Source organism: Staphylococcus caeli (assembly GCF_051413795.1).
Lineage (GTDB): Bacteria > Bacillota > Bacilli > Staphylococcales > Staphylococcaceae > Staphylococcus > Staphylococcus caeli_A.
In genome coordinates, this window is the sequence record NZ_JBOIRQ010000005.1 from 1 (window position 1) to 57,671 (window position 57,671).

Below are 57,671 nucleotides of genomic sequence, written 5' to 3' on the forward strand. Positions count from 1 at the left end.
AAATCATCGACCAAGAAAGTGTCTTAATTGGTGTACACCTTATGAAATTTTCACTGTAAGTCTGTTGCAGTTAAATTGACAATTCATCATATTAAAAAGCCCTGACCCCTTCAATAAATACAGGGGCGAGGACTCTTATAACGTATATATTGGGGTTGCATTGGCTTTGTGAGTGTCGCATAACAATACTTCTTTTTCTGTATCAATATCGTGCTCATTTAACACTTGTCCAACGCTCATGCGTGCTAAATCTTTCATATTATTGTCTTGCGATAAGTGTGACAGATAAATGCGTTTAGTGCTACCTGTGATGACGTCTGTCATGGCGTGACCAGCATCTTCGTTTGACACGTGGCCCATATCACTTAATATACGTTGTTTCGTCTTCCATGGATAACCGCACATGCGCAACATATCCACATCGTGGTTGCTTTCAAAGACAAATGCATCGCTGCCTTGAATCATACCTTTCATGCGGTCTGAGACGTAGCCTGTATCGGTTAAAATTGTGAATTTCTTATAGTTGTTATGGAAAATGTAAAATTGTGGATCAATGGCATCGTGAGACACGTTAAATGATTCAATATCGAAACCGGCAATTGATTTTGTTTCATATGGGTTAAAAATGAATTTCTGTTCCATAGGAATCTTGCTGTCTTTCTTTTCAATAGCTGTCCACGTCTTCTCATTAGCATAAATTGGCAATTTGTATTTACGTGCTAGGACGCCAAGTCCTTTAATATGATCTGAATGTTCATGTGTCACTAAGATACCATTTAAGTTTTGTATTTGTTTATCTATTTGTCCAAATAGTTCTTCCATTTTTTTTCCTGTCAAACCTGCGTCGACAAGGATACTGCCTTTATCACTTTCAACATAAGTGGCGTTTCCTGTACTACCACTCGCTAATACACTCATTCGTATCAAGCGATTCACCCTTTCTAATCTATAAACACTGTTTAAATTTAATTTATTTGGGGTCAGACTACGGTTTATGTGCCGTCAACATGCCCTCCGTCTAATTTATGTACTATAAAAGCCCTTGATTCGTATCAATTGCCGCAATATCATTCTTGTAGTAATGCCACTTTTCGAAAATTAGGCACTTCTTAACCACAACTATACAACAATAGTCACTCAAGGCTTTCATACGTTAGCGCGTCATTTTTTAATTTTATCCAACGCCTATTAACAGTATTTAATTTTAACATACTTTGGCTCTGACTTACGTGCATAATGTTTAATTTTACTAGAATCATTTTCCCAAAATACATAATTTGTCTGAACCCGAATCCAATACCAACCTATCAACTACGACCACACCCTCACAAAAAAGCACACCCTCAACTTGAAGGTGTGCTAATATTTCACGTTATTCTGCAATAATTTTCGGGCTATCTGAAACAGCTTCAACGTAATATGTCTTAATCTTGTCTGCGTGTTTCACTTTAATTTCCCAATTGGCTTCTAATACTTGTACGTTAGGCTCTTTAACAACGGTATAGTAGCCGAGACGAGCATTCGTGACTTCGTCGTTCCGCTTCAAGTAACGATTATAATACAAGGCCTCTATGGCACTTCTAGCTGAATTCACTTGTTTCTTATCGTTATTAGCGCCATCAGACGGTGCAATGGATCTCATGGCCGTCTGTTTATAGCTCGACGCTTTGCCATCACCATTAATACTAAATTCCAATCTAGCTTTATTATTATTCATAATTGGATATTCGTTGTATGTTTGTTCAAACGTCACTTTGTTGTTATTGATATTGCTCATTTCATAATCTTTGCCTTTATAGACGTTGTCTTTCACGTATGATTTCAAATCTGTGTATTGATCATTGCTGACATCGACGGGACTTGAGATATCTCCTTTTGCTGTGGCACCGGAGTCTTCACTCGAGACCTCAGAATGTGACTTTGCATAAGATGAGAAATCATAAGATCTGGCAGTCAATAATTGCATTTTCAAATCTCTCACGCTTGGGAGGTTGTCTGGAATTTTAATTTCTTCTTGTTTAAAATTCACAGCATTTTCATCTTCACTATCATTGATGTGTGATTTGTTCACTTTATCAATGTAGATAATGACTAAACTTAAATTTACTAGAATAAATACGAAAATAAATAATGTTTTTGCGCGTTTCCAGTTCATTTATTCTAGCCCCCCATCGTTGTATGCACGCCACTCACCATTGTATTGCACATACCATTGCGGTTTAAATTCGCTGTTGCGTTGAATTTCTATATCGCTTTTATCTGGTTGATTTTCCATTTTATAACCAATAGTCATATTGGTCACTTCTTCAAAATTAATCTCTGGATTGTTGGCGAGTTCTGAACGAACGGTTTCAGCACCAGGTAATTTCGTTTCGTCTTCACCACTGTCAATCGTCACATTCGCTTTCAACAATGCACGTGCATAACTGAAGACGCCTTTATCGCCCCATGAAACTTTGATGTTATTGAGATCTTCTTCATTAAAAGTTGGACGACCATTTAAGAATAATTGATATGTGAGTTCACCGCTCTTGTTATCAACATTAAATAGTCTAAAATCATCCGTAAAGCCGCCGTGATTATTAATATAATCAAAGGTACTTGGAATACTGTCTTGCATATTGGTTGACCGATTTTCATCTTCTGACAGATTTGTATAACGATATTTTTCACTATCATCATTATAATTCGCTACACCTGTATTATTGTTATAAGTTGCGGTACCGCTCTTCGTACTGCGCACAACGACAGAGTCATTGAACAGGATTGAATTCATTGTGTCGACACTGATGCGGTTGTAAATCGTATGATATGATTTCATACCTTTAGGTGATTTCGGCGCAAAAATGTGTGTCGCTCTATCAATCGTATCTTTGTTGGTAATGATTTCTGTATATGGTTGCATGCTTTTTTGTTGTTGCTTCATAACATTTTTAAATTTAGTTAGTTTGGCAGACGTTGTCATGCGGACTACGTTGTGTCTATCTTTACTAATCGCGTAAAGTTTCACGTTACCGTCTTTATTGTTGTCGACGATGAGTCTATCGAATTTAAAGTTATTCGGCACTTTAGCATCGATATTAAGTGCTTGCCCTAAATATGTCGCTAACGGCATATCATAGGTGAAGTCGAGCACAAGGAATTCATCGGTTAAGTCTGGAATAATTAAATTGTGATTACTGTGCATTTGTTCTGAACGAATAACACGGTGGTCTTTTAACGGCTCAAGTGTTGTTTCAACATTATGTTTCGTCGCTTCCATACCTTCTGTATCTTCACCTTCAGAGTGAACAATTTGATATGGTGTAACAACTTTACCCATGCCTTCGTTTAATGGCTTACCAATCACATTGGCTTCTGAAGCTTTGCTGCTACTCTCTTGATTATCGATATTGGCCAAATCTGGTGAAAAGTTCCACGTCATATAGGTTAAGACGACGCTCATTAGGACTAGGAGACCGAGGATAATGGATTTGATTAGCTCTTTACTCCGCATCCCAATCACCATCTTCTAAGACTTCACATGGCAACGTGATAAAGATGGATGTACCTTGTCCTTCAACACTGTTTGCCCATATGCGTCCATTATGTGCTTCGACAATTTCTTTAGAGATTGCTAGGCCAAGTCCTGTACCGCCCATTTTACGTGTACGTGCTTTATCGACACGATAGAAACGATCAAAGATCTTATCTACTTTATTAATCGGAATACCAATACCATTATCTTTGACGCGAATGGTCATACGATTGTATAAGGCATTCTGTTTCACGTGAAACTCGACGCGTTTATCACCACGAGAATACTTCATCGCATTGGTTATAACGTTGTCGAACACTTGTGTCATCTTGTCTGGATCAATTTCTGTGAAAATCGTTTGTTGTGGAATTTCACGGATGAATGTCGTATCTTTGGCAGACATTTCGTGTCGATTAATAATTTTGTTTACAAACATATTAAAGTCGACAATTTCTTTGGTAATTTGGTCGGATTCATTATCCATTTTAGATAATTGTAGTAAGTCATTGACGAGTCGAATCATACGTTCTGTTTCTTCACGTGTTACGGATAGGAATTGTGGTGCTAATTCGCCATCTTTCCATGCGCCGCCTTCAAGTGCTTCTATGTAACTGTTCATTGAAGTTAATGGTGTACGCAATTCATGTGACACGTTGGCAACGAATTCGCGACGTTCGCGCTCGACTTGTTGTTGCTCAGTAACGTCGTGTAGTACGGCAATGTAACCTGTGACGAAGCCTGTTTCTTGCACGATGGTACTAAAGTTTACGCGGGCAATAATGCCTTCTGTCTCGTTGATATCTAACAAGAAACTATCGTTATTCTCTTGGATTTCGTCCAATGAAAAGTCTTCTTCTAGTTTAAGTACATTGAGCATGTAGTCGCCGATAATGTCTTCTTTCATTGTGCCCATCATTGTTAATGCCATATCGTTGACGATACGGATACGACCACGACGGTCAGTGGCAATGATACCGTCACTCATATGTGTGATAATGGAGTCTAGACGCCGCTTCTCACTTTCGGTATTGGCTTGTGCTTCTTGTACACGTTTAGATAGGTTATTAAAGGCCAGTGCCAGTTCGCCAATCTCGTCATTGCCATAAATCTTCACACGTTGTGTATAGTTCCCTTTAGACATTTCGACGGTTTGGTTACGCATGTCTGTAATCGGCTTGGTAATTGTACGTGCAATAAAGAAACCGAGAATTACGGTAATCAATAATGAGATACCCGTACCAACGATGAAGATTTGATTGATATTGCTAAGTTGGTTATACACGTCATTGATATCCGCTTCGATGTAGACATCCCCGATAGTTCCATCATTCGATGTCTTTACGGGTAAGTTGTATACCCAAACACGTTGTTTACCATTACCGTAGTCTTTTAAAACGGTGTGACTATTAATCTCACCTAATGATAATGCTTTTTGGATAGAGCTATCATTCGCTTTTTGATTTATTAGACTACGCGTAGACTGCTTGGAGGTAGCCATGATAATCTGATCTTTATCAATAAAACGAATTTCTTCTATTTCTTGTCTATTGGCATACTCATTTAATAAGTTCTGAACTTCTTTTTGAGCATTGACCGAATCATCTTCGTCATAGACTTTTTCTATATTTATTTCTATTTGTTTCGCATATTGCGAAATATTATTTTTAAATGTTTGTGTTAGTTCTTTTTCAAGACTATTTGTAAAATATAAACCGATAATTTGCATACCGATGATAATGAGCAAGACATAGACAATAACTAATTTCGTGTGTAAGGACTGAAAATGTTTAAGCCATTTCATGAATACGTGCCTCTAATCATGTTGTTGGAGGAAGTATCCAACACCACGACGTGTCACGATATACTCTGGATGCGATGGATCATCTTCAATTTTTTCACGTAAGCGTCGAATTGTTACGTCTACAGTACGCACATCACCAAAATAGTCATAACCCCAAACAGTTTGTAATAAATGTTCACGTGTCATTACTTGACCCATATGTTTAGATAAGTAATGGAAAAGTTCGAATTCACGGTGTGTTAATTCGATATCTGAACCACGTTTTTTAATAGAGTATGCATCTGGATAGATGACGATGTCTTTAATTGATATTTCATTAGATGCATCGTTCACTTCTTGTGCTGGCTGTGAATAATGACGACGTAAGTTTGCTTTCACACGTGCGATTAATTCCCGCGTGCTGAATGGTTTCGTTACGTAGTCGTCTGCGCCAAGTTCAAGACCTAATACTTTGTCGATTTCTGAGTCTTTTGCCGTTAACATGATAATCGGCATTTCGTATTTTTTACGGACTTCACGACAGACTTCCATACCGTCACGACCTGGTAACATAATATCTAATAAGACTATATCTGGTTCTTCATCGTAGATTAAATCTACTGCATCGTTACCGTCGTAGGCACAGAATACTTCGTAGCCTTCTTTTTTCAAATTAAATTCTAAAATATCAGCAATTGGTTTTTCATCATCGACTACAACTACTTTTCTAGCCATATTTATAAACCTCATTTCTATATTGTAGTACATTTACATTAAATTCTACGCATTTCCCTATAATATAATTTACCATTTATAGCGGTCTAATTCTATTTTTCTAAATAAAAAATTAAAATTGTATATTGCAAAATTATAACATTGTTATGAACAAATAGATATTTTCCGCCTATTCATATGTAAATACAGTCTATAGAATTATCAAGCTTCCTTCGAGTTTATTGCTTATAACTAAAAATAAGGGTGTAAACATACAGAATTTAACGTAGTCGTTACTGTATATTCATACCCTTAAAACTGTGTCATTTTCAAAAAATTAAGCTTGTGGTGTCTTTCTGACAAACAGTGAAAGTATCCAGCCAATCACGGTCAATATTGTAATGAAGATGAAGGTAAATTGGACGCCGTGTGCTAATACCACTTCTTGACTTGCACTTGGATGTGCTGCTCCAAATGATTTCATTGCAGTTGTATAGATTGTAATGGCAATCGCTGTCCCCGCTGAACCACCTACTTGAATCAATGTCGTAATCGTTGCTGAACCGTCTGCATATAAATCATGTGGTAACTGGTTTAACGCATTCGTTTGCGCAGGCATCATCACCATAGTTATTCCAAAGAATAGAACCATAAATAGTAAGATAACCAGCCAAACGGGTGTATGCGCAGTAATCGTTAATGCAAACGTGAGCGCCGCTATAAACATCAACAGGTAGCCTATAATACCGAAATAGCGTGCACCGAAGCGGTCAAATAGTGACCCTATGATTGGCGAAAGTACTAAATTCACTGCGTTGCCTGGCAATAAAATTAATCCTGCGATCACAGAGCTAAAAAGTAACGCCCCTTTTAAATAGAGTGGCAGTAAAATACCTGTCGATAAAATACATAAGATAGTAATAAATACCATTGCCGCGCCAAGCACGAACATCGGATATCGAAAGACATTCAAATTAAGCATCGGTGAGTCAATTTTGAATTGACGTATCACAAATAGTGCGAGTGTCACCACACCAATGACTAAAGGTAGCCAGACGATGGGCTCAGTGAATGATGCCTCTGCCATTGAACTTAATGCAAAGATTAATCCTGCAAATCCAATTGTCGATAAGCAAATGGATAAAATATCAATTTTCGGTTTGGATATATCACCCACGTGTTCCGTTTTAGAAATGGCTATGACTAATACGATAAGATATAAGACTGCGCTTATCCAAAAGATATAATGCCAGCTTGATGCAGAAATAATAATTCCTGAAAGTGTTGGTCCTAATGCTGGTCCTGCTGTGATCACAAGCCCCATGATACCCATAACGGCACCACGCTTTTCAATGGGGAAGATTAACATTAAGACGGTAACCATTATCGGTAGTAAGATACCTGTGCCTAAAGCCTGGATGATACGTCCAAGTAATAGCAAAGCGAAATTGGGCGCCATAGCACCAATAACAACGCCTAATAAAGATAAGAGGATTCCAAAAATAATGAGTGATTTCGTACTAAACCATTTAATGAGATATGACGAAGCTGGTACAAGACAAGCCATGACGAGCAAATATCCTGTCGTTAACCATTGTACTGTCGCTGCAGGGACTTGAAAGTCTTCCATAATGTCGGTAAGTGCCATATTGAGTGCCGTTTCACTGAAGAGTCCCATAAATCCACCAATCATTAAGACGAGTGCGTACATTTTGGGATTTTTTACGTTAACTAGTGTTGCCATTTGATATACTCCTTTTTATGGTAAACGAAGTATAAGTATACATGTGCGTATGTACTGTCTAATTGCAAATACATTAAGGTAATAATCGTGATTGAGTAGTTGACCTTATTTGAATTTTGCACTGTTGTTTCTGACTGTTGTTTCTGACTTTTATTTAGAATATACATACGCTACAAAAATTATGACTTATTCTATATTTCCATTCTTTTATTCACCGTGCTATGAATAACATTTATAATAGAAGTTCTATGATTAAGGTGGTGAAAAATTTGTCATGTCATATCAGTATTCATCATCGTTTCTAATCAAGATAATCGTACTTGAGTGGTTGTTTCACACATAACATAAAACTTCTTAAATAATCTGTGTATTCATCAGACTGACCTATTTACTTTAGCAAAATTTCGCGATTATTGTCAACCTAGTTGACTAAATTAAAATAAATAAGAAAGAGCATGTCTGACAGCTTCTATTCCTGTTAAAAATGCTCCTCATTATTCTGTATCAAATGATTGTAATTGCCAATCTTGTTGTAATAAATCTTGCAATTTAGCTAATTCTGACGTACCAATCACCTCACCAATATGGGTAATTAATTGTTCTTTATTTGCTATATATTGCTCATAGCAAGTAATACCGAGTGGCGTCAAAGTAACACGCTTTTCTTTTTTATTATTAGGTACAGCTTCAATTTGAACGATTGTCTTCTCCTGTAATTGCTTCACTGCTTTATGAATCGCTTGGCGCGTTAAATTGATGATACGTGTTAGTTCTGCTAAGGATGGACTACCATACTGAATAATTGTAATTAAATACCATTCTGAACTGCTAAAATAGATTTCAGGTAGTTGTTGTGCCGTCATATATTCTACTTTTTGTCGAAGCTCATTATGTCGATCACTAATGAGGTTGATCAAATCTACATTTTCTGATTGTTTATGTTGATCCATATGTACACACACCTTTCTCTCATCTTTAGCATATTACTAATCTTTTCTCTCATTATACTACGGATTTTCTCGTTTAAATTCAAATCAAATTCTATGATTATACATAAAAAAATGCCCATCCTATTGGATGGGCATTTATACGGTCTCGACGGGAATCGAACCCGCGATCTCCTGCGTGACAGGCAGGCGTGTTAACCGCTACACTACGAGACCTAAAATGGTGACTCCTACGGGACTCGAACCCGTGTTACCGCCGTGAAAGGGCGGTGTCTTAACCGCTTGACCAAGGAGCCTGTCTTAAGCACAAGATAAATTATATCAACTCTGAACAGGGATGACAAGCTATTTTTTTAATTTTATTAGTATAATTTTCTATATTTATTGTATAAAGTGCAAATACGACCTTAAAATCTTAAAAATCCCATAATAACACTACTTATAGGTGCCTGATTTTTCCATATATTAATAGAAACTCTACAATTTTAAATCACTTCTTAATTTTAAAGAAATTCATGACGATTTAAGATGCTTTTGTTTTCACTTCTTTTTGATAAACTAAATATATTGTATTAGTTTAAGGAGGATTTATATTGGCAAAGGTCTTATTTATCAACTTAGGTTCTACAGGACATATCAATCCAACAATTGCTGTATGTCGAGAGCTCGTAGCAAGAGGCGAGGAAGTCGTTTATTATGCCAGTGATTACTACCAAGATAAATTGGAAGATACAGGCGTCGAAGTACGCACACTTCCTGCTGAAGAAATTGTCGCACGTTTTACTGCATATGGTTCTGGCAATTTGTATCATGTTATTAACGGTTTATTAAATACTGTGGATATCATTCTGCCAAAAATTTTATCGGAAATCGCAAACGAACATTATGATTATTTGATATACGATTCAATGTTTAGTTGTGGTGCTTTAATCGCTCAAAAATTAAATATTCCTACCATTTCATCTATCACAACGTTCGCACATACCAAATCTAGCTTTGAAGCGGTGCTCAATTACCAAGCACAAAAACTTACAACTGCTGAACTAGATGAGGCCAATCAAACGTTCCACCACTTACAACAGCAGATCAAATCACGTTATGACATTGATGTTGACTCACGCTATGAAACAATGACAAATCCAGGTGACTTCAATGTTTCTTATGTGATGAAAAGTTTCCAAATCAATCCTTCGAAATTTGATTCTGAGCGTTATTGTTTTGCAGGACCTTCAGTCGTAACACCTAAGCCTTCTAATTTTATGGATGAGATGGATCAGACACGTCCAATCATTTATATTTCACTGGGAACCGTGTTTAATCAGAATATTGATTTCTTCAATAAATGTTTTGCGGCTTTGTCAGATATTGATGCTTCGATTGTTGTATCGATTGGCGACGTCAATGATCCTTCAGACTTTAACACTATCCCATCAAATGTGTTACTGAAACCTTATGTGCCACAAACAGAATTATTGCAGTATACATCTCTATTTCTGACTCATGCTGGCATGAACAGTACAAATGAAGCGATGTTGATGAATGTGCCTATGCTTGCTTTTCCACAGAGTGCGGATCAACCGATTGTTGCACAACAAATTGAAAAATTAAAAATAGGACAACAAGTTGACGCGGACACTATCACACCTAATGCTTTAAAAGCAAAAGTAATTGAAATGTTGCAACAAAGTGAAGACTACCAAGCAAACATTGAAAAAGTTAAACATGAGCAGTCACTTGATTTCCCAGGTTATATTTATGCTGTGGATCAAATATTAGCTTTTCGTGATAAACATCTACACTAAAAAACTAAATCTAAAAATACAAAAATACCTTGTAAACAAGCAACAAGATCATTGTTACTGACGTCTACAAGGTATTTTTTAATATCTATTTAATGGTTTACCATAATGATTTTAATAAGTTTGTTTGATTACGGTCTGGACCAACTGAGAATATTGAAATTTCAACATCACATAATTCAGAAATACGTTCTAAATATCTACGTGCGTTATTAGGTAATTCTTCTAATGAACGACAAGATGTTACGTCTTCAGTCCAACCAGGTAATGTTTCAAAGATTGGCTTACAACGTTGCAAGTCATTCAAGTTTGCTGGGTATTCAGTGATTTCTTCACCATCTAATTCATATGCTGTACAGATTTTAACTTCTTTAAGACCTGTTAACACATCAATTGAGTTGATAGATAAATCTGTGATACCACTTGCACGACGAGAGTGACGTAAGACTACTGAGTCAAACCAACCAACACGACGCGGACGACCTGTTGTTGTACCATATTCACGGCCTACTTCACGAATGTGGTGACCATCATCATCGAATAATTCAGTTGGGAATGGACCATCACCAACACGTGATGTATAAGCTTTACATACACCGATAACTTTAGAAACGAATGTTGGACCAACGCCACCACCAACAGTCACGTTACCAGCGACTGGGTTACTAGATGTAACAAATGGGTATGTACCGTGGTCAATATCTAACATTACACCTTGTGCACCTTCAAATAATACTTTTTCTTCTGCAACAAATGCATCGTCTAATACTTTAGCAGTGTCTGTTACAAATGGCGCTAAACGTTGCCCTGCAGCGTAATACGTTTCAAAAATCTCATCAAATGTTGGGCACTCTTTTCCAAACATACCTTGGAAGTATGCACCTTTATATTCAATATTATCTTTTAATAATTTTTCAAATGTTTCTTTATCTAATAAATCAGCTACACGGATACCGATACGTTGTGCTTTATCTACATAAGCTGGGCCGATACCTTTTTTAGTAGTACCGATTTTATTATCTCCACGGCGCTCTTCTTCATATTCATCTTGCTTGATGTGATATGGTAAGATCACTTGCGCACGGTTTGAAATACGTAAGTTATCTGTAGAAATACCGCGTTCATTTAAAGCGTCTAATTCTTTTAATAGTGCTACTGGATCGACAACGACACCATTACCAATCACTGCTAATTTTTCTTTATAGAAAATACCAGATGGTACTAAGTGCAATTTATACGTTTCTCCACCAAATTTAATTGTGTGGCCTGCATTGTTACCGCCTGAAAAACGTGCAATAACGTCTGCTTGTTCTGCTAAGAAATCTGTAATTTTACCTTTACCTTCGTCTCCCCATTGTGTCCCAACGACTACTATTGATGACATATGAGCACCTCCAAGTTTTCTCGATTAACCATTACGTATTTTACCAATACCCAAACCATATTGCAAACCAAAAATCGAACATTGATTTTAAGCCATTTTCAAAAAACGGCAAAAATTTAAATTGACGCTCAATACATTGTTAAGTCAATAACACCATGCTTTTCAACTACTTTTTATATATAAAATGACACATACTTACAAATATTATACATCTCCAAACACAAACAAAAACCGTACAATAAAACGTATATAACGAAAATTGTACGGAAATAATCATAAAAATATTTTTTTCTTAACCAAAATCGGCATGTGCATAATCAATATCTGTGAATTTATTATATTGCTTCATAAAGTGTAACTTCACGGTACCTGTTGGTCCGTTACGTTGCTTCGCGATAATGATTTCTATTTCACCATTATCATCGTTTGTTTGTGGTTCATAGTTTGAATCGTCATCATCATCTTCGTCTTCACCACGATTGTAGTAATCGTCACGGTACAAGAATGCAACGATATCAGCATCTTGCTCGATAGAACCAGACTCACGAATATCACTCATCATCGGACGCTTATCTTGACGTTGCTCAACACCACGAGACAACTGACTCAGTGCGATAACCGGACATTCAAGTTCTCTGGCAATCGCTTTTAACGTACGCGAAATTTCAGATACTTCTTGTTGTCTATTATCTGAAAATCGAGAACCGCTTCCTGAAATTAATTGTAAATAGTCAATCACTACCATATCTAAGCCGTGTTCTTGTTTTAAACGACGGCATTTTGAACGGATATCTGTAATACGAATACCAGGTGTATCATCAATGAATATCTTTGTTCGTGATAATTTCCCGACTGCAATGGTAAAGCGATTCCAGTCTTCTTCAGTCATTGTACCTGTTCTTAAACGGTTTGAATCGACGTTTCCAGAACTACAAATCATACGTGTGGCCAACTGATCTGCACCCATCTCAAGTGAGAAGATACCTACTGAAAAATGATCTTCATGTGTCGCTACCTTCTGCGCAATATTAAGTGCGAAGGCAGTCTTACCTACTGAAGGACGTGCTGCTAAAATGATTAAGTCATTACGATTGAAACCCGCTGTCATCTGGTCCAAATCACGATAACCTGTTGGTATACCTGGTGTTTGACCACTATTTTGATCTAATAATTCTGCATTTTCATATACTTCACCGAGGACGTCACGAATATCTTTAAATCCATCACTTTCTCGTGACGACGATAGTTCTAATATGCGACGTTCAGCATCATTAAGTATTGTGTCAAGCTCTAGTTCATCATTATAGCCGTCGTTCGCAATACTATCAGCAGTTTGAATTAATTTACGTTTGGTCGCGTGCTTAAAGACAATCTCTGTATAATACTGAATATTTCTTGTCGTTGGTACATTACTTGATAACTCTGCAAGATATTGTGGACCACCTGCTTCATTCAAGCGACCTTCCTGAGATAGCTGATCCATAATAGTAACGACATCAATATCTTTATTGTCTTCATTGAGGTTCATCATTGCTCTAAAGATGTGTTGATGTGCACCTCTATAAAATGACTCAGGAAGTAATACTTCCTGAGTAGTGTTAATTAATTCTGGATCTATGATAATGGCACCTAAGACAGACTGTTCAGCCTCGTTACTGTGTGGCATTTGATTTTGTTCATACATTCCATCCATTGTGATTACACCTCATATCTCAATCCGTTATTATTGTTCCACTGTGTGCACACGAATCGTGCCTTCAACTTCTTTGTCCAATTTGACTGGTACATTCGTATAACCTAATGCATGGATACCGTTTGGTAAGTCCATTTTACGTTTATCGATTTTAATGTTGTGTTGGTCTTGTAACGCTTGTGTGATTTGTTTTGTACTTACTGAACCAAACAATTTACCGCCTTCACCTGTTTTCGCAGATACTTCAACTTCAATTTCGCTTAATTGTGCTTTTAATTTTTTAGCATCTTCAATTTCTTGTTGACGTTCTGCTTCAATCGCTTTATTTTTTTGTTCTAATTGTTTTAAATTACCTGGCGTTGCTTCAACTGCCATGTTTTTCTTCAATAGGAAGTTATTTGCGTAACCTACTGGCACGTCTTTCACTTCGCCTTTTTTACCTTTACCTTTAACATCTTGTGTGAATATTACTTTCATGCATTTTCACTCCTACTCATTTGTTCTGTTATAGCTTGTTGTAATTGTTCGATTGCTTCATCGACTGTGACGCCTTTTAATTGTGTGGCTGCATTCGTTAAATGACCACCGCCACCAAGTGCTTCCATCGTTAATTGTACATTGACTGCACCAAGTGAGCGGGCAGACATACCTACCACATTATCTTCTCTTCTTGCTACGACATAAGAAGCTTCTACACCATCTAAACTTAACAATTCATCCGCTGCTTGTGCAACTGTAACAGGATGGTAAATTTTATCATCTTTACCGTGCGCAATCGCCACACCATTTCCTTGCAGTTTCACTGTTTGAATCAATTCTGTACGATTGATATACGTATCAAGATCGTCTTTTAAGAAATGTTGGGTCAATATCGTATCTGCACCGTGTGCACGTAAATAACTTGCAGCATCAAAGGTTCTTGAACCTGTACGCAATGTGAAATTACGTGTATCGACAATAATACCCGCAAACATTACCGTTGATTCTAATCGAGTCAGACGTTGTTCTGTTGGTTGGTATTCCAATAGCTCTGTCACTAACTCTGCAGTAGAGCTTGCGTATGGTTCCATATACACGAGTAAAGGACTCGAAATGAAACTTTCTCCACGTCTATGGTGATCAATCACCACTTTACGATTTGCTTTATTTAAAATATTTTCATCGATAACCATTTCCGGTTTATGCGTATCTACAACGACAAGTGTTGTCTTAGATGTCATAATATCCCATGCTTCATCTGACGTGATAAAGCGTTCTTTCAGCTCAGGCTTTTCATTAACGGCATCCATAACACGACGTAGTGTCGGATCGATATCAGAGTCATTTAGGACGATATATGCGTCTAAGTTGTTCATCATGGCAAAGCGAGACACACCAATCGCTGCGCCAATCGCATCCAAGTCTGGGCGTTTATGACCCATAATAATGACTTTGTCGCCTTCCATTAAAATATCTTTAAGCGCATGAGAGATAACACGTGCTCTTACACGTGTACGTTTTTCCATCGGGTCAGTCTTACCACCGTAGAAACGTACATTACCGTTCATATGTTTAATCGCAACTTGGTCGCCACCACGGCCGAGTGCTAAATCGAGTCCAGATTGTGATAGTTCACCAAGATCGATGAGATTTTCAGAACCTTCACCCACACCAATACTCAATGTTAACTGTGCGCGATAACCTACACTTTTCTCACGAAGTTGACTTAGAATACTAAAGTTTGTTGCTTCAATTTCATTTAAAATATTTTGATTTAAATACGCTACAAATTGGTCGGAACTATAACGTTTAAAGTAAATGTTATGTTCGCTTGCCCATCTACTGATAACACGCGTCACCATTGAATTAATTTCAGATTTTTGCGTGTCATTCATGTTTTGCGTAATTTCATCGTAGTTATCTAAGAATAACGTGGCAATAATCGGTTTTGATGATTCATACAATTCGTTTGTATGTATTTCTTCAGTAATATCGAAGAAATAGAGTACGTGTTCTTTTTCTGAATAACGTACGCGATAATAGTATTCATTTTCTTGTATTTCTATTTCTTGTGTTTTTTCTAATTGTTTTAAGATGTTAGGATATACTTCGTTTACCGGATCGGAAATCACATTGCGATTTAATCGTTCCGACATAAATTTGTTCATCCACTCTATGTTTTCATTTTCATCGAGGATAATCATCCCAATTGGCAGATTTTTAATTGCAATATTGCTACCTTGAGAGATATGCCCACTTAAATTATCAACATAGCTGTCTAATTTCTGTAAAGCTTGCCTTACCATAAAAGCTGTCCCTATAATAATAATCACTAACACAATTGTTGCGATGCCTGCTACGAGCTGGTTAAAAACAAACCAAACTACTACAAGTGCAATTGCTGTAAGCGCCATAATAATAAATGGTAAAATCAACGCTTTTTTAGTGGATTGACGGTTCATTTTTCCACCTCAAATCATTTTTTAATGATGTTTTTTAAGTTAAAACATAAATCTATCACACCCAGGAGACTTACAATATGTGTCAATGGCATTAATATTGTCCCTATCACCATTAATAACACGGTAAGCGCGAGTGGCATTGATTTTGCCTTTCCGAAAAAGTGAATCACACTTAACCCCTGAATATACATACACAATGATAACATAATTTCGAAATTTAAAACGATACTTTGAAAAGTACTCGGTTGACTCGTAAACATAACGCAGAATAATACAATAATATACATCCATAATAACGAACGACTCATTTGCCATGCGTATAGTGGTTTAAATATTGGCGTAGCAATTTTAAATTTACGTAGAATTGGGAAAGTAACAATTAAATTGATTAATATAAGTAGAAATACTGTAATTACCACATAACTTGGTAGCTGCACTGATATTTGGCGGAAACCTTCTTCAAGCATTTGCTTATAATCATTGCCGACTGCTGCGCCAGATATAACTTCATGCATTTGATCTTTAATTGGTTTCATTAAAGTTGCAGAACTTGGAATTTTATCAAATGTTTGCAATCCCATAAATGCAATTAATGACACCATACTCACATATGTAGTTGTGATATACAGAATACGTTCTTTTGAAGTACGTTCTTTTAATAATTGGCCTACTACAAAACTTACTAATAGTATGAGGACCATCATACTTAATACAAATATATTACCCAATAACGTTGTTAATACAACTGTCGCGACTGCTGTCACTGCGAATGATTCCATAGACTTATGCCATAAGATAATGCCAGGAATTGTCGCAAATACGCCCAATATCAATCCGAGCGGTGGTAATATATGTAATGCTAAAGCGACTACGATTAGCGTAATGATACTAAGCACAGTTGCTTTAGGAGATATTTTAGAAAACAAATTCGCCACTCCTATACTATTTTTGACTATATCTTCTATTTTAACCTCTTTAAAACTTTTATACAATTATTGGCAACCATTCTCATAAAACTTCAATTTCAATATTTCTGAGCAATCGCTTCACAAAGTAACTATTTAATTAAATGCTTTAAAAGCATCTCATTTTTCAAAATAAATAGGACAATTACTTATTGCCTAAACTCAAAATTATGAGTCAGCTTTATCAAGCAATCATCCTTACAATAATTCTACTGTTGTTTATTTGCGCTTAGTCTTATAAACTTTTAAAAAATGATATAAATTAGGTGCCCAATCATTAAAATTAAGCAAGAAACCATCATGCCCCACATTATCTGGCACAAAGAAATGTTTATGATATTTAAACCTTCTACCTACAGCACGTACAAGGTCATCTGGATATAGTAAGTCATCAGTAAATCCTAACGTCATGACTTTCGTATCTAAACTTTTAAATACGTCATCTACATCATCACGACCTCTATCTATATCGTGACTATCTAAGACATCCAGCAGTGTTAAATAACATGACGCATCAAAATACTTCATAAATTTATCACCCTGATGTTTCTGATAAGCGACGACTTGGTCAGGTGAAAAACGTTTATCATAACTTTTAGACGACCGATAAGTTAAAAAACCTAACTGTCTCGCGATACTCATGCCTTCATTGTAATCTAATTGAATCGCTTGTCTTGCAATTTCATTAAAAGCTCGACTGTATGAGGATGTCTTATCTGTAGCAGCAAGAATAACTGCCTTATCAACCTCAAATTTTCGATTATATAAGAGTTCTAATGTTTGCATGCCACCAAGTGATCCCCCGATAAGAATATGAATCCGTTCAAAACCAAGCGTTTCAATGCCTAATTCTATAGCATGCACAATATCTCTTAATGTTAGTGTTTTAGGGAAGTCTTTATCATTTAGTGTCGAACTTGAACCATAAGGGCTACCGATGACATTAAATGTTAAAAACTGATAATCATGTATCGGCATATAACCACCGTCAATAATCTCTCGCCACCAACCTGGCTCTTCATCTGTGCCATAAGTTAAATGATTGCCTGTTAAAGCGTGACATACGACGACCAATGGTTGCCCTTTTAAACCTACGTGTTCATATCTTAATTTCAAATTGGAAATATGTTCGCCCGATTCTGTCGTGAATGGTCCCAATTCCAAAGTATCCACCGTGTAATTTGTCATACTTCCCCTCCTAGCTTAATTAAAAAGAGAGTAGGACAGAAATCTATTTTTATAATAGAGATTTCGTTGCCCCACCCCGACGAGGATGACTAGCATTGAAAACATATCTAGTACATCTATTTTGCCTCAGTCACTATAAATGCTCATCCTTCAAGTATATCGTTGGTATTAACACTATGGTTTTCAAGTCGATTGCTGAAACATCATTAGCCAAATCTCTTAGTTTCTCGGAATAAGATTTAGTTTTATTGATATAAAATGACTTGTTCAACTATGCACACATGCCCTAAAATACTGAACTAGTCATACATAAAAGTCTGAAATATCTTAATTTTCTAATTATTTTCATTCTAACGGATACATTCAATTTCATCAATGCCATTCTTTAAAAGAACCATCTTAGTACCGCCATAATGATAATACCGCTTATAATCGTCACTGTTAGACTGCGTGATATCACAGCAATGACAATAGTCGGTAGCATGGTAATTAAAAATGGAATATTAATACGATACCCCATCATACCCTCTTCTTGAATAATGATGCCATCAATGATTAATGCTGTAAAAAGCGTAATTGGAATAAATGATAGCCACTTGATAACACGTTCCGATAATTGCACTTTAGAAATCATCACAAACGGTATAATACGCGTCAACCACGTTACAATTCCACATAAAATTATAATCGTCAGCATATGCATTGTTGTTGTCATTGCTCCATCACCACCCCAAGTACCGCCGTCAATGTCGATGCTATAATAATCGCCAAATAAGATGGCATAAACAAACTCAGTAGTAACATCATTACGATGACACAAGTGATAAGCACGACATATATTTTAAACTTCGAACGCTTAATTGATTCAAACTGCGAAATTGCAAGAAAAATAAACATTGCAGTAATTGCAAAATCTAATCCTAAAGCATCTGGGTTATGTATATATTTTCCGAAAATCGCTCCTAAAATACAGGCAAATGTCCAGAATAAATATGCTGTTATATTTAATCCGTGCAACCAACGATCATTTATCTTTTCCCCTTTTAAGTGAGGTGTTACAGCAACTCCAAAAGTTTCATCTGTCACAAGCGTTGCTAATCCTATCCTGTTTAGTAAACCATAAGACTTATAACTCGGCGCCAGTGTCATACTTAAAAGAAACATTCTCGAATTCACTATAAAAGCAGTAAGTACAATTGCAGAAATAGGTGTTCCCGCAATGACAAGTGCACAAATAATAAATTGTGCTGCACCTGCATACACGAGCAAACATAATAAGATGATTTCTAATAAGCTAAAGCCCGAGGCAACGGCAACAATTCCAAATGATAAACCAACACCTGCGTATCCTAATAACGTGGGAATACACGCTTTGACGCCTTGTTTAAAAGTCACATGTGCCTCATTTTCCATATGCCCACCCTTCCTGTACCTTTAATAAAATAGTAGATTAATTCTAATATAAGTCGTACAAAATAAGCAATATAGTTAGACAAACGTTTGTCTGATGTTAGACTAACGGAAGTTTAAATTCACTTATATACCAATGTTTCTAAGTTTCAGAATTTTTCAACTTTAATTTAGACTACCCCTAATTTTTTAATTTTTTTAAACATCAATTGATACTAATATCCATGGATTTACACCTCCCCTACCCTCCCCCAAGATATAAAAAAACGCGTAGAGTTGTATGTCTCTACGCGTTGTTAATACAGCATTTTAGTTTTTATTTAGTTGGACGAATAACTTTTTTTCCACCCATAAATGGAACTAATGCTTCTGGGATTGTTACTGAACCATCTTCATTTTGATAATTCTCAACGATAGCAGCAAATGTACGACCTACTGCTAAACCACTACCGTTTAATGTATGGGCAAGTTCTGGTTTTGCATTTTTATCACGTTTAAAGCGAATATTTGAACGACGTGCTTGGAAATCAGTAATATTTGAACAAGAACTAATTTCTTTGTAATCATTGTAGCTTGGTAACCAAACTTCTAAATCATACGTTTTACTTGAACCAAAACCAATATCTCCTGTACATAAAATAACACGGCGATATGGTAAACCAAGCTCTTCTAATATCGCTTCTGCATGTTCAGTCATATCTTCAAGCGCTTGCCAAGAATCTTCAGGCTTTTCGATACGTACCATCTCTACTTTATCGAATTGGTGTAAACGGATAAGACCTCTCGTATCACGACCGGCTGACCCCGCTTCACTACGATAACACGCTGATTGTGCAGTGAATTTCGCTGGTAAGACATCAGGTGCGATAATTTCATTACGGTAATAATTTGTTAAAGGTACTTCCGCTGTAGGAATTGTGTATAAACCTTCTTTTTCAACTTTGAATAAGTCTTCTTCAAATTTAGGTAATTGCCCTGTACCATACATTGAATCCGCATTGACTAACTGGGGTACCATCATTTCAGTATAGCCATGTTGTGTCGTGTGTTTGGTAATCATATAGTTCATTAATGCTCTTTCTAATTGTGCGCCTTCACCAGTTAAGAATACAAATCTTGCACCAGATACTTTCGCTGCACGTTCAAAATCAACCATTTTAAGATCTTCAACGATATCCCAATGGGCTTTATCTTCAAATTCAAATGTTCTTGGTGTACCCCAACGTTTTACTTCAACATTATCTTCATCTGTAGCACCTTCAGGTACATCTTCATGGATAATATTTGGAATACGAGATAATTTATCATTTAGTGACACATCCACTTGATTTAATGTGTCATCCAATACTTTAATTTCATCACCAAGACTACGCATCGCTGCGATAGCATCGTCTGCATCTTCTTTGTTACGTTTCTTCTGAGCAATTTCACCACTTACTTTATTACGCTCTGCTTTCATTTCTTCAGCTTTACTAATAAGTTGACGACGTTGTTCATCTAGCTCTAACACTTCATCTACAACGTTTGAATCCATACCACGCTTCGCTATTTTTTCTTTGAGGAACTCTGGGTCATTACGGAATAATTTAATGTCTAACATGTAATTCATCCTTTCAAATAGTTATATTTATATTGGATAATAACGCAAAAAAGACCACATCCCTGCACAAGGGACGTGGTCTACGCGTTGCCACCCTATTTAACAGTCTAAATTTTAGACTGCACTCTCACTAAAATAACGGTTATCGCCGATTGTTCTCATATAGTAGGTAGATTCACATTGTAATGATTACTTGTTCACACTAACCACAAGCTCTCTGAAATCGATACACAACGCTACTTATCCCACGAACAATGTCTTAATTAAGTTATTTTAAATATAGCAAATAACATGATTGATTTCAAGCGTGACTATATTTATCTCAATTATATTTCATCCAAATAAGCAATATCTCGTAAATATTGTGACACTGCTTCTATATCTTTATGAAACTGTCGATCTTCCGTAATAGACGGTACGATATGGCGAAGTTCTTGATATTTTTCATATGTTTTTGGCGATAATTTATCAATATCTTTATACTCTACTGCTTGTAAGGCAATAATTGTTTCAATGGCTAACACACGTCTCGCATTTTCAATCATTTGATAGCCGTGTCGTGCTCCAATCGTACCCATCGATACATGATCTTCTTGATTGGCTGAAGATGGTATAGAATCGACACTAGCTGGATGGGCGAGTGTTTTATTTTCAGAAACTAGACTTGCAGCTGCATATTGCATGATCATTGCACCACTTTGTAGACCCGGTTGTGGACTTAAAAATGCAGGTAAACCATTATTTAACTGTGGATTTACCAAGCGTTCTAGACGTCGTTCAGATACATTAGCTAACTCACTGACACCTAATTTTAAGAAATCTAGTGCAAACGCAATCGGTTGTCCATGGAAATTGCCACCTGAAATAACCAGCGTTTCATCATCGTCATCAAATATTAGTGGATTATCATTGGCTGCGTTCATTTCAAATTCTAATTTTTCCTTAACATAGTTAAATACTTGGAAGCTAGCACCATGGATTTGTGGAATACAGCGCAACGTATAGGCATCTTGTACACGGACTTCGCCTTGTGTTGTGGTTAATTCTGAACCCTCAAGCCAGTCTAGCATTCTAGCGGCAACATCAATTTGCTCTTGAAAATTACGCGCTTTATGAACTTTTTCATTATATGCATCCGTGATACCATTCAATGCCTGATGTGTTAGTGAAGCAATCCATTCTGCTTGATACCCTAAGCTCTCTGCTTCAATGTAGTTAATTACACCCTGGGCAGTCATCGCCTGCGTGAAGTTAATTAATGCCAGTCCTTCTTTCGCTTGAAGTTGCAATGCTTCTCTATTTAATTGATTTAAAACATACCGACTGTCTACTTCTTCACCTTTGTAGAATACATTGCCTTCACCAATTAAAGCTAATGCTAGATGTGAAAGTGGCGCTAAATCACCTGAAGCACCTAGTGAACCTTGCTGAGGAATAACTGGAATTATACGCTGATTGATATAGTAAACAAGTTGTTCAACGAGCGCTACCGTTGTACCCGAGTGGCCTTTAAGTAAGGTGTTTAATCGTAAGACCATCATGATTAACGCTACTTCTTCTGAAAATGGTCGTCCCACACCACATGCATGTGAACGGATTAAGTTAACTTGCAGTTGATTATATTCACCTTCATCTATGCGTACATCACTAAATAATCCGAAACCAGTAGTAATGCCATAAACCGTTTCTTTGTTCTTAATAATTTGTTCGACTGTTTGACGACTCTTTTTGACACGTTCAAGTGCATCTGCTGTAACTTCGACCTGATCCTCTTCATTTAGAAATTGCTTAATTTGATTAATTGTGAGCTTTTCGCCGTTAAGTTGTAATGTCATATTCCCATCTCCCTGCTTGTTAATTAACTGCAATTAATTTGAGTATACGCTTACAATTTTAATTGAACAATAGCTTCTACAACATCCGTAATATGGTATTAAATTACTGATTTAATGGGATAAAGCTGTATGCAAAACAAGTTTTCCAAAATTAACATTTTATTAACACGTTTACCTATTGACTAATCTCCAAACCAGGTATAATATTTCATATTGTATTTATAATTCACGAAGAGAAAACAAGATAACCGGAACTTAAAATAAAATGGCTTAACATTCTATTATATAGAACATTAAGGTGACCAACTTTAACATTTATCATTTTAAGCAACAGCTCATCTTTTTCAATACAAAATACTAAAATAACGCTAAATGTTTAAAAGGAGGTTTCAAGATGGAAACTTTATCATCAGTAAGCATTCCAAAACGTAAAGATGAAACACATAAAGGAGATTATGGGAGAATTCTTTTAATTGGAGGCAATGCAAACTTAGGTGGTGCAATTATGCTTGCAGCACGCGCATGTGTTTATAGTGGTAGTGGTTTAATAACGGTAGCAACGCATCCAACGAATCATGCTGCTTTACATTCACGTTGTCCTGAGGCAATGGTAATTGATATTAATGATACAAAAATGTTAACAAAAATGATTGAACATACAGATTGTATTTTAATCGGACCTGGCTTAGGTTGTGATTTTAAAGGTAATAATGCAATCACGTTCTTATTACAAAATATTCAGCCACACCAAACACTTATTGTAGATGGTGATGCCATTACAATTTTCAGTAAATTGAAACCAGATATTCCAACGTGTAAAGTCATTTTCACACCACATCAAAAAGAGTGGGAACGTTTAAGTGGTATTCCAATTGAAGAACAAACATATGAACGTAATCGTGAAGCTGTCGATCGACTTGGAGCTACAATTATCTTAAAAATGCATGGCACTGAACTTTATTTCAGAGATAAAGACTATAAATTACCCATTGGCACACCTGCAATGGCAACGGGTGGCATGGGGGATACTTTATCCGGTATGATTACAAGCTTTGTTGGTCAGTTTAATGACATAGAAGAAGCCGTAACAAGTGCAACATACACACACAGTTTTATTGGTGAGCAATTAGCAGAAAAAATGTACGTCGTGCCACCATCAAGACTAATCAGTGAAATTCCACATGCTATGAAAACTTTAGAAAATTAAATTTCAACATAAATAAGACCTACCTCGACTGAGGTAGGTCTTTTATTTATCGCTTTTTAAGCTTATTCGTTATCATCACTGTCTTCAGAATCTGCATTTTCGATATCTTCGTTAACACGATCCATAAAGTCTTGTCTTACTTCTTTACGTGAATCATCTTCTGTTGTAGTTTCTTCAACTTCTGTATGAATTGCATTACCTGGTGTCTCGTCTTCAATAACAGATTCACTATTCTCTATAGCTTGTTCATTTGTTTCAATAGCTTCTGTGTCGTTGGAATCAGATTCCGTCACTTCTGTGTTTTCTTCATCTTCATCCTTAACTTTAGCTACTGTGGAAACAAATTGATTCTCACCTAATCTGATAAGTCTTACACCTTGTGCAGCACGACCAGTTTGTGAAATATCTTCTACATCAATACGAATAATTACACCTGAATTTGTTACAACCATTAAGTCTTCTTCACCTGTTACTGATGTGATACATACAATATTACCATTACGCTCAGTAACGGTAGCTGTTTTGATACCTTTACCGCCACGATTAGATAATCTGTAATCACTAACTGGTGTACGTTTACCGTAACCTTTTTCAGTAACAACAAGAATTTCATCGTCACTTTCCGTTCTAGTCACATCTAAACCGACAACTTTATCGCCTTCTCTAAGGGTAATACCTTTCACACCTGCTGCAGTACGACCAAGTGGACGCAGTGCAGTTTCATGGAAGCGAATCAGAGATGCGTGAGATGTACCAATTAGAATATCTGCTTCTCCATCAGTAAGACGTACCGCAATCAATTCATCATCTTGTTTGAAGCTAATTGCAATTTTACCGTTCTTATTAATGTGTGAGAAATTACTTAATGCTGAACGTTTCACACGGCCTTTTTTCGTTGCAAAGACTAAGTAATCTTCTTCGCTCTCTAAATCTTTCAAAGCAATCATTGTACTGATAGATTCATCATTGTCTAACTCAATGGCATTCACTACTGGAATACCTTTAGACTGACGTGAAAGTTCAGGAACTTCGTAACCTTTAAGTTTGTAGACACGGCCTTTATTCGTAAAGAATAAGACATTATCATGTGTACTCAACGTTACAAGCTGACTTACGAAATCTTCTTCCAGTGTGTTCATACCTTGAACACCACGACCGCCTCGGTGTTGTGCTCTATATGTTGAAACTGGTAAACGTTTAATATAGTTATTATGGCTTAATGTAATAACGATTTGTTCTTCTGGGATTAAGTCCTCATCTTCGATATCATCAAGACCACCCAATTGGATTTCCGTCTTACGTTCGTCACCATATCGTTCACGGACGTCTATAAGTTCATCACGGACGATTTGTAATAATTTTTCTTCATCTGCAAGAATAGCTTTCAATTCTTCAATATAAGCAATTAATTCGTTATATTCAGATTCTATCTTATCGCGTTCTAATCCTGTTAAACGTCTTAAACGCATATCTAAAATTGCTTGTGCTTGGCGCTCAGATAACTTGAATTGTTCTTGTAAGCTTGCCATTGCGACTTTGTCATTGTCTGATTCACGGATAATTCTAATGATTTCATCTATATGATCAAGCGCGATTCTCAAGCCTTCTAAGATATGTGCACGGTCTTGCGCTTTTTTCAAGTTATATTCTGTACGTCTTCTTACAACGACTTTTTGATGTTCTAAGTATTCAACTAATGCGTCTTTCAGTGTAATCAACTTAGGTCTGCCGTTAACTAGGGCAATCATATTCACACCAAATGACGTTTGTAACGGTGTTTGTTTATATAAGTTATTTAATACAACACTGGCATTCGCATCTTTACGAATATCGATAACAACACGTACACCTGTACGTAAACTTGTTTCATCACGCAAGTCAGTGATGCCATCAATTTTTTTATCACGTGCTAATTCTGCGATTTTTTCAATCATACGCGCTTTATTAACTTGATATGGAACTTCTGTAACAACGATACGTTGACGACCGCCACCACGTTCCTCTATTTCTGCACGTGAACGCATTTGAATTGAACCACGACCTGTTTCAAACGCACGACGGATACCGCTCTTACCAAGTATAATACCTGCAGTCGGGAAATCAGGACCTTGAATGTCTTCCATCAATTCTGAAACAGTAATGTCTGGGTTATAGCTTAAACTCAATATTCCATTGATAACTTCTGTTAAATTATGTGGTGGAATATTCGTAGCCATACCTACTGCGATACCTGAAGCACCATTCACTAATAAGTTAGGGAATCTTGCAGGTAAGACTGACGGCTCTCTTTCATTACCATCATAGTTATCTATAAAATCAATCGTGTCTTTATTAAGATCTCTGAGTAATTCAAGCGTTATTTTAGACATACGTGCCTCTGTATAACGCATCGCAGCCGCACCATCGCCATCCATTGAACCGAAGTTACCTTGACCATCAATTAAAGGATATCGATAGCTGAAGTCTTGTGCCATTCTGACCATTGCTTCATAAATGGATGAGTCACCATGTGGGTGATATTTACCCATTACATCCCCAACGATACGTGCAGACTTCTTATATGACTTTTCAGGTGTCATACCTTGCTCATGTAATCCGTATAATATACGTCGATGTACTGGTTTCAAACCATCTCTCACATCTGGTAAAGCACGTGAGACAATAACACTCATCGCGTAATCTAAAAATGACTCGCGCATTTCATTCGTTATATTTCGTTCATTAATTCTTGATTCCGGTATTTCAGCCATCAAGATATCCTCCTTCAAATTCAGTTCATCATATTAGAAATCTAAGTTGGCATAGACTGCATTATCTTCAATAAATTGTCTACGGTTCTCTACAACATCGCCCATTAGCATTTCAAATACTTGATCCGCTTCAATCGCATCTTCTAATGATACCTGTAACATAGCTCTGTTTTCTGGATTCATTGTTGTTTCCCACAATTGGTCCGCATTCATTTCACCAAGACCTTTGTAACGTGAAATTGACCATTTCGGCGTAGGATCTAACTCTGCTTTAAGTTTATCTAATTCACGATCATTAAACACATAATACTTTTGTTTACCTTGTGTCAATTTGAACAATGGTGGCTGTGCAATATATACATATCCTGCTTCTAGTAACGGTCTCATAAAGCGATAGAAGAATGTTAATAATAACGTTCTAATATGTGCACCATCGACATCGGCATCTGTCATCAGAATAATCTTATGGTAACGTGCTTTACTTAAGTCAAATTCTCCACCAATACCTGTACCGAAGGCTGTAATCATCGAACGGATTTCATTATTATTTAAAATACGATCTAAACGTGCTTTTTCAACATTCAAGATTTTACCACGTAATGGCAAAATTGCTTGTGTTTCTGAGTCACGGCCTGATTTTGTAGACCCACCGGCAGAGTCACCCTCGACGATGAAAATCTCACTTCTTGATGGATCTTTACTTGAACAATCGGCAAGTTTACCAGGTAAACTAGAAATTTCTAGTGCTGATTTACGACGTGTTACTTCACGTGCTTTTTTCGCTGCAAGACGTGCGTGAGAAGCCATAATACCTTTTTCAACAACAATACGTCCTACTTGCGGATGCTCTAATAAGAAACGTTCAAACAACTCGGAGAATAACTTATCAACAACTTGACGTACCTCAGAGTTACCTAGCTTAGTTTTCGTTTGTCCTTCGAATTGTGGATCTCCGTGTTTAATTGACACAATTGCAGTCAAACCTTCACGTGTATCTTCACCTGATAGTCTTTCTTTTTCATCTTTAATAATTTTACTGCTAATACCATAGCTATTTAACACACGTGATAATGCACGTTTAAATCCTTCTTCGTGCGTACCACCTTCATATGTGTGGATATTATTTGCATATGTCAGTAAGTTTGTCGCAAAGCCTTTGTTATACTGCAATGCAATTTCTACTTCGATATCGTCTTTCGTTTGATGTACATAAATTGGCTCTTCGTGTAACGGCTCTTTATTTTCATTTAACATTTCAACGTAAGATTTAATACCGCCTTCATAGTGATATGTATCTTCTCTTACTTCTTCTTCACGCTCATCTCTCAACGTGATTGAAATACCTTTATTTAAGAATGCGAGCTCTCTTGTACGTTGTTGCAATGTTTCGTACTGATATGTTGTTGTTTCAGTGAAAATCTCTGGATCTGCTTTAAAACGAATAACTGTACCTGTATTATCATCTTCTGTTTCTTCAACAACTTTCAAATCAAACTGTGGTACACCTTTTTTATAAGCTTGATGATAAACTTGACGATCTTTAAAAACATATACTTCAAGATCTTCAGATAATGCGTTAACAACTGAAGAACCTACACCGTGTAGACCACCAGATACTTTATATCCGCCACCGCCGAATTTACCACCAGCATGTAGCACTGTTAAGATAACTTCAACTGCAGGACGTCCCATTTTTTCTTGAATACCAACTGGGATACCACGCCCATTATCAGTTACTTTAATCCAATTATCTTTTTCAATCACAACTTCGATTGTATCTGCATAACCAGCTAAGGCCTCATCAATACTATTGTCAACGATTTCCCATACAAGATGGTGCAAACCTTTCTCTGAAGTTGAACCAATATACATTCCTGGTCTTTTTCGTACCGCTTCAAGACCTTCTAATACCTGAATCTGTCCAGCGCCATAATCTTCCGTGTTATTCACATCTGACAATGTTTCCACCTTCACTTTCCGTTACTTTATAATTTCGCCCTGATTAATGCGATAAAGTTTAGCATTTTTCATTATTTCATGTTCTATTCCGTCTACAGATGTCGTAGTTACAAATGTTTGTACTTTATGTTGAATAGTGCTCAATAAATGAGATTGACGCGAATCATCTAATTCACTTAATACATCATCTAGCAATAAGATTGGATACTCACCTACTTCTATATTCATCAACTCAATTTCTGCGAGTTTTATGGATAAAGCAGTCGTTCGCTGTTGCCCTTGCGAACCATAAGTCTGAGCGTCCATACCATTCACATTAAAACCTAAATCATCTCTGTGGGGACCATACAAACATACGCCCCGATCTTTTTCACGTTCAATATTGTCATTGAGCAAAGTTAAGACTTCCTCCAAGCGTTCCGTCTCACTTTTTTCATTATTCTCCAATTTGATACTCGGTAAATATTTTAATGACAATGTTTCACGTTCATTTGTAATTCCAGAATGAATAGGTTTAGCTAGTGATTCAAGTTCTTTAATAAAATGTTCACGTCTCTGTGTAATTTTGAGCGCATATTCTGCAAATTGCTGATTTAAGACTTCCAGCATAGTACTATCCGTCTTTTGACCGTATTGCAGTTGCTTCAAATAATTATTTTTTTGTTTTAAAATTCGTTGATACTGTGACAAATCGTTCAAATAGACTGCTGAGATTTGTCCTAATTCCATATCGATAAATCTGCGTCTAATCTGTGGTGAACCTTTGACAATATTTAAATCTTCAGGTGCAAACAACACAACATTTAAATGCCCAATATATTGTGTCAGTCTACTTTGTTCTAAGTGATTGATTTTAACTTGCTTGCCTTTTTTAGTGATGTACATTGTTAAAGGCATTTCACCATATCTATAACTAAGGTCACCTTCTATTTTAGCATAGTCGCTATCGAAACGTATCAGTTCCTTATCGTTTGATGTTCTATGACTTTTTGCTAATGCTAAAGTATAAATAGACTCCAACAAATTCGTCTTTCCCTGGGCATTTTCCCCAATCAATATATTGACATCAGGATGACAGTTTAAGGTGATTGACTCGTAATTACGATAATTCTCTAGCTGGAGTGTTTTTAATTTCATTCTTCACCTTGATGTAAAATCAAAAATGAACCGACTTCTGGGATAACAATACGATCTTGGTGATTTAATTTTTTACCACGACGCGTTTCACGCTCGTCATTAATCATGACGTCAAAATCTTGTAAGAACCATTTCGCTTGCCCGCCAGATTCAATAATACCTTCCGTCTTTAGAAATTGCCCTAAAGTAATGTCTCCATCAACGATTACTTCTTCAACCAAATCAATCACTCCATTTCTTTTAAGCTCACTTATATATTATACCTTTTTTTGCGGAAAATTTCATGTGAAATACAGTTAGTAAGCGATTTCTTTTAACATATAACAACTATTTTTTAATAATTAGTTTCAAAGTTATTTATAACGTTAATCTTTAAGTAATATTATACCAAAAATGACTAGTTGATATGGGAATTATTCATAAGTAATATTAATTTTCGAAAATTATTTTCATGCTGGACATGATAATTTGATTTACTTCACATTATGTATTTTTCAATTTAAGCCGTTTTAAAGGCTCATTTTTAATTTTTGGTCTATTTCCCTTAAATATTTTAAAGGTTTCTTATATTGATGCTCTAAATGGATTACAACATGATTTAATGAAAAAGAAGCTGAGACAATAGTGTTGCCTCAGCTTCTTTTAGGTAATTTGAAATTTTAAAGTGATTAATATGTTCTAATCGGCAAGATTAACTGTGTTACAGAGTCATCATCTTTTGGTTTCAAGATAAATGGTTTCATCGTTCCGAAAAATTCAACTTCTACTTCGTCATTATCAATGGCTTTAAGTGCATCCATCATATATTTTGAGTTGAATGAAATTTTTAAGTTGCCACCATCCACATTGCTAGCTTTCACTTCTTCTTTTACCGTACCTATTTCTGGAGACGTTGATGACAATTCAACTAACTCATTACCAGTACTCAATTTAATAACATTATTACCACCCTCACGTGCTAATAATGATGCACGATCTATCGCATGATAAAATTCACCGTTATCGATACCTATTTTAATTTCGTAATTCTCTGGGAATAAACGAGATGTATCTGGATAATGTCCTTCTAACAAGCGAGAAATGAAGTTTACATTTCCAACTTTAAATAGTACTTGGTTTGAAGCAAAGAAGATATCGATGTCTTCTTCACTATCAGACATAATTTTATTTAATTCAGATAATGCTTTACCTGGAATGATGACATTTTTATTTTCTGAGTCATCTTCTAATGCAACTTTTCTTACAGCCAAGCGGTGTGAGTCAGTCGCTGTGCATATTAATTCATTATCTTGTATAAGCCAGTTAACACCAGTAAGTACTGGGCGTGTTTCTGAGGTGGACACTGCGAAGTTTGTTTGTGCAATGACGTTTTTAAGTACTTTTACTGATAATTGAATTGCATCATCACGAGATACTTGTGGTAATAATGGATATTGATCTGGATCTAAACCACTTAAGTTAAATTCAGAATGTCCAGATGTAATTAATGTCTGGAATTGTTCATTTGTTGAAAGTTTTACTTCTTTGCCAGGTAATTTTTTAATGATATCAACAAAGAAACGACCAGGAAGTACAACTGATCCTGTTTCAGCAATATTAACAATATCTTCACCATCAACTTGTTTTGGAATAGTGATTTCAATTGAAATTTCAGAATCTGAACCTGTAAGTATAACTTCGTTGCTTTTAACTTCTAATTTGATACCCGTTAAAATAGGTAATGTTGTTCTTGGTGAGATGGCCTTAAGTGTGTCGTTTAATTGATTAATAAAATAATCTCTTTTAATTGTAAATTCCATCATTACTAAACTCCTTCCAGTCGTTTATATATTAAATTATATAGGTTTTAAAACAGTAGTAATAGTAGTAGGGCTTGTGGATTAGGGGATAACTCAAAATAAGTGATGACTGTCACTATTTCAAGACTGTGGATAACTTGTGCACAGTGTGTATTACTTTTTCACATTATCCACATTTTATATTTTGAGCCAAGTACTTAATTATTCCACAATATGCTACTTATTAATCTGTTGTAGTACAGTTTTATTGATTTCGTATTTCTTTTTCTAAATTTTCAACTTCTTGCTTAAAAGTAGGATCATTTTGAATATCCTTAACTATTTTTTCATGTGCATGAATCACTGTTGTGTGATCACGTCCTCCAAACTCTTCACCAATTTTTGGTAATGAAAAATCTGTAAGTTCACGTGAAAGGTACATAGCTATTTGACGTGGGTAGGCAATGGATTTTGTACGTTTTTTAGCACTGAAGTCTTCAATACGTACACTATAATATTGTCCCACGATTTTTTGAATATCTTGTATTGTAATTTTCTTAGATTTTGGTGCCTGTATGATGTCTTTAAGTGCTTCAGCTGTTAACTCAGTTGTAATAGGTTCACTCTGTAGTTTAGAAAATGCAAGTACACGAGTCAATGCACCTTCAAGCTCACGAATATTTGATTGAATTTGATTAGCAATATAAGTTAATGCTTCGGTCGGTATATCTAGGTTTTCTTCTTCAATTTTCTTCTGTAGAATCGCCATTCTAGTTTCATAATCAGGTGGCGTAATGTCTACTATCAAGCCCCATTCGAATCTTGAACGTAAACGATCTTCGAGTTTAGCAATTTCTTTTGGTGGTCGATCACTTGAAATGACAATTTGTTTATTTGCTTGATGTAATTCGTTGAACGTGTGGAAAAATTCTTCCTGTGTTTGTTCTTTATTTTGTATAAATTGGATATCATCAATCAATAAAACATCGATATTACGGTATTTCTCTCTAAAACGTTCTGTCTTATTATCACGGATAGATTTAATAAATTCATTTGTGAACTTTTCACTAGACGTATAAATAACTTTGGCATCAGGATTATTCGCTAAAACATAATGACCAATCGCGTGCATAAGATGCGTTTTACCTAAACCAACGCCACCATATATAAATAATGGATTATACGCTTTTGCTGGCGCCTCAGCTACGGCAAGACTTGCGGCATGTGGAAATCTATTGCCTGGTCCAATGACGAATGTTTCAAATGTATTGTGTGTATTGAACTGTTCGCCTCCAATAGCAGCTTCATCGACACCAGGTGTATATTGTTTGGTCTGCTGGTCAGCTTGTTGCGAATCACTAGTATTGTTCGTATGTGCATTCTCAAGTTCTTTTTCTGTATAAAATACTGGTGTAATTTCGTGCCCAATTGCTTCGTATAGAGCTGCTTTAATTATTTCTGCATAGTTCATTTTTAACCAATTCGCAACAAAATCATCATCTGTGACGACTATGGCTTGATTACTTTGTAATTGATGTAACTTCGTATCTTTAAGAAAGGTTTGATAGCTAGCACTACTTACTTTCTCTTGAGCTAATATGAGGACTTTTTCCCAAATCTCTTGTTCTGACATATAACAAACTCCAACTTTCGTAAATTTTAAAAGTTATACACAAAAACTACAGGTATAAATAAAAATAATCACAGCATGTTGATAATTATCCACAAGTTACGCACATTTAGTGGATAACTATTCTATTACTGTGATTTATACACAGGCTTTTGATATATAATTTAATAAATTAAACCCTGTATCAATCAATATCTACATGACTTATCCACATAATTATACTTTTTAACAGGAACGTCTGTCAAATACATGTGAATATGTTGTTAAATGCTGTAAAAGTCTGTGTATATTATTAATATTATCCACAAAAGATAATGAATTAATTGTGTATAAGTGGATAACTTTAAGCGATTGCTAGTATATCAAATTTTTATCAGTTTGTGGGCTTGAGAAATAATTTATAAAGAATGTATGAAAAATGAATGAAGCGTATAGAGAGTGATTTGATGCTGAGCAGGAAAGATTTAGCGAGATGAATACAATGTGTTTCTTCATTAGAAGTAATCATTTACGTTATAGATAGAATTGTAACTTCATAATAATATAGACGACTTAAATTGATACTTGCTTTATAAAATAGATTTTGTTATATTGTAGTAGTTGCTTGAATAATGACTAGAAATTAATAACAGTTAAATCAAGACTTAAGGCAGAAACGTATATTAATTTATCTATTATAATAGTATAGAACCGAATAAAGATGGAGGTGTTTTTGCATGGTAAAACGTACTTATCAACCAAATAAACGTAAACATAGTAAAGTTCATGGTTTCAGAAAACGCATGAGCACAAAAAATGGTCGTAAAGTGTTGGCGCGTCGTCGTCGTAAAGGCCGTAAAGTACTATCAGCATAAGATCACTGACTCGTCAGTGGTCTTTTTTTTGGTTTTAGTGGAGTAAAAATAGATAAAAAACGTTTATTTTTCTAGCAATTCAAGAAAAATAATGTTATAGATAAGAGGACATATTTAGAAATCTTATTGTTTGATAAAGATTTTGTAGTCCTATCATATGAACCAGACGGATATTTAATATAGTGTCCTAGTCTGAATGAACAGATAAGTGAGTGATGTTTGGTGGAGAAAGCTTACCGAATTAAAAAAAATAGTGATTTTCAATTTATTTATAAAAAAGGAAAATCAGTTGCGAATAGACAATTTGTAGTGTATACACGCGTCAATGCAGAATTAGAACATTTTCGTTTAGGTATAAGTGTTTCTAAAAAGTTGGGAAATGCCGTAGTGAGAAATAGAATTAAGCGTGCTATTCGTGAAAATTTTAAAGTACACAAAGCAGACATACTACCGATGGATATCATTGTCATCGCTAGGCAACCTGCAAAGGATATGACTACTTTAGAAATACAAGCAAGTTTGGAACATGTTTTGAAAATAGCGAAAGCTTTTAATAAGCGTATATAAAGCAGGGTAGGGCGAGGGAATTTAACACGACCCGAAGTCTTACGTCAGACAAACCTAAGACTAACTTAACGAAAAAGAAAAGCAATATCCTCGCTTTTTAATAGGAAACTACTTACAATATTATAATGATAAAAATGAACTTGAGAAGGAGGCGAGATGGATGATGGATTTAGATACGATTACGAGTATTTCCACACCGATGGGTGAAGGTGCGATTGGCATTGTTAGGTTATCTGGTGCAGATGCAGTGAATATAGCGGATAAGCTATATAAAGGAAAAGAAAGTCTTGAAGCGGTCGCTTCACACACAATCAACTATGGTCATATTGTTGATCCAGAATCAAATGAAGTTGTAGAAGAGGTAATGGTTAGCGTATTACGTGCACCTAAGACTTTTACACGTGAAGATATTGTTGAAATTAATTGTCATGGTGGTATTTTAACGATAAATAGAATATTAGAGCTAACAATGACACATGGCGCACGTATGGCAGAACCTGGGGAGTATACAAAGCGTGCATTCTTAAATGGACGTATAGATTTGTCTCAAGCAGAAGCGGTAATGGACTTTATTCGTTCTAAAACAGATCGTGCATCTAAAGTTGCTATGAATCAAATTGAAGGTCGTTTAAGTGACATGATTAAACGACAACGTCAATCCATTCTCGAAATCCTTGCACAAGTCGAAGTAAACATAGATTATCCAGAATATGACGACGTTGAAGATGCAACAACCGAAGTCTTATTAACAAAATCAAATGAAATAAAATCAGATATCAATAAATTACTTGATACTGGTACTCAAGGTAAAATTATGAGGGAAGGGTTGTCTACCGTTATAGTTGGCAAGCCAAACGTAGGAAAGTCTTCTATGTTGAACAACCTTATTCAAGATAACAAGGCCATTGTGACTGAAGTACCAGGAACAACAAGAGATACATTAGAAGAGTATGTCAATGTTCGTGGAGTGCCGTTAAGATTAGTTGACACGGCAGGTATACGTGAAACAGAAGATATTGTTGAACGTATTGGTGTAGAGCGTTCTCGTAAAGCATTAGGCGAGGCAGATTTAATTCTATTTGTACTTAATTATAATGAGCGTTTAACGGAAGAAGACCGTAAATTGTATGAAGTCATAAAGAATGAAGATGCAATTGTTATAGTGAATAAAATGGATCTAGAAAAGCAACTAGATATAGAAGAAGTTAAGTCAATGATAGGCGATATGCCACTAATCCAGACATCGATGTTGAAACAAGAAGGTATCGATCAATTAGAAATTCAAATCAGAGATTTATTCTTTGGTGGCGATGTACAAAATCAAGATATGACTTATGTTTCTAATTCACGACACATTTCGCTATTGAAACAAGCACGAAATACAATTCAAGATGCCATTGACGCAGCAGAATCTGGTGTTCCAATGGATATGGTACAAATAGATTTAACGAGAACTTGGGAAATTTTAGGTGAAATAATCGGAGAATCCGCAAGCGATGCATTGATTGATCAATTATTTAGTCAATTTTGCTTAGGAAAATAATAAGGAGGGAAAATGATGGCTCAAAAATATGATGTCATAGTAATTGGAGCCGGACATGCAGGTATTGAAGCAGGGTTGGCTTCAGCACGTCGAGGTGCAAAAACGTTAATGCTAACGATTAATTTAGATAATATTGCTTTTATGCCATGTAATCCATCTGTAGGTGGTCCAGCTAAAGGTATTGTTGTACGTGAGATTGATGCTTTAGGTGGTCAAATGGCTAAGACGATAGATAAAACACATATTCAAATGCGTATGTTGAATACTGGTAAAGGTCCAGCCGTACGCGCGTTACGTGCGCAAGCAGATAAAGTGTTATACCAACAAGAAATGAAAAAAGTCATAGAAGATGAAGAAAATCTAGATATTATGCAAGGCATGGTAGACGATTTAATCATTGAAGACGACGTGATTAAAGGCGTACGTACAAACATTGGAACTGAATACTGGGCAGAGGCAGTAATCATTACAACAGGTACATTCTTACGTGGTGAAATTATCTTAGGTAATATGAAATACTCAAGTGGACCAAACCATCAGTTACCGTCAATTTCATTGGCTGATAATCTTAGAGGTCTTGGCTTTGATGTCGTTAGATTTAAGACTGGTACACCACCACGTGTCAATGCAAAAACGATTGACTATTCTAAGACTGAGATTCAACCTGGTGATGATGTCGGTAGAGCATTTAGTTTTGAAACGACAGAATATATCTTGGATCAATTACCATGTTGGTTAACATATACAAATGGTGATACACACCAAGTTATTGATGATAATTTACATCTATCAGCAATGTATTCAGGTATGATAAAAGGGACTGGCCCAAGATATTGTCCATCAATAGAAGATAAATTTGTACGTTTCAATGATAAACCACGTCATCAATTGTTCTTAGAACCAGAAGGTAGAAATACAAATGAAGTTTATGTTCAAGGGCTTTCAACAAGTCTACCAGAGCATGTACAACGTCAAATGTTAGAAACAATTCCTGGTTTAGAAAAAGCAGACATGATGCGTGCAGGTTATGCGATTGAATACGATGCACTTGTGCCAACACAATTATGGCCAACATTAGAAACTAAAAAAATTAAAAATCTTTATACAGCAGGCCAAATAAATGGTACTTCTGGCTATGAAGAAGCGGCTGGTCAAGGAATTATGGCTGGTATCAATGCGGCAGCACGTGTACAAGATAAAGAAGAAGTTATCTTGAGCCGTTCCGATGCATATATTGGTGTACTCATCGATGACTTAGTCACTAAAGGTACAAATGAGCCATATCGTTTATTAACATCGCGTGCAGAATATCGTTTATTGTTAAGACATGACAATGCAGATTTGAGACTTACAGACCTAGGTTATCAATTAGGTATGATTTCTGAAGAACGTTATGCACGTTTTAATGAAAAACGAGATATGATTCAATCTGAGCAAGCACGTTTAAATGGTATTCGTATTAAACCACATGAACGTGTTCAAGAAATAATTGAAGCACATGGTGGTTCTCGATTAAAAGATGGTATTTTAGCACTAGAACTATTACGTCGTCCTGAAATGACATATGACTTAATCTTAGAAATCTTAGATGAACCACATCAATTACCTTCAGATGTTGAAGAACAAGTTGAAATTCAAACTAAATATGAAGGTTATATCAATAAATCTTTACAACAAGTAGAAAAAGTAAAACGCATGGAAGAGAAGAAAATTCCGGAAGATTTAGATTATAGTAAAGTAGATAGTCTAGCGACAGAAGCGCGTGAAAAATTAGCCGAAGTTAAACCGCTAAATATCGCGCAAGCTTCTCGTATATCTGGTGTAAACCCAGCTGACATATCAATACTATTAGTATTTCTTGAACAAGGTAAAATCCAAAGGGTGAAGCATTAAAATGAGCGTAGAATGGTTAACTAAGCAACTCAGTACACATGGAATTGAACTATCAGAACGACAACAACAACAGTTTCAAACGTATTACCAAATGCTTGTTGAATGGAATGAAAAGATGAATTTAACAAGTATTACTGAAGAGCATGAAGTCTATTTAAAACATTTTTATGATTCTATTGCGACGAGTTTTTATACGGATTTAACTAAAGAATTAACAGTATGTGACGTAGGTGCTGGTGCTGGTTTTCCAAGTATTCCTTTGAAAATCATCTTCCCAAATTTAAAAGTTACAATTGTAGATTCATTGAATAAACGCATACATTTTCTGAATCAATTAGCAGAAGCATTAGACTTAGAACAAGTAAGTTTTGTGCATGATCGTGCCGAAACATTCGGTAAGGGAGACTGCCGAGAGTCTTATGATATTGTAACTGCACGTGCAGTTGCTAGACTCTCAGTATTGAGTGAATTATGTATGCCATTAGTTAAAAAAGGCGGCAAATTTATCGCTTTAAAATCATCCAAAGGTGAAGAAGAATTGGAAGATGCACGTTTTGGTATAGGTGTCTTTGGTGGGAAGGTATTAGATACGATTTCATATGAATTACCAGAGGATGCGGGTGAAAGACAAGTTATTATCATAGATAAAAGAAGTCAAACGCCTAAAAAATATCCTAGAAAACCTGGAACACCGAATAAGTCGCCATTACTGGAAAAGTAGAAGAAATTCAATTCAATACAATTAATTTAGAGGGAGCGCAGAATGATGAAGAAACCTTTTTCTAAATTATTTGGTTTAAAGAATAAAGATGACATTGTTGGTTATATTGAAGAGGATCATAATAATAGCGTTGAATCTATTCACACTGAGCGTATTGTGCCAAACCGTTATCAACCAAGACAAGTATTTGAGCCAAATAAAATTAAAGAACTCGCAGAATCTATAGAAGAGCATGGTTTGTTACAACCGATTGTCGTACGTCCAATTGAAGAAGATATGTTTGAAATTATTGCAGGTGAGCGAAGATTTAGAGCCTTACAGAGCTTAAATAAGACGCACGCAGACGTTATCATCAGACAACTAGATGATGAAGAAACAGCGGTCGTCGCACTCATTGAAAATATTCAACGTGAAAATTTATCAGTGGTAGAAGAGGCAGAAGCCTATAAAAAATTATTAGACATCGGTGGAACAACACAGAGTGAGCTAGCCAAAAGTGTTGGTAAGAGCCAAAGTTTTATAGCTAATAAGTTACGCTTATTGAAGTTAGCGCCGAAAGTAATAGAACGTTTACGTGAGAATAAGATAACAGAACGTCATGCACGTGCAGTGTTAAGCCTATCAGAAGCAGATCAAGAAACATTAATTGAAACGGTAATTAGCCAAAAATTAAATGTTAAGCAGACAGAAGCACGTGTTAAACAAAAAATTGGTCCTGAAAAGGTAAAAGCACAAAGATTTCAATTTGAAAAAGATTTAACCGATGCGCGTGAAGCGGTTGGTAAGAGTCTTGAATCAATTGAGCAAAGTGGCATTAAATATGAACATCAAGGTAAAGATTTTGATGATTATTATGAAATAAAAATTAAATTATTCAAACACTAATTATAGTGTGAGTGGCCTACCGATGTAAGCATGCGGTAGGCCTTTTTTTGTTGAACTATAATCAAATAATAACGCCTAGATAATTGAAAATAAGCGTAAGTAGGTATGTATAAAAATTTTATAAAAAAATTCTGCAATATTGTGAAAATATAGAATTTATGATTAAATTGAGAAAACGCTTTCATGTTAACTTAAAGGGGGATGCTAACGTGATTACTTTTATTGTAGCGATTTTATTATTGATCGTCGGTTATTTTACGTATGGTAAATACATTGATAAGATGTTTGGTCCTAAGTCATCGAGACCGACACCGGCATATAATCAAAGGGATAATGTTGATTACCTACCGATGAAAACTTCTTCCAATTCATTGATTCAATTACTTAATATTGCAGGTGTTGGACCTATATTTGGACCGATTATGGGGGCACTTTATGGACCGGTGGCATTTATTTGGATTGTCGTAGGTTGTATATTTGCTGGTGCTGTGCACGATTATTTAACCGGTATGATTTCAATTAGAAATAAAGGGGCACACTTACCTGAACTTGCAGGTAAATTTTTAGGTCAAGTCATGAAGCATTTTGTTAATATTTTTTCGATTCTATTATTGTTGTTAACAGGTACAGTATTTGTGACAAGTCCTGCATTATTACTACATAATCTAATGGACGGACGTATTGCACTAGGCATCATTATTTTTGCAATATTTGTATATTACATACTTTCTACAATCTTACCTATTGATAAAATTATTGGACGTATATATCCGATATTTGGTGCGTTGTTATTAGTAAGTGCTGTGGGAATTGGTTTTCGCTTAATTCAAACGGGTGCACCGATTCCAGAGTTGAATTTTAGCAATATGCATCCAGATGGCGCACCGATATTCCCATTGTTATTCTTTACGATTACTTGTGGTGCTTTATCAGGCTTTCACGCAACACAAACACCGATTATATCTAGAACTACGAATAAGGAAAAGAATGGTAGATTTATCTTTTACGGTATGATGATTGCTGAAGGTATTATTGCCATGATTTGGGCTGCAGCAGGTATGAGCTTGTTCAATGGTTACGATGGTTTGAATGACGTATTAGCCCGCGGTGAAGCTGCATTGGTTGTAAGTCAGGCTTCTCATCTGTTACTAGGGTCAGTCTTCGGTACTATTGCAGTGTTAGGTGTTATCGTATTACCTATAACAAGTGGAGACACTTCTTTCCGTAGTGCACGTATGATTATTGCAGATTATTTAAATTATGGTCAACGAAGTATCGTCAAACGTATAATTGTTGCAGCACCATTATTTGTGATTAGTTTTGGATTAACGCAAGTTGATTTCACAATTCTATGGAGATACTTCTCATGGGCCAATCAAACGACGGCTGTTGTTGCTTTATGGGTAGGTGCCATGTATTTATTAATTGCGAAAAAGAATTTCTGGGTTGCAGCGATTCCTGCAGTGTTTATGACATGGAATATTTTTAGCTATATTTTAAGTCAGAAAATTGGTTTAGGCTTGGATTTGAATTTAAGTTATGTGCTGGCGTTTATCTTAACAATATTATGTATTGCTTACTTTGCTTATCAATATAAGAAAATTACAGCAGGCGCTAAATTTGAATTAGACTATAAGATACCCAATCAACAAACAACATAATTAGTGTTCAAAATATATAGGGATGAGACTTTGTAGAGATTACAATTGTCTCATCCCTTTTGGTATGTCTAAGGGTTGTCTTAAAAAAGCTGTTATAAAGGGGTGTAAAAACATTTAGACAAAGTAAAAAGTGCAGATGTTAACAAACTTTGATAGTCTAATAATGAAATAAATCATAATCTCTAATTAAAGGAGTAGAACAAATGAATCTAGGACATCAAATTAAGTATTTTCGACAACGTGATCATCTATCTCAAGAAACTTTAGCTGAAAAATTATTCGTTTCACGACAAACAATTTCTAATTGGGAGAATGATAAAAGTTATCCAGATATACATAATTTATTGATGTTAAGTTCACTGTTCGATGTTTCTTTAGATGACTTAGTCAAAGGAGACGTGGAGATTATGGAACGCAAATTGAAAGAAAATAGACTTAATGTATGGACACATTTGATGATTTGGCCAATGTTACTAGGGGCAATTTTAATTGGACCGGCAATGAATTGGTGGGGGAATGTCGGACTTTTGGTAGAAGTAGTGTTACTTGGAACGGGCATTGTAGCATCGATTATGCTAGATCGTTTGAAAAAATCATATAACATTCAAACGTATGATCGCATTGTGGCATTTATGAATGGTAAGGATCCAAACGAAGTACGATCTACTAAACTAAGAGGTAGAATGACTTCAATTTATAGTTTCGTGTGTGTCGTTGGTGCTTTTATAATAGTTTTATTAGTGAGTTTGTATTTATTTAAATAATATAAATTAAAAAATGCACCTCTCAGTAATGGTTGAGAAGTGCATTTTATATTATTTGTACTTGTAATATAAGTATAAAATATTTGATGAGACTAAAAAATTCATAAAAATAGACTCATAATTACAAATTTGAAAAACAAATATTAAAAAATGAAATTATGCACTTGAGGTTAACGTTGCGTAAGGGTGTAAAGTGAGATTTGTCAGGAGGTGACATATGGAATACACAGTTAGTAAATTAGCTAAAATTTCTGGTGTGAGTAATCGAACGTTACGTTATTATGATCAAATTGGATTGCTTAAACCAGCGCGTATTAATGAATCAGGTTATCGAATATATGGACAACGGGAAGTAGATTTGCTTCAACAAATCGTATTTTATCGGGAATTAGATGTAAGTATTGACGAAATCAAAGAAATTATTCAGCAACCTTCTTTTGACCAGACGCAAGCTTTGGAAAATCATTTTTATAATTTAAAACAAAAACGCGCACGACTAGACCAAGTAATCAAAACTGTTGAAAAGACGATTGCAAGTAAGAAAGGAGAAGTTATCATGCAAGATAAAGAAAAATTCGAAGGATTTAAAGCACAAAAAATTCAAGAAAATGAAAATAAATATGGTGATGAAATGAGAGCATCATATGGAGATGAAACAATTGATCAAAGTAACCAAAAATTCAGCAATATGACTGAAGCGGAGTATAAAGATTGGCTTGAGTTAGAAGAAAAAATTAAAAATTTGCTTCCAAAAGCATGTGAAACAGGAAATCCTGCATCAGAATTAGCACAAGAGCTAGCTGAGAAACATAAGCATTGGTTAATGTATACGTGGACGGATTATTCTAAAGTGGCACATGCAGGATTGGCAGAAATGTATGTAGCCGATGAAAGATTTGCAGCATATTATGATAAACATGCTAAAGGTGGCGCTCAGTTTTTGAGAGACGCAATTCTTATTTATGTCGGTCAAGATCAAGAATAGATGATAGATTGAAAAATTACAATGTAAAAATTGAACGAAAAGCATTATATAGAGATACTTTCTTTTATTTAGAGACACTACGCAATTGTAATGATCAATTGGTAATTGGTCATTAACAAAAGTCCCCATACTACTCCCATAGTAAGGGGAGAGTTTTGTATGTATTACTGATAATATTTTTTGAATGATTTATAGTTCCATTAGGAATAATACAAAGTTGAGGGTTCGATAGTGTTTTACAGATAATAAAATAAGTGATTTAAAATTATTAGACACTAATTTGAAGCGATGAGTAAGCATATATATTAGTATTAGGATATAGCATCAAATAGTTTATATATGAAATTTAATATTATCAGTGGAACTTTGTATATTTAGTGAAATTAAATAAGGATTGGTGGTTATAATTAATAATGTTAGGTTTACGTCACAAAATGAAAAGCTACTAAGACAGATTAATGGAATCAATCATAGTAATATGAAATTACTCACATTTAAGTATATGCTTCCTTTCAGAATTCCAGTTAACAATGGAGAAAGTTTTATAGACGATAGAGAAAGAACTTTAATAAAATTTTTAAATACAACTGGAAAAATTGAATATGGAAATCGTCTTCCGATTCCTTTCGAAGAAAAAAGGAGTATAGTAGAATGTACAACGATTTTAGATAAACGCAGTTTCGAAAAGGTATGTCAATTAACAGTAGAATCTGATAATGAAATTTCTCGAATTTTTGATTTACAACTTTCAATTGTAAACCATTTTATCAGAATTATTATGGTTAAATTTCATTATCATAACATTTTTCAAGTTGCTAAAGGTGACATACAAAGTATTCCACTATATAAACCTTGTAGAATTATTAATGGAGAAATTGAAAATTTTGAAATAAAACCTTTTTTTATAAAATGGTCAGATAAAATTTTAGAAGATCAAAATAGGAATTTGAGTAATAAAGAATTAGGTGCTATTTTTAGATATTGGGATGCTTATAAAAATTTAGAAAGTATGATTCCTAGTGAAAAGATGCGAATGGGGGAAAGGTATTTTTATAAAGAAGACTATAATAATGCAATAATTTACTATCAGACTTCTCTTGAAACTTTCATTTTTAATTTTACATATAATTACTATAAAATTAAAGAAAAATTAGATAGCAGTGATGCCCAGAAAAAATTGTCTTCCTATAAAAACGTAGTATATCATCATTTTATTCCTAAATTAAGTGAATTACAGGTTGATTATAGTGAAAACATTAAAATATGCATTAATAATTATTTTGATAATTATTATGATATGAGAAACAATATTATTCATAGAGGAGAAAAATACAACAAAATTAGTTCTGAGAACTTTACTATTATTGTGAGTGATATAATTAAATTAGTAACATATGGTATGAAAAATGCAGTTGAAAATGAGTTCACTCAGTATTTTAATAATAATTATGTAATTAGCAGTAATATCAATATTAATGAAATAATAAGTAAATATAATTAAATTTAAAATAATAGGAGTAAATATGACTACAAAAAAGCAACACTACTATCCAAGGTGTCTGTTGAAACGCTTTGCAAAAGAAAATAAAAAAGTACATGTATATATACGTCCTTCGCATAAAGAACAAGTGATGAGTTACGAGAATATTTGTGCAAAAAATTATACTTATGAAAGTGATGAAGCAATTGATAATGTTTTAGAAAATAAATTATCATACTATGAATCTAAGATTGAACCTATCGTAGATTATATTCTAAAAAATATTGATTCAAATACATTAAAGATTTCAAAACAACAACAACAATTCTTATTTGAATATATTTGGTTGCAGTACCTACGGACTGATGCTGGAAGAATTAATTTTATTTTACTGAATGAAAATATATTTTCGTACGAGCCTAGAAGTAAACCAATAGAATTAAAAGAGATAGAAGAAAATAAAGAAAAAATAAAAAAATTTAATTGGATATTTAAACAAGGAGATAATTTAGAAAAACTATTAAAACAATTTAGGCAGCCAATAACTATGAAATTTCATATTGCGACAAGTGACAGAAATTTATTAACAAGTGATAACCCCGTAATAGGGACTGATAATTGGGCACGGATAATGATACCTATATCCCCTAATGTTTGTATTGTTTTTCAAGAGGATTCATTAAGTAGTACAAAAAAATTGAAAATAAAGTTAGATTCAGAAAAAATACAATATTTAAATAAAGCAACAATTAATACTGCTAGTTATTATGTTATTTCGCAAAAACCTTTTAATATTACTGAAAGTATGTACATTTATAATCGTTTTAAAAATGAAAATTGGAAAATTGGTAAACCACATTCACCTTTATAATTTTGTATATAATTAAATTTAAGTTAACCAAAATGCTCCCATGATATCCACCGATATCATAGGAGCATATTTTGGTTATTCTATTTTTTTACCAGTGCTACAGCCATCTTTAATGCCGCAAGAAGGACATTTGCCTGCTTTAGATTTTTTCAAAAAACGTGTGAGCGTAAATACGGTATAGCTGAAAATAGCCAAAATGATTAATATGTTTATAAGTATGGTCATAATATCACTTCCTTAAATAAATAGGTGTCCAACTTGATAGAAAATAAAGGACAAGACATAGGCTGCGACTAAGGGATAAGCGACAGCAAGCAGTGTCCATTTCATAGAATAAGTCTCTTTGCGAATCGTAGCGACTGTTGATAAACATGGTATATACAATAATATAAAAATCATAAATGCATACGCAGATAGTGGTGTGAATTGATTTTGAATAATATTCACTAAACCAGATTCATCAGATGCGTAAATGATAGCCATTGAGCTGACGATGACTTCTTTAGCCAGGAAGCCAGGAATCAATGTTGCACCGGCTTGCCATGTCCCGAAGCCTAACGGGGCTACTAAAATAGCGAAGAAACTTCCGATGGCATGCAAGAAACTATCATTAACATCCACATTGAATCCACTTGGTCCAGTGTAATTTAATAACCAAATGACAACAGAACCACCAAATATAAAGGTACCTGCTTTTTTGACAAAGCCTTTCGCTTTCTCCCATGTACTTCTCCAAAGTGTCTTAACAGAAGGTAGACGATAGGTTGGTAATTCGACGATAAATACGGAATCATCATTTTTCAAAACAGTTTTTGTCAAAATCACACTTGTTGCAAGCGCGACAATAATACCTAGAACGTATAGACTTAGCACAACTAGAGCTTGATTATGTGCAAAAAAGACTCCTACAAATAACGCGTATACAGGTAAACGGGCAGAACATGACATAAAAGGTGCGATAATAATCGTCGTTAAACGTTCTTTCTCGCTTTCAATACTACGTGCGGCCATAATACTCGGCACGTTACACCCAAATCCGATGATCATTGGAATAAAGGACTTTCCACTCAAACCAAAGACTTCCATAATTCTATCCATTAGTACGGCAATACGTGCCATATATCCAGAATCTTCGAGTAATGAAATAAAGAAGAATAGAACTAATATCTGAGGCACAAATACAATAACGGCACCTACACCTGCAATAATTCCGTCTGTAATTAAATCTTGTAAGAATGGGAATAAGCCGATTGCTTCCATAATAGATTTAACACTATCCGTTAGCGTGCCCCCTATAAATTCATCAATTTGATCTGAGATGGGTGTACCGACCCAGGTAAACGTTATTTGAAATATGAGCCACATAATACCTAAGAAAATAGGAATACCGAGTATTTTATGTGTGAGTAGTTTGTCTAAACGTGAAGAAAAATATTGACGTTCTTCATTTGGATAAACAACGGTATCTTGTAATAAATCTTCTATATAATAATTTCGTTTTGTTTGGATATGCTCCCTTATTGTTGATGATAATGAAGCGGTTAATTGCTTGTGCAAGGGTGTTAAACGACTAAGTAAGTCATCGCTAAGTAATTCTATGACTTTAGGATTATCAAGTAAATATTGTATAGCTATAAATCTAAATTGTCGTGGTTTAAAGTCACCATATTGTTTTAATAGGTTTACAATTTGTGTGATTGTTGATTCAACATTTTCACCATAATTAATGTGTAAAGGTCGATTGTTGGACAAATGTTGGTCTTTCAACGCTTCTAATAGTTTATGCGTACCTTTACCATTTCTTGCGATAATCGGAAGCATTGGCAATTTCAGCTTTTTCAGTAAGGCATCTTGATCGATGTGAATACCACGTTTTGCAGCAACATCTATCATATTTAATCCAATAATAATTGGGGCGCCTAGCTCCATCAATTGCACAGTGAGTTGCAAATTACGTTTCAATTGACTTGCGTCGATGATATTAATCATGCCTGAATATCCAGAATTTAATAGGTAATCAGTTACTACGGTTTCATCTTTTGAGATTGGCGACAGTTCATAAATTCCTGGTAGATCTACGAGGTCACCAGCTTGTTCTTTAAGACGTCCGACCTTCTTCTCAACAGTTACACCACTCCAGTTACCAACATATTCATATGTGCCTGTTAATGCGTTGAATAGTGAGGTTTTACCTACGTTTGGGTTGCCTAAGATACAGTAATTATTAACCATGAGCTTCCTCTAGAAAAATCTGACATGCATCACAGCCGCGAATACTTAAGTTTTGGCCATTGATTTCTAAAATACAAGGCCCTTTAAACAAACATTTCTGCTTAATTTTTACATTAGTTCCTTGATTGAGTCCTAATGCATTGAGCCTTTGAATCATGTGTTTGTTTTGAATGTGCATCGCTTTAATTTTGTAATTTTTGTTTAACTTGCCAGTCTTTAAATTCAACATATCTATCACTCTTTCATAATAATAATCATTATCAATTATATAGTTAGGTTTAGCACAATAAAAGTAGCGTACATATTGAAATTGTGAATGTTTTGTTAAATGTTTTTGAGAGAATCATGCATTTTAAATGCAAATTAAATTATTATTTATAAAAAGTAGTTCGAACACATGAGCATAGTTATTGAATTTATTTTGATGTAATATTACACTTAAAGCGATAAAACAATTTAGCGAATGCTTAAATATAGTCCATCTTAAAAGTTTTAAGCCTGTGAGTGAAGCAATGTGTAAAGAGCCTGTCATTACATGTTGTTAAAAAGAGGAGGGAGTCATATGACAATTCGTGAAAATAAACGTATCAAAGTGAAAAGGGTGAATGAGACACGTTCAAGCGGTATTTCAATGATGATTGAAGAAGGTGGTCTAGGTGCGGATCAATATTATCAAATTGAAAAACAGAATGCGAAGACATCAGAAGCACATATACACCAATTTGAGCATGAAGTCAGTGAGAAGGATAATGTTGCTCTGATTGATTTATTAATTGTGAATGCACAGGAAAGTACAAATCGAGAGTATAATGAAGCATTAAAAGTCATTCAGTTAGAAGTGTTGAAGCGTATGGAGTGAAATTATATTTGTAATTAGCAATTGAATGAATAACTTAAATAAACTAGTAATGAAAAAATTCACTTTTATTGTACCAATCAGTACAATATGATATATTTCACTTGAAGTAGGTGAATATGATGAAGCAAGGAAGACCGCAAGCATATCGTCGAGAACAAGTACTGGCATCAGCTCAAGATGCTTTTTGGCAGCGTGGTTATAGTAATGTATCTACACAGCAGCTTTGTGACGTTACAAATTTAGGTAAAAGCAGTCTATATCATTCATTTAAAAATAAGCACACACTATTTATTACTACGTTAGAAGCGTATGTTGATGAAGGTATAAGAATACAGCGTGAAAAAGTCTTGAATAATCGCTCAATTAAAGAGGGCATTGATGCACTGTTACAATGGGGAATTGATAATGATTTTAGCGATGAAAATATTGAAGGCTGCTATATGATTAATTCGTATTTAGAGCGTGGCAACCTCGATATTGAAGTTGCGAACTTGATGAAAAGAAATATGGATGCCATTAAGACTTTGATTTCGACCGCTGTTGATAGGGCGAAAGTTCACAATGAATTACGGGAATCAGTTTATACGTTAGATGAACTAAAAGATAAATTTTTAATGGACTATTTTGGTTTTCGTTTATTAAATGCTATTGATAGTGAGACAACTGAAACAGCAATAAAAAGAAAAAACATGATTATAAAGGCTATATTTAAATAGCCTTTATAATTTTAAATAATTGTGTACTGTTTGGTACAAAAAGGAGAAATTATGAAAAAATTATGGGTTCTAACATTGGTTGTTTTTGCTACGATGACATCAGAACTATTCATTTCTGGATTAATGAGTGAAATGGCACATGCCTTTAATGTATCAACATCACAAATTGGTATGCTCATTACTTATTATGCACTTGCAATGGTTATTGGAGGTCCAATTATAACAATAGCATTTATTCGAATGAATCCTAAAAATTTACTAGTTGGTGTAACATTAATATTTTTTATTGGCCAAATTATAGGTGGACTGACATCTAATTATTTGTTAATGGTTATTTCGAGAATCGTAACGGGTGGTGCAGCTTCTGTTGTAATTGCTACATCTTTAAACATTGCTTTTCATCAAGTATCGAAGGAAAAACAAGGTGAAGCATCCTCTATTGTTCTTTCTGGCTTAATGCTGGGTAGTATTATTGGTCTTCCTCTAGCAACTTTTGTTGGTCATACATATGGTTGGAAGATAAGCTATATTTCGATTGGCTTATTAATTTTGATAGGATTTATAATGGTATTAATATTTATTCCTAAAGTTCATATTGAACAAGACGTCAATGTATTAAGTGAATTGAAGTTATTGAAATCTAAATCATTATGGTTTGCCTATTTAACAGCATTACTGATTATAGGGGCAACATTTGGTGTTTCAAGTTATTTTGAACCTATACTTACAAAAGCTAGTGTATTTACGACTTATCAATTACCAATGATTCTTGGAATATATGGCATTATGACGCTTATAGGGAACTTTGTAGTTGGTAAGTTAGGAGACAAATATACGTTTGCTATTTTAAAAATAGGAATTGTACAAATGATTATCGCGTTTATACTTTTAATTATTTATATTGATAATGCAGTTATAGTCATTATTGCAATTATGCTATTTGGAATGTCAGGTATTTCCTTAAATCCTGCTACTGTTGTAAGGGTGATAAATATCTCAGGTGGAAGCACAATCGTTATGACATTTTTAAATTCAATGATTACATTGGGTGTCGTTGTCGGAACTGCGATTGGTAATTTGACGCTAAGTATAGGCTTACCTATTACGAGTGTGATATATAGTGGTGTTGTTTTATCAGTATTGGCATTATTTACTGTCTTATATGTAAAAAAATAACCGTCAATTATAAGTATTAATAATTGACGATTATTTTATCATTGTTTGAACAATTGACTTTCAAATAGCTGGTTCATTTATACGCGCGTACAATGTTAACCGTTAAACGTTAACGGATCTGGGCCGATACGTTTATCTTCATTTAAAGCGTCGATGCGCGCAATTTGGTCTGATGTTAGAGAGAAGTTGAAGACATTACTATTTTCTTCTATTCTATGTGGCGTCACTGACTTTGGTATTGTAACAACGCCGTGCTCTATATTCCAACGAATGACGACTTGAGCTGGTGTTTTACCAATTTCATCAGCGATGGTCTGAATCGTGTCATCTGTAAGAATTTCGGCATTCATGAGTGGTGACCATGATTCCATTTGTATGTTTTCAGTTGCGAGATAGTCACGTAAACTTTGTTGTGTTAAATATGGATGAAATTCAACCTGGTTAATCACTGGTTTAATTGAAGCGTGTGCTTTGAGAGACTCTAAATGTTCGATTTCAAAGTTGCTGACGCCGATGTTCTTTACTTTTCCTTCATTGTATAAAGTTTCCATGCCGTGCCATGTATCTATCATTAATGCGTTATCTGTACCTGGCCAATGCATGAGATATAGATCCAAGTAGTCTAAACCTAAATTGTTGAGCGAAGTTTCATATCCAACACTAACTTGCTCTTTGCCATAATGCGTGAGCCATAATTTTGAAGTAATAAATAAATCACTTCTTTGGATACCTGCAGCCGCTATACCTTCTTGAATACCACGTCCAACCATTTCTTCATTTTCATATATTAAAGCAGCATCGATACTGCGGTAGCCTTTGATAATGGCATGTTTAACGGCTTCTTTTGCAGTATCGTTATTTTCAACTCTAAAGACACCCAGACCCAGTTGAGGCATAGTATGGTCATTATTAAATGTTATATATTGCATGTAATTGACTCCTTTATTTGAAAATTAATTGCTTTGTCATTGCTATGCACGTCATTGTATACGCATATAAGGAAAAATGTAAGTACGCACTTTGAAGTAACCATAAAAAATCTCTATCATTCTCCAAAATAAAGCCTTTATAAAATTAGCTTCAATAATTCTTTCTAAAATAGCATATACAATAGATTCAAAAATCATTATACTTAACAACGTATTTGTTTTAATAAAAGCAAGGAGAAATATAAAAATGAGTTTTTTACATAGAATCATGAGAAAAGAAGACGTATCACAATATCAAAATAAAGATGCCCATTTAGAACGTACATTGCGTGTTAAAGATTTCTTAGCACTAGGTGTAGGTACGATTGTGTCTACTGCCATTTTTACATTGCCTGGTGTGGTAGCGGCTGATCATACAGGACCTTCTGTAAGTTTATCTTTCCTAGTTGCCGCAATCGTCGCAGCTATGGTTGCTTTTGTGTATGCAGAGATGGCAACAGTGATGCCATTTGCAGGTTCTGCCTATACTTGGATTAGCATCTTATTTGGAGAGTTCTTCGGTTGGATTGTTGGTTGGGCATTAATTGCAGAGTATTTGATTGCGGTATCGTTTGTGGCTTCAGGATTTTCCGCAAATTTAAGAGGACTGTTAGACCCCTTCCATGTTACTTTACCCAACGCATTGTCTAATTCATTAGGTACAAATGGCGGTATCATGGATCTCATCGCAGCGGTTGTTGTTGTGATTACAGCATTGTTATTATCTCGCGGAACGTCTGAGACTGCCCGCGTTCAAAATATTCTCGTTGTGCTTAAAGTGCTCGCGATCGCATTATTTATCATTGTAGGTTTATCCGTTGTAGACATCAGTCATTATGTACCGTTTATTCCTGAATATCATGAAACGGCAGCTGGTGCTTTTGGAGGCTGGCAAGGTATTTATGCAGGAAGTTCAGTGATTTTTGTAGCATATATTGGTTTTGATTCAATTGCTGCAAACTCTGGAGAAGCAATTAATCCACAAAAAACAATGCCAAGAGGTATTTTAGGGTCTCTACTTATAGCTGTTACTTTATTTATTGTGGTTGCACTTGTATTAGTCGGTATGTTTGATTATAGTTCTTATAAAGATAATGCTGAACCTGTTGGTTGGGCATTGAGAATGAGTGGACATGGCACTGTCGCTGTTATTGTGCAAGCTATTTCAGTCATTGGTATGTTTACCGCACTTATCGGTATGATGCTTGCTGGATCAAGACTACTCTATTCATTTGGTCGAGATGGAATTTTACCGTCTTGGTTAGGAAAATTAAACAATAAAAATTTACCGAATCGTGCACTCATTGTATTGTCTATCGTGGCAGTAATCATTGGCTCAGTATTTCCATTTGGATTTTTAGCCCAACTCATATCTGCGGGTGCATTAGTCGCATTTATGTTTGTGACGATTGGTATATACGCGTTACGTAAACGCGAAGGCAAAGATTTACCGTTGCCAGCATTTAAATTGCCGTTGTATCCAGTTATGCCGATTGTTATTTTTGTATGTGTATTTGCTGTATTTTGGGGATTAAGTGGCCAAGCGAAAATTTATACATTGATTTGGTTTATCATTGGTATTGTGTATTATTTATTTTATATATTTAAGACACGTAAACAGTAATTTTAAAATGAATAATTAAATTTAAGATAGGCTATTAAATGTTCTAAATAGAATATTTGATAGCCTTTTTTCACATATATAAACTATATAATATACTTTTAGTATATAAATCGATACAATTAATATGATTCTAAATGAAAAAGGGGGATTATGATTTTGGATATTAAACTGATTGTTACAGATATGGATGGAACTTTTTTAGATAGTCAAAGTCAATTTAATCATGAAGCGTTTCAACAGTTAAAACAAAACTGTGAGGCATCACATATTAGATTTGTATTTTGTACGGGAAAACAGTGTGAACGAGTAGAAAGTATTGTCGGAGATCTATCAACAGACACATTCATTGTTGGTGATAGTGCCACTAGAATTAAATATAATGGTGAATTTATTTATAATGCGACGATTAAAAATGAAAAGGGACAAGAACGGATTCAAGCGATTTCTGAAATTGATCCGAACCAAACAATTATTGGTTGTACAGCTTCAAGTGCATATGTATTGAATACAATTTCAGAAGTAGAAAAACAAATTGTGCATGGTTCATATCAAGAAGTTACATATGTTAATGATTTTTCAGAAGTAGAAGAAGACTTTTTAAAAATTACAGTACATGATGCTCAGGAAAATTGTAAAGTGACTGCACATCAATTAGCGCACTTTGAGTCTGAAGTATATATTGTAGCTTCAGATGAGGCATGGATTGATATTGCAGATTTAGGTGTGAATAAAGGAACGACCATTCGTCGAATACAAAGTTTGCTTCAAATCAGTCCAGCTGAAACAATTGCATTTGGGGATGGATTTAATGATATAGATTTATTTAAGGCTGCCAAATATAAAGTTGCTATGGATAATGCTTATCCAGAACTAAAAAAAGAAGCGAACCTCATAGCTAAAAATAATGATGAAGATGGTGTCATTCAGACGCTTAACTTGTTACTTGGATTTCGTTAAACAAAAGAGAAAATAATTTCAATATTAGACGGTAGGACGCCTTATTCATAATGATTTACGTAATTCAATAGTGACATTTTAAAAAACATATTAAGTCTTATTATTATATAATTTAGTCTATTTTATCGAGAGCGAGTCAGAACTTAATTCTGTTTCGTTCTCATTTTTTGTTATTAAGACAGTGGGTAGATTGATTTTTAAAAAATAAGAGCTAAATGTATGTTGATAACTTAAGGCATAGCACAATTAATAGTCACTTAATGCTATTTCAAAAATTGATTCACTTTAATTTGTAAAAATACAAATTTTTGCATAAATTTCAAAAATGATGTTATATTACATGTAAGGGCTTACATTTTATGTTAAAGGAGCGCATTTTTAATAAAAAAAGCATAACTTAGATTGGATAAAATGAAGATAGGAGTCACATATATGAAGATTATTCCATTTTCAGAACTGAAGTACATCATTAGTAAAGGCGATGTTATAGCTCTCGCCGCCTTATCAACGGCTAATTTACCAGCTGAGATACTCAAAACATTAGTCGAACTCAATGATGAAGATGAATCGTTTACAGACTTTACGGTGATGTTAGCGAATGATATTAGTGATTACCGTGGCGATAGTTATGATTTAGATTCCCTAACAACAAGAGGTATGATTAAGCGATTAATTACAAGTATTATCACGGCATCACCTGAAACGATTAAAGCAATGCACAACAATGAAATTGAAGCCTATTATCTTCCACAAGGTGTCATTGCAACACATTATAGAAGTACGACCGCTGTATCACCTGGTATGATTACTAAAATCGGTTTGAACACCAATGTAGATCCAATGTATTCAGGTGGCAAGGTCAACATGGTGACAAGGGAAGATTTAGTTTCTCGCATTGAAGTGAATAGTCAAACGTATTTACAGTATCATTTTCCAAAAATAGATGTTGCCATATTAAGGGGTACTTATGCAGATAAAGAAGGTAATATCTATATGACACATGAAGCGCATCTTGGAGAAGGCTACAGTGTGGCGCTAGCAACGCATCATAATCAAGGTACAGTAATCGTGCAAGTTAAGGCTATTGTACAACAAGGAAACTTTAATCCAAGCGATGTATTTATTCCAGGAAAGCTAGTAGATTATGTTGTAATAAATACGGATTCGAACTTGCATAGACAATTGATACAGACACAATATGAACCAGCATTATCAGGATACTATCAAGTCACTAAAATGCAAGAACCATACTTAGCATTTGGTACGCGTAAAGTGATATTAAGACGTGCGGCTCAATTTTTAAAAAAGGGTGACGTTATCAGCATTGGCTTTGGTATCAATAATGAATTATCGAATGTCTTACTGGAAGAAAATGTCAATCACTTAGTACAACCCAATATTGATACGGGTGTATTTGGTGGATGGCTTAGCAGTGGTAAACACTTTGGAATGAATTACAATTTGAGTGCGAGAATGAGACATGAGCTTACTTGGGATTTTATTTACAATAATGGACTCGATGTTGCATATCTCAGTTTTGCGCAAGTCGATCAATATGGCAACGTCAATGTTTCTCAATTTGGAGACAAGATGAATGGTTGCGGGGGTTTCATAGATATCAGTCAAACAGTCAAACGTATCGTCTTTTCAGGTGCAATGGTTGTTGGGGGTCAACTATCTTACGCAGATAATAAGGTAACAGTTACCCAAGAAGGTGAAATTTCTAAATTTGTGACCGAAGTGAAGTGCATAGATTTCAATGCCGATTATGCCACCAAGTTGCAACAAGAAGTTTATTTTGTAACGGAGCGTGCAGTATTTGAATTAACAAACAAGGGGTTGTTGTTGATTGAAATTGCACCAGGCATAGATTTAGAACAAGATGTCTTAGCACAGATGGCCTTTCGACCTATCATTGCGAAGAATCTCAAAGTGACGGAAAACGATATTTATCAAAATAAATGGGGTGGTTTGAATCATCTGTTGAATTCGGAATAGCATATTTTAAATAAGGGGGAGAAAATATGAACTACGACTGGATTAAAACAAGAGCAACGTTTGATGCACCCAAAGCTGCAGTCATTGATCCATTCAAAGGTACGGAATGGACCTATCAAGATTTAAATATCAGGGCAGAAAATTTAGCCAATTATTTACAAGAACAAGGCATTCGTCGTGGTGATGTTGTCGGCATTTTTACACCGAATGATGTAGCAATCTTGGATTTGTTATTCGCTTCATTCAAAATAGGTGCGGTATATTTACCGATTAATTGGCGCTTAAAGACACAAGAAATCGAAAGTGTAATTGCTGATTCGAAGGTCAAACTCATCTTTTACGCTGAAAAACATCTATCTAGTTTAGAAGGCATTGCAGATACATTACTTCATATGGATATCGATTCACAAGCATACGATGATATCGTTGATCCTTCGCGTCATCGTCCGTTCCAAACGGTGAGTGTTGAAGGGAATGAATTAGCCTCTCTGATGTATACGAGTGGTACGACAGGTTTACCTAAAGGCGTCATGTTCACATATGATGGCTTTGTAAATAATCCTATCAATACAGCACTCACGTATAAAATTAATGCCACATATACGACAATCATTTCAACACCAATGTTTCATGTTTTAGGCTTTAATGATTTGACGTTACCGTTGTTGATGGCAGGAGGTACGCTTATCATACAACGTTACTTTAATGGAGAACAGTTGAATGATTTAATGGCACAGTATAAACCTAATTTTTTAATACAAATACCTACGATGTACTATGCGATGTTAGTTGCGGAAAATTTTGACTTGAAAAACTTTGAAAATATCGAGTTTCTAGTTCAAGGTGGATCTGCACCATTACCACTGGTACAAAAGCAATTTCTGAAGATGGGACAACCTATAATTACTGGTTATGGTCTGACCGAGTCTCCTCTAGTCTGCGTGAATACGCCTGAGAATAATGCGCTTAAACCAGCGAGTATTGGGCAACCTGTAATGTTTTTAGATGTCTGTATCTTTGATGACAACTTTGAAGTGGTGCAGGTAGGTGAAATCGGAGAACTGGGCGTGCGGGGAAATAATGTAACACCTGGCTACTGGAATAAACCAAAAGAGACAGCACAATCGTTTCATGGAGAGTACTTTTTAACTGGTGATTTAGCGAAAATAGACGAAGACGGAGATATTTATATCGTTGATCGACGTAAAGAAATGATTATTACGGGTGGTGAAAATGTCTTACCTTCAGAAGTTGAGGCAGTCCTGTCTGAGCACCCACTTGTCGCACAAAGTGTAGTCGTTGGTTACGAGAGTCCTAAATATGGTGAATCCGTTGCTGCTGCTGTAGTGTTGACGGAAGATGATCCAAATTTTGAGGGAAAATTAGATGCGCATATGAGAACACATATCGCAGGTTATAAAATTCCAAGGTTATATCTC

General features: G+C 35.1%; 47 protein-coding genes, 2 tRNA genes and 1 other annotated feature (1 of these 50 running past the window's edge). Of the genes, 20 read left to right on the forward strand and 29 right to left on the reverse strand.

What is annotated here, in order from left to right:
- Nucleotides 1–135: 135 nt before the first annotated feature.
- From ACSULM_RS04000 to ACSULM_RS04040, 9 genes are all read right to left on the reverse strand, one after another.
- Nucleotides 136–936, reverse strand: a complete 801-nt coding sequence (locus ACSULM_RS04000) for an MBL fold metallo-hydrolase (RefSeq protein WP_436860764.1) — start codon at nt 934–936, stop codon at nt 136–138.
- A 436-nt stretch (nt 937–1,372) separates the two neighbouring features.
- On the reverse strand, nt 1,373–2,155 hold the full coding sequence (locus tag ACSULM_RS04005) for a two-component system regulatory protein YycI (protein WP_436855468.1): 783 nt from the start codon (nt 2,153–2,155) through the stop codon (nt 1,373–1,375).
- A complete protein-coding gene (locus ACSULM_RS04010) occupies nt 2,156–3,496 on the reverse strand; it encodes a YycH family regulatory protein (protein WP_436860765.1) in 1,341 nt (446 codons plus the stop codon).
- Nucleotides 3,486–5,318: a cell wall metabolism sensor histidine kinase WalK gene (gene walK, locus ACSULM_RS04015; RefSeq protein ID WP_436860766.1), complete on the reverse strand. Its 1,833-nt coding sequence runs from the start codon at nt 5,316–5,318 to the stop codon at nt 3,486–3,488. The genes ACSULM_RS04010 and walK overlap by 11 nt, the downstream gene beginning before the upstream one ends.
- A 12-nt stretch (nt 5,319–5,330) precedes the next feature.
- Complete coding sequence (yycF, locus tag ACSULM_RS04020) at nt 5,331–6,032, reverse strand: response regulator YycF (protein WP_069995334.1); 702 nt, start codon at nt 6,030–6,032, stop codon at nt 5,331–5,333.
- A gap of 316 nt (nt 6,033–6,348) precedes the next feature.
- Nucleotides 6,349–7,755 (reverse strand): DHA2 family efflux MFS transporter permease subunit, encoded by a 1,407-nt coding sequence (locus ACSULM_RS04025; RefSeq protein ID WP_436860767.1) that lies wholly within the window; start codon nt 7,753–7,755, stop codon nt 6,349–6,351.
- A gap of 494 nt (nt 7,756–8,249) precedes the next feature.
- Nucleotides 8,250–8,705, reverse strand: coding sequence for a MarR family winged helix-turn-helix transcriptional regulator (locus ACSULM_RS04030; protein ID WP_436860768.1), 456 nt, complete (start codon nt 8,703–8,705; stop codon nt 8,250–8,252).
- A 140-nt stretch (nt 8,706–8,845) separates the two neighbouring features.
- A tRNA-Asp gene (locus ACSULM_RS04035) sits at nt 8,846–8,918 on the reverse strand.
- A 5-nt stretch (nt 8,919–8,923) separates the two neighbouring features.
- Nucleotides 8,924–8,998 (reverse strand) — tRNA-Glu (locus ACSULM_RS04040).
- A gap of 297 nt (nt 8,999–9,295) precedes the next feature.
- Between ACSULM_RS04040 and ACSULM_RS04045 the strand changes: the two genes are divergently transcribed.
- Nucleotides 9,296–10,504, forward strand: a complete 1,209-nt coding sequence (locus ACSULM_RS04045) for a macrolide family glycosyltransferase (protein ID WP_436860770.1) — start codon at nt 9,296–9,298, stop codon at nt 10,502–10,504.
- 97 nt (nt 10,505–10,601) lie between these two features.
- Here ACSULM_RS04045 and ACSULM_RS04050 read toward each other — a convergent pair whose 3' ends face one another.
- The 10 genes from ACSULM_RS04050 to hutH all read right to left on the reverse strand — a co-directional run bounded on the left by ACSULM_RS04050 (nt 10,602) and on the right by hutH (nt 23,017).
- Nucleotides 10,602–11,885 (reverse strand): adenylosuccinate synthase, encoded by a 1,284-nt coding sequence (locus ACSULM_RS04050; protein ID WP_436860772.1) that lies wholly within the window; start codon nt 11,883–11,885, stop codon nt 10,602–10,604.
- A gap of 292 nt (nt 11,886–12,177) precedes the next feature.
- Entirely contained in the window at nt 12,178–13,578 is a 1,401-nt protein-coding gene (gene dnaB / locus ACSULM_RS04055) for a replicative DNA helicase (protein WP_069995337.1), read from the reverse strand.
- A gap of 30 nt (nt 13,579–13,608) precedes the next feature.
- Entirely contained in the window at nt 13,609–14,055 is a 447-nt protein-coding gene (gene rplI / locus ACSULM_RS04060) for a 50S ribosomal protein L9 (RefSeq protein WP_436855477.1), read from the reverse strand.
- The gene (locus tag ACSULM_RS04065; RefSeq protein WP_436855478.1) at nt 14,052–16,019 is read right to left on the reverse strand and encodes a DHH family phosphoesterase; all 1,968 of its coding nucleotides are present in this window, start codon (nt 16,017–16,019) and stop codon (nt 14,052–14,054) included. The genes rplI and ACSULM_RS04065 overlap by 4 nt, the downstream gene beginning before the upstream one ends.
- A 14-nt stretch (nt 16,020–16,033) precedes the next feature.
- Entirely contained in the window at nt 16,034–16,960 is a 927-nt protein-coding gene (locus ACSULM_RS04070; protein ID WP_436860928.1) for a YybS family protein, read from the reverse strand.
- Nucleotides 16,961–17,203: 243 nt separating this feature from the next.
- Entirely contained in the window at nt 17,204–18,172 is a 969-nt protein-coding gene (gene metX, locus ACSULM_RS04075; protein WP_436860773.1) for a homoserine O-acetyltransferase MetX, read from the reverse strand.
- A gap of 385 nt (nt 18,173–18,557) precedes the next feature.
- On the reverse strand, nt 18,558–18,887 hold the full coding sequence (locus tag ACSULM_RS04080; RefSeq protein WP_436860774.1) for an AzlD domain-containing protein: 330 nt from the start codon (nt 18,885–18,887) through the stop codon (nt 18,558–18,560).
- Nucleotides 18,884–19,585: an AzlC family ABC transporter permease gene (locus ACSULM_RS04085; RefSeq protein ID WP_436860775.1), complete on the reverse strand. Its 702-nt coding sequence runs from the start codon at nt 19,583–19,585 to the stop codon at nt 18,884–18,886. The genes ACSULM_RS04080 and ACSULM_RS04085 overlap by 4 nt, the downstream gene beginning before the upstream one ends.
- A gap of 313 nt (nt 19,586–19,898) precedes the next feature.
- On the reverse strand, nt 19,899–21,182 hold the full coding sequence (serS, locus tag ACSULM_RS04090) for a serine--tRNA ligase (RefSeq protein ID WP_436860776.1): 1,284 nt from the start codon (nt 21,180–21,182) through the stop codon (nt 19,899–19,901).
- A gap of 66 nt (nt 21,183–21,248) precedes the next feature.
- Nucleotides 21,249–21,442 (reverse strand) — a binding site (T-box leader).
- 66 nt (nt 21,443–21,508) lie between these two features.
- Nucleotides 21,509–23,017, reverse strand: a complete 1,509-nt coding sequence (gene hutH / locus ACSULM_RS04095) for a histidine ammonia-lyase (RefSeq protein WP_436860777.1) — start codon at nt 23,015–23,017, stop codon at nt 21,509–21,511.
- Between the two features lie 394 nt (nt 23,018–23,411).
- On the opposite strand from hutH, the gene ACSULM_RS04100 reads away from it, so the two are divergent.
- Nucleotides 23,412–24,224: an NAD(P)H-hydrate dehydratase gene (locus tag ACSULM_RS04100; RefSeq protein ID WP_069995346.1), complete on the forward strand. Its 813-nt coding sequence runs from the start codon at nt 23,412–23,414 to the stop codon at nt 24,222–24,224.
- A gap of 62 nt (nt 24,225–24,286) precedes the next feature.
- Here ACSULM_RS04100 and gyrA read toward each other — a convergent pair whose 3' ends face one another.
- The 6 genes from gyrA to dnaA all read right to left on the reverse strand — a co-directional run bounded on the left by gyrA (nt 24,287) and on the right by dnaA (nt 33,481).
- On the reverse strand, nt 24,287–26,974 hold the full coding sequence (gene gyrA, locus ACSULM_RS04105; RefSeq protein WP_436860778.1) for a DNA gyrase subunit A: 2,688 nt from the start codon (nt 26,972–26,974) through the stop codon (nt 24,287–24,289).
- 33 nt (nt 26,975–27,007) lie between these two features.
- Nucleotides 27,008–28,942 (reverse strand): DNA topoisomerase (ATP-hydrolyzing) subunit B, encoded by a 1,935-nt coding sequence (gene gyrB / locus ACSULM_RS04110; protein WP_374699929.1) that lies wholly within the window; start codon nt 28,940–28,942, stop codon nt 27,008–27,010.
- Between the two features lie 12 nt (nt 28,943–28,954).
- Complete coding sequence (gene recF / locus ACSULM_RS04115; protein ID WP_069995349.1) at nt 28,955–30,070, reverse strand: DNA replication/repair protein RecF; 1,116 nt, start codon at nt 30,068–30,070, stop codon at nt 28,955–28,957.
- On the reverse strand, nt 30,067–30,300 hold the full coding sequence (yaaA, locus tag ACSULM_RS04120) for a S4 domain-containing protein YaaA (RefSeq protein WP_178794599.1): 234 nt from the start codon (nt 30,298–30,300) through the stop codon (nt 30,067–30,069). The genes recF and yaaA overlap by 4 nt, the downstream gene beginning before the upstream one ends.
- A 438-nt stretch (nt 30,301–30,738) precedes the next feature.
- Nucleotides 30,739–31,872, reverse strand: coding sequence for a DNA polymerase III subunit beta (dnaN, locus tag ACSULM_RS04125; RefSeq protein WP_436860780.1), 1,134 nt, complete (start codon nt 31,870–31,872; stop codon nt 30,739–30,741).
- 241 nt (nt 31,873–32,113) lie between these two features.
- Nucleotides 32,114–33,481 (reverse strand): chromosomal replication initiator protein DnaA, encoded by a 1,368-nt coding sequence (gene dnaA, locus ACSULM_RS04130; RefSeq protein WP_436860781.1) that lies wholly within the window; start codon nt 33,479–33,481, stop codon nt 32,114–32,116.
- A 713-nt stretch (nt 33,482–34,194) separates the two neighbouring features.
- On the opposite strand from dnaA, the gene rpmH reads away from it, so the two are divergent.
- The 11 genes from rpmH to ACSULM_RS04185 all read left to right on the forward strand — a co-directional run bounded on the left by rpmH (nt 34,195) and on the right by ACSULM_RS04185 (nt 45,702).
- Nucleotides 34,195–34,332 carry a 50S ribosomal protein L34 gene (gene rpmH / locus ACSULM_RS04135; RefSeq protein WP_000240855.1) on the forward strand — a complete coding sequence of 46 codons (138 nt, stop codon included), beginning with the start codon at nt 34,195–34,197 and terminating at the stop codon, nt 34,330–34,332.
- A 222-nt stretch (nt 34,333–34,554) separates the two neighbouring features.
- Entirely contained in the window at nt 34,555–34,899 is a 345-nt protein-coding gene (rnpA, locus tag ACSULM_RS04140; protein ID WP_436860783.1) for a ribonuclease P protein component, read from the forward strand.
- 163 nt (nt 34,900–35,062) lie between these two features.
- A complete protein-coding gene (mnmE, locus tag ACSULM_RS04145) occupies nt 35,063–36,442 on the forward strand; it encodes a tRNA uridine-5-carboxymethylaminomethyl(34) synthesis GTPase MnmE (protein ID WP_436860930.1) in 1,380 nt (459 codons plus the stop codon).
- A gap of 15 nt (nt 36,443–36,457) precedes the next feature.
- The gene (gene mnmG / locus ACSULM_RS04150; protein WP_436855495.1) at nt 36,458–38,335 is read left to right on the forward strand and encodes a tRNA uridine-5-carboxymethylaminomethyl(34) synthesis enzyme MnmG; all 1,878 of its coding nucleotides are present in this window, start codon (nt 36,458–36,460) and stop codon (nt 38,333–38,335) included.
- A gap of 1 nt (nt 38,336) precedes the next feature.
- Complete coding sequence (rsmG, locus tag ACSULM_RS04155; protein WP_436860785.1) at nt 38,337–39,056, forward strand: 16S rRNA (guanine(527)-N(7))-methyltransferase RsmG; 720 nt, start codon at nt 38,337–38,339, stop codon at nt 39,054–39,056.
- A gap of 45 nt (nt 39,057–39,101) precedes the next feature.
- Nucleotides 39,102–39,941: a ParB/RepB/Spo0J family partition protein gene (locus ACSULM_RS04160; RefSeq protein WP_436860786.1), complete on the forward strand. Its 840-nt coding sequence runs from the start codon at nt 39,102–39,104 to the stop codon at nt 39,939–39,941.
- Between the two features lie 209 nt (nt 39,942–40,150).
- Nucleotides 40,151–41,602 (forward strand): carbon starvation CstA family protein, encoded by a 1,452-nt coding sequence (locus tag ACSULM_RS04165; protein WP_436860787.1) that lies wholly within the window; start codon nt 40,151–40,153, stop codon nt 41,600–41,602.
- Between the two features lie 203 nt (nt 41,603–41,805).
- Nucleotides 41,806–42,366 carry a helix-turn-helix transcriptional regulator gene (locus ACSULM_RS04170; RefSeq protein ID WP_436860788.1) on the forward strand — a complete coding sequence of 187 codons (561 nt, stop codon included), beginning with the start codon at nt 41,806–41,808 and terminating at the stop codon, nt 42,364–42,366.
- Nucleotides 42,367–42,583: 217 nt separating this feature from the next.
- The gene (locus ACSULM_RS04175; RefSeq protein WP_436860790.1) at nt 42,584–43,351 is read left to right on the forward strand and encodes a MerR family transcriptional regulator; all 768 of its coding nucleotides are present in this window, start codon (nt 42,584–42,586) and stop codon (nt 43,349–43,351) included.
- Between the two features lie 478 nt (nt 43,352–43,829).
- Nucleotides 43,830–44,852, forward strand: a complete 1,023-nt coding sequence (locus ACSULM_RS04180; protein ID WP_436860791.1) for a hypothetical protein — start codon at nt 43,830–43,832, stop codon at nt 44,850–44,852.
- A gap of 22 nt (nt 44,853–44,874) precedes the next feature.
- A complete protein-coding gene (locus ACSULM_RS04185) occupies nt 44,875–45,702 on the forward strand; it encodes a DUF4238 domain-containing protein (RefSeq protein ID WP_436860792.1) in 828 nt (275 codons plus the stop codon).
- A gap of 75 nt (nt 45,703–45,777) precedes the next feature.
- Here ACSULM_RS04185 and ACSULM_RS04190 read toward each other — a convergent pair whose 3' ends face one another.
- The 3 genes from ACSULM_RS04190 to ACSULM_RS04200 are packed head-to-tail and all read right to left on the reverse strand — an operon-like array spanning nt 45,778 to nt 48,163.
- On the reverse strand, nt 45,778–45,927 hold the full coding sequence (locus tag ACSULM_RS04190) for a FeoB-associated Cys-rich membrane protein (RefSeq protein ID WP_436860794.1): 150 nt from the start codon (nt 45,925–45,927) through the stop codon (nt 45,778–45,780).
- Nucleotides 45,928–45,939: 12 nt separating this feature from the next.
- Complete coding sequence (gene feoB, locus ACSULM_RS04195) at nt 45,940–47,934, reverse strand: ferrous iron transport protein B (protein WP_436860795.1); 1,995 nt, start codon at nt 47,932–47,934, stop codon at nt 45,940–45,942.
- A complete protein-coding gene (locus ACSULM_RS04200) occupies nt 47,927–48,163 on the reverse strand; it encodes a FeoA family protein (protein WP_436855505.1) in 237 nt (78 codons plus the stop codon). The genes feoB and ACSULM_RS04200 overlap by 8 nt, the downstream gene beginning before the upstream one ends.
- Nucleotides 48,164–48,496: 333 nt before the next feature.
- On the opposite strand from ACSULM_RS04200, the gene ACSULM_RS04205 reads away from it, so the two are divergent.
- From ACSULM_RS04205 to ACSULM_RS04215, 3 genes are all read left to right on the forward strand, one after another.
- Nucleotides 48,497–48,793: a hypothetical protein gene (locus ACSULM_RS04205; RefSeq protein WP_436860797.1), complete on the forward strand. Its 297-nt coding sequence runs from the start codon at nt 48,497–48,499 to the stop codon at nt 48,791–48,793.
- Between the two features lie 119 nt (nt 48,794–48,912).
- On the forward strand, nt 48,913–49,509 hold the full coding sequence (locus tag ACSULM_RS04210; RefSeq protein ID WP_436860798.1) for a TetR/AcrR family transcriptional regulator: 597 nt from the start codon (nt 48,913–48,915) through the stop codon (nt 49,507–49,509).
- Nucleotides 49,510–49,560: 51 nt separating this feature from the next.
- A complete protein-coding gene (locus ACSULM_RS04215) occupies nt 49,561–50,685 on the forward strand; it encodes an MFS transporter (RefSeq protein ID WP_436860799.1) in 1,125 nt (374 codons plus the stop codon).
- Between the two features lie 95 nt (nt 50,686–50,780).
- Here ACSULM_RS04215 and ACSULM_RS04220 read toward each other — a convergent pair whose 3' ends face one another.
- Nucleotides 50,781–51,614 (reverse strand): aldo/keto reductase, encoded by an 834-nt coding sequence (locus tag ACSULM_RS04220; protein WP_436860801.1) that lies wholly within the window; start codon nt 51,612–51,614, stop codon nt 50,781–50,783.
- A 247-nt stretch (nt 51,615–51,861) separates the two neighbouring features.
- Here ACSULM_RS04220 and ACSULM_RS04225 point away from each other — a divergent pair, with 247 nt between their 5' ends.
- The 4 genes from ACSULM_RS04225 to ACSULM_RS04240 form a co-directional block, all read left to right on the forward strand.
- Nucleotides 51,862–53,277, forward strand: a complete 1,416-nt coding sequence (locus tag ACSULM_RS04225) for an APC family permease (RefSeq protein WP_436860802.1) — start codon at nt 51,862–51,864, stop codon at nt 53,275–53,277.
- A 156-nt stretch (nt 53,278–53,433) separates the two neighbouring features.
- Nucleotides 53,434–54,234 (forward strand): Cof-type HAD-IIB family hydrolase, encoded by an 801-nt coding sequence (locus ACSULM_RS04230; protein WP_436860803.1) that lies wholly within the window; start codon nt 53,434–53,436, stop codon nt 54,232–54,234.
- Between the two features lie 432 nt (nt 54,235–54,666).
- Entirely contained in the window at nt 54,667–56,232 is a 1,566-nt protein-coding gene (locus ACSULM_RS04235; RefSeq protein WP_436860804.1) for a malonate decarboxylase subunit alpha, read from the forward strand.
- A gap of 26 nt (nt 56,233–56,258) precedes the next feature.
- Nucleotides 56,259–57,671 carry the 5' portion of a class I adenylate-forming enzyme family protein gene (locus tag ACSULM_RS04240; RefSeq protein ID WP_436860805.1) on the forward strand. 96 nt of this gene lie beyond the right edge of the window, so 1,413 of the gene's 1,509 nt are visible here — the first part of the coding sequence; its start codon is at nt 56,259–56,261; its stop codon lies off the right edge, out of view.

Bases quoted from the DNA above. Each gene is read 5' to 3' on its own strand.
- ACSULM_RS04005 (WP_436855468.1), bottom strand. From the start codon at position 2,155: ATGAACTGGAAACGCGCAAAAACATTATTTATTTTCGTATTTATTCTA.
- ACSULM_RS04010 (WP_436860765.1), bottom strand. From the start codon at position 3,496: ATGCGGAGTAAAGAGCTAATCAAATCCATTATCCTCGGTCTCCTAGTC.
- walK (WP_436860766.1), bottom strand. From the start codon at position 5,318: ATGAAATGGCTTAAACATTTTCAGTCCTTACACACGAAATTAGTTATT.
- yycF (WP_069995334.1), bottom strand. From the start codon at position 6,032: ATGGCTAGAAAAGTAGTTGTAGTCGATGATGAAAAACCAATTGCTGAT.
- ACSULM_RS04025 (WP_436860767.1), bottom strand. From the start codon at position 7,755: ATGGCAACACTAGTTAACGTAAAAAATCCCAAAATGTACGCACTCGTC.
- ACSULM_RS04030 (WP_436860768.1), bottom strand. From the start codon at position 8,705: ATGGATCAACATAAACAATCAGAAAATGTAGATTTGATCAACCTCATT.
- ACSULM_RS04050 (WP_436860772.1), bottom strand. From the start codon at position 11,885: ATGTCATCAATAGTAGTCGTTGGGACACAATGGGGAGACGAAGGTAAA.
- dnaB (WP_069995337.1), bottom strand. From the start codon at position 13,578: ATGGATGGAATGTATGAACAAAATCAAATGCCACACAGTAACGAGGCT.
- rplI (WP_436855477.1), bottom strand. From the start codon at position 14,055: ATGAAAGTAATATTCACACAAGATGTTAAAGGTAAAGGTAAAAAAGGC.
- ACSULM_RS04065 (WP_436855478.1), bottom strand. From the start codon at position 16,019: ATGAACCGTCAATCCACTAAAAAAGCGTTGATTTTACCATTTATTATT.
- metX (WP_436860773.1), bottom strand. From the start codon at position 18,172: ATGACAAATTACACGGTGGATACTTTGGAATTGGGACCATTCACGACA.
- ACSULM_RS04080 (WP_436860774.1), bottom strand. From the start codon at position 18,887: ATGACAACAACAATGCATATGCTGACGATTATAATTTTATGTGGAATT.
- ACSULM_RS04085 (WP_436860775.1), bottom strand. From the start codon at position 19,585: ATGGAAAATGAGGCACATGTGACTTTTAAACAAGGCGTCAAAGCGTGT.
- serS (WP_436860776.1), bottom strand. From the start codon at position 21,182: ATGTTAGACATTAAATTATTCCGTAATGACCCAGAGTTCCTCAAAGAA.
- hutH (WP_436860777.1), bottom strand. From the start codon at position 23,017: ATGACATTACAACTTAACGGCGAAAAGCTCACAATTAATCAAATTAAG.
- ACSULM_RS04100 (WP_069995346.1), top strand. From the start codon at position 23,412: ATGGAAACTTTATCATCAGTAAGCATTCCAAAACGTAAAGATGAAACA.
- gyrA (WP_436860778.1), bottom strand. From the start codon at position 26,974: ATGGCTGAAATACCGGAATCAAGAATTAATGAACGAAATATAACGAAT.
- recF (WP_069995349.1), bottom strand. From the start codon at position 30,070: ATGAAATTAAAAACACTCCAGCTAGAGAATTATCGTAATTACGAGTCA.
- dnaN (WP_436860780.1), bottom strand. From the start codon at position 31,872: ATGATGGAATTTACAATTAAAAGAGATTATTTTATTAATCAATTAAAC.
- dnaA (WP_436860781.1), bottom strand. From the start codon at position 33,481: ATGTCAGAACAAGAGATTTGGGAAAAAGTCCTCATATTAGCTCAAGAG.
- rpmH (WP_000240855.1), top strand. From the start codon at position 34,195: ATGGTAAAACGTACTTATCAACCAAATAAACGTAAACATAGTAAAGTT.
- mnmE (WP_436860930.1), top strand. From the start codon at position 35,063: ATGGATTTAGATACGATTACGAGTATTTCCACACCGATGGGTGAAGGT.
- mnmG (WP_436855495.1), top strand. From the start codon at position 36,458: ATGGCTCAAAAATATGATGTCATAGTAATTGGAGCCGGACATGCAGGT.
- rsmG (WP_436860785.1), top strand. From the start codon at position 38,337: ATGAGCGTAGAATGGTTAACTAAGCAACTCAGTACACATGGAATTGAA.
- ACSULM_RS04160 (WP_436860786.1), top strand. From the start codon at position 39,102: ATGAAGAAACCTTTTTCTAAATTATTTGGTTTAAAGAATAAAGATGAC.
- ACSULM_RS04170 (WP_436860788.1), top strand. From the start codon at position 41,806: ATGAATCTAGGACATCAAATTAAGTATTTTCGACAACGTGATCATCTA.
- ACSULM_RS04175 (WP_436860790.1), top strand. From the start codon at position 42,584: ATGGAATACACAGTTAGTAAATTAGCTAAAATTTCTGGTGTGAGTAAT.
- ACSULM_RS04180 (WP_436860791.1), top strand. From the start codon at position 43,830: ATGAAATTACTCACATTTAAGTATATGCTTCCTTTCAGAATTCCAGTT.
- ACSULM_RS04185 (WP_436860792.1), top strand. From the start codon at position 44,875: ATGACTACAAAAAAGCAACACTACTATCCAAGGTGTCTGTTGAAACGC.
- ACSULM_RS04190 (WP_436860794.1), bottom strand. From the start codon at position 45,927: ATGACCATACTTATAAACATATTAATCATTTTGGCTATTTTCAGCTAT.
- feoB (WP_436860795.1), bottom strand. From the start codon at position 47,934: ATGGTTAATAATTACTGTATCTTAGGCAACCCAAACGTAGGTAAAACC.
- ACSULM_RS04200 (WP_436855505.1), bottom strand. From the start codon at position 48,163: ATGTTGAATTTAAAGACTGGCAAGTTAAACAAAAATTACAAAATTAAA.
- ACSULM_RS04205 (WP_436860797.1), top strand. From the start codon at position 48,497: ATGACAATTCGTGAAAATAAACGTATCAAAGTGAAAAGGGTGAATGAG.
- ACSULM_RS04210 (WP_436860798.1), top strand. From the start codon at position 48,913: ATGAAGCAAGGAAGACCGCAAGCATATCGTCGAGAACAAGTACTGGCA.
- ACSULM_RS04215 (WP_436860799.1), top strand. From the start codon at position 49,561: ATGAAAAAATTATGGGTTCTAACATTGGTTGTTTTTGCTACGATGACA.
- ACSULM_RS04220 (WP_436860801.1), bottom strand. From the start codon at position 51,614: ATGCAATATATAACATTTAATAATGACCATACTATGCCTCAACTGGGT.
- ACSULM_RS04225 (WP_436860802.1), top strand. From the start codon at position 51,862: ATGAGTTTTTTACATAGAATCATGAGAAAAGAAGACGTATCACAATAT.
- ACSULM_RS04235 (WP_436860804.1), top strand. From the start codon at position 54,667: ATGAAGATTATTCCATTTTCAGAACTGAAGTACATCATTAGTAAAGGC.